The 57671-nt window shown below is 39.1% G+C and carries 63 protein-coding genes, 1 pseudogene and 1 riboswitch (2 of these 65 cut by a window edge); of the genes and pseudogenes, 12 read left to right on the forward strand and 52 right to left on the reverse strand.

The features are described from left to right. Nucleotides 1-918, reverse strand: partial view of a YpbB family protein gene (locus N178_RS13980; protein ID WP_045292936.1) — the 5' portion only. 132 nt of this gene lie to the left of the window's left edge; only the first 918 of its 1050 coding nucleotides appear in the window; its start codon is at nt 916-918; its stop codon lies off the left edge, out of view. A gap of 257 nt (nt 919-1175) precedes the next feature. On the opposite strand from N178_RS13980, the gene N178_RS13985 reads away from it, so the two are divergent. After that, nucleotides 1176-1424 carry a ferredoxin gene (locus tag N178_RS13985; protein WP_013059046.1) on the forward strand — a complete coding sequence of 83 codons (249 nt, stop codon included), beginning with the start codon at nt 1176-1178 and terminating at the stop codon, nt 1422-1424. An 81-nt stretch (nt 1425-1505) separates the two neighbouring features. On the opposite strand, the gene N178_RS13990 is transcribed toward N178_RS13985, so the two are convergent. Next, the gene (locus N178_RS13990) at nt 1506-2081 is read right to left on the reverse strand and encodes an ECF transporter S component (protein ID WP_028411530.1); all 576 of its coding nucleotides are present in this window, start codon (nt 2079-2081) and stop codon (nt 1506-1508) included. Between the two features lie 154 nt (nt 2082-2235). Continuing rightward, nucleotides 2236-2379, reverse strand: a riboswitch (FMN riboswitch). Nucleotides 2380-2678: 299 nt separating this feature from the next. Between N178_RS13990 and serA the strand changes: the two genes are divergently transcribed. Then, nucleotides 2679-4253: a phosphoglycerate dehydrogenase gene (gene serA, locus N178_RS13995; protein WP_045292938.1), complete on the forward strand. Its 1575-nt coding sequence runs from the start codon at nt 2679-2681 to the stop codon at nt 4251-4253. Between the two features lie 31 nt (nt 4254-4284). On the opposite strand, the gene N178_RS14000 is transcribed toward serA, so the two are convergent. The 12 genes from N178_RS14000 to N178_RS14055 all read right to left on the reverse strand — a co-directional run bounded on the left by N178_RS14000 (nt 4285) and on the right by N178_RS14055 (nt 16033). Beyond that, on the reverse strand, nt 4285-4974 hold the full coding sequence (locus N178_RS14000; protein WP_045292940.1) for a peptidoglycan DD-metalloendopeptidase family protein: 690 nt from the start codon (nt 4972-4974) through the stop codon (nt 4285-4287). A 171-nt stretch (nt 4975-5145) separates the two neighbouring features. Then, on the reverse strand, nt 5146-6918 hold the full coding sequence (locus N178_RS14005) for an ATP-binding protein (RefSeq protein WP_045292942.1): 1773 nt from the start codon (nt 6916-6918) through the stop codon (nt 5146-5148). Next, the gene (locus N178_RS14010; RefSeq protein ID WP_013059051.1) at nt 6918-7634 is read right to left on the reverse strand and encodes a response regulator transcription factor; all 717 of its coding nucleotides are present in this window, start codon (nt 7632-7634) and stop codon (nt 6918-6920) included. Before N178_RS14010 ends, N178_RS14005 begins: the two co-directional genes overlap by 1 nt. A 328-nt stretch (nt 7635-7962) precedes the next feature. Then, nucleotides 7963-9141, reverse strand: coding sequence for a c-type cytochrome biogenesis protein CcsB (gene ccsB, locus N178_RS14015; protein WP_045292944.1), 1179 nt, complete (start codon nt 9139-9141; stop codon nt 7963-7965). 11 nt (nt 9142-9152) lie between these two features. After that, complete coding sequence (resB, locus tag N178_RS14020; protein WP_028411535.1) at nt 9153-10775, reverse strand: cytochrome c biogenesis protein ResB; 1623 nt, start codon at nt 10773-10775, stop codon at nt 9153-9155. A gap of 12 nt (nt 10776-10787) precedes the next feature. Continuing rightward, the gene (gene resA, locus N178_RS14025; RefSeq protein ID WP_028411536.1) at nt 10788-11309 is read right to left on the reverse strand and encodes a thiol-disulfide oxidoreductase ResA; all 522 of its coding nucleotides are present in this window, start codon (nt 11307-11309) and stop codon (nt 10788-10790) included. A 198-nt stretch (nt 11310-11507) separates the two neighbouring features. After that, nucleotides 11508-12233 (reverse strand): pseudouridine synthase, encoded by a 726-nt coding sequence (locus N178_RS14030; RefSeq protein WP_028411537.1) that lies wholly within the window; start codon nt 12231-12233, stop codon nt 11508-11510. An 86-nt stretch (nt 12234-12319) separates the two neighbouring features. Next, complete coding sequence (locus N178_RS14035) at nt 12320-12853, reverse strand: spore maturation protein (RefSeq protein ID WP_013084923.1); 534 nt, start codon at nt 12851-12853, stop codon at nt 12320-12322. Further along, entirely contained in the window at nt 12850-13449 is a 600-nt protein-coding gene (locus N178_RS14040) for a nucleoside recognition domain-containing protein (protein WP_013059057.1), read from the reverse strand. Before N178_RS14040 ends, N178_RS14035 begins: the two co-directional genes overlap by 4 nt. After that, entirely contained in the window at nt 13442-14590 is a 1149-nt protein-coding gene (locus N178_RS14045; RefSeq protein ID WP_045292946.1) for a D-alanyl-D-alanine carboxypeptidase family protein, read from the reverse strand. The genes N178_RS14040 and N178_RS14045 overlap by 8 nt, the downstream gene beginning before the upstream one ends. A gap of 118 nt (nt 14591-14708) precedes the next feature. Beyond that, on the reverse strand, nt 14709-15281 hold the full coding sequence (gene scpB, locus N178_RS14050; protein ID WP_013059059.1) for an SMC-Scp complex subunit ScpB: 573 nt from the start codon (nt 15279-15281) through the stop codon (nt 14709-14711). Further along, nucleotides 15278-16033, reverse strand: coding sequence for a segregation/condensation protein A (locus N178_RS14055; protein WP_013059060.1), 756 nt, complete (start codon nt 16031-16033; stop codon nt 15278-15280). The genes scpB and N178_RS14055 overlap by 4 nt, the downstream gene beginning before the upstream one ends. A gap of 198 nt (nt 16034-16231) precedes the next feature. On the opposite strand from N178_RS14055, the gene N178_RS26000 reads away from it, so the two are divergent. After that, nucleotides 16232-16330 (forward strand): YjcZ family sporulation protein, encoded by a 99-nt coding sequence (locus N178_RS26000; RefSeq protein ID WP_170836726.1) that lies wholly within the window; start codon nt 16232-16234, stop codon nt 16328-16330. A 132-nt stretch (nt 16331-16462) separates the two neighbouring features. Next, a complete protein-coding gene (locus N178_RS14060) occupies nt 16463-16984 on the forward strand; it encodes a DUF309 domain-containing protein (protein WP_014458309.1) in 522 nt (173 codons plus the stop codon). Nucleotides 16985-17058: 74 nt separating this feature from the next. On the opposite strand, the gene N178_RS14065 is transcribed toward N178_RS14060, so the two are convergent. Continuing rightward, nucleotides 17059-17412: a GNAT family N-acetyltransferase gene (locus N178_RS14065; protein ID WP_013059063.1), complete on the reverse strand. Its 354-nt coding sequence runs from the start codon at nt 17410-17412 to the stop codon at nt 17059-17061. A gap of 244 nt (nt 17413-17656) precedes the next feature. Beyond that, on the reverse strand, nt 17657-18091 hold the full coding sequence (locus N178_RS14070) for a peptidylprolyl isomerase (RefSeq protein WP_013059064.1): 435 nt from the start codon (nt 18089-18091) through the stop codon (nt 17657-17659). Nucleotides 18092-18480: 389 nt separating this feature from the next. Between N178_RS14070 and N178_RS14075 the strand changes: the two genes are divergently transcribed. After that, nucleotides 18481-19356 (forward strand): DUF1002 domain-containing protein, encoded by an 876-nt coding sequence (locus N178_RS14075; RefSeq protein WP_013059065.1) that lies wholly within the window; start codon nt 18481-18483, stop codon nt 19354-19356. Between the two features lie 47 nt (nt 19357-19403). Here N178_RS14075 and lysA read toward each other — a convergent pair whose 3' ends face one another. The 19 genes and pseudogenes from lysA to N178_RS14170 all read right to left on the reverse strand — a co-directional run bounded on the left by lysA (nt 19404) and on the right by N178_RS14170 (nt 34436). Beyond that, the gene (gene lysA, locus N178_RS14080) at nt 19404-20723 is read right to left on the reverse strand and encodes a diaminopimelate decarboxylase (protein WP_045292947.1); all 1320 of its coding nucleotides are present in this window, start codon (nt 20721-20723) and stop codon (nt 19404-19406) included. Between the two features lie 138 nt (nt 20724-20861). Then, entirely contained in the window at nt 20862-22343 is a 1482-nt protein-coding gene (locus N178_RS14085) for a spore germination protein (protein WP_045292948.1), read from the reverse strand. Further along, complete coding sequence (spoVAEA, locus tag N178_RS14090) at nt 22336-22902, reverse strand: stage V sporulation protein SpoVABEA (protein ID WP_045292949.1); 567 nt, start codon at nt 22900-22902, stop codon at nt 22336-22338. Before spoVAEA ends, N178_RS14085 begins: the two co-directional genes overlap by 8 nt. A 6-nt stretch (nt 22903-22908) precedes the next feature. Continuing rightward, entirely contained in the window at nt 22909-23259 is a 351-nt protein-coding gene (gene spoVAE, locus N178_RS14095; RefSeq protein WP_013059069.1) for a stage V sporulation protein AE, read from the reverse strand. A 3-nt stretch (nt 23260-23262) separates the two neighbouring features. After that, nucleotides 23263-24279, reverse strand: a complete 1017-nt coding sequence (gene spoVAD, locus N178_RS14100) for a stage V sporulation protein AD (protein ID WP_043976324.1) — start codon at nt 24277-24279, stop codon at nt 23263-23265. Nucleotides 24280-24292: 13 nt separating this feature from the next. Beyond that, a pseudogene (spoVAC, locus tag N178_RS14105) lies at nt 24293-24755 on the reverse strand (stage V sporulation protein AC). A gap of 18 nt (nt 24756-24773) precedes the next feature. After that, entirely contained in the window at nt 24774-25196 is a 423-nt protein-coding gene (locus N178_RS14110) for a stage V sporulation protein AB (protein WP_028410704.1), read from the reverse strand. Then, complete coding sequence (locus tag N178_RS14115; protein ID WP_045292952.1) at nt 25186-25806, reverse strand: stage V sporulation protein AA; 621 nt, start codon at nt 25804-25806, stop codon at nt 25186-25188. The genes N178_RS14110 and N178_RS14115 overlap by 11 nt, the downstream gene beginning before the upstream one ends. Nucleotides 25807-25967: 161 nt before the next feature. Beyond that, the gene (gene sigF / locus N178_RS14120; protein ID WP_013059074.1) at nt 25968-26729 is read right to left on the reverse strand and encodes an RNA polymerase sporulation sigma factor SigF; all 762 of its coding nucleotides are present in this window, start codon (nt 26727-26729) and stop codon (nt 25968-25970) included. 12 nt (nt 26730-26741) lie between these two features. After that, nucleotides 26742-27185: an anti-sigma F factor gene (gene spoIIAB, locus N178_RS14125; protein ID WP_013084935.1), complete on the reverse strand. Its 444-nt coding sequence runs from the start codon at nt 27183-27185 to the stop codon at nt 26742-26744. Next, the gene (spoIIAA, locus tag N178_RS14130) at nt 27185-27535 is read right to left on the reverse strand and encodes an anti-sigma F factor antagonist (RefSeq protein ID WP_013084936.1); all 351 of its coding nucleotides are present in this window, start codon (nt 27533-27535) and stop codon (nt 27185-27187) included. The genes spoIIAB and spoIIAA overlap by 1 nt, the downstream gene beginning before the upstream one ends. Before the next feature lie 102 nt (nt 27536-27637). After that, nucleotides 27638-28804 carry a D-alanyl-D-alanine carboxypeptidase family protein gene (locus N178_RS14135; RefSeq protein WP_045292954.1) on the reverse strand — a complete coding sequence of 389 codons (1167 nt, stop codon included), beginning with the start codon at nt 28802-28804 and terminating at the stop codon, nt 27638-27640. Nucleotides 28805-28920: 116 nt separating this feature from the next. Next, nucleotides 28921-29751 (reverse strand): purine-nucleoside phosphorylase, encoded by an 831-nt coding sequence (locus tag N178_RS14140; protein WP_045292956.1) that lies wholly within the window; start codon nt 29749-29751, stop codon nt 28921-28923. Between the two features lie 16 nt (nt 29752-29767). Then, nucleotides 29768-30949, reverse strand: a complete 1182-nt coding sequence (gene deoB / locus N178_RS14145; RefSeq protein WP_045292958.1) for a phosphopentomutase — start codon at nt 30947-30949, stop codon at nt 29768-29770. Between the two features lie 196 nt (nt 30950-31145). After that, nucleotides 31146-32039 (reverse strand): site-specific tyrosine recombinase XerD, encoded by an 894-nt coding sequence (gene xerD / locus N178_RS14150; RefSeq protein WP_028411550.1) that lies wholly within the window; start codon nt 32037-32039, stop codon nt 31146-31148. A gap of 6 nt (nt 32040-32045) precedes the next feature. Next, nucleotides 32046-32273 (reverse strand): YqzK family protein, encoded by a 228-nt coding sequence (locus tag N178_RS14155; protein WP_013059081.1) that lies wholly within the window; start codon nt 32271-32273, stop codon nt 32046-32048. A gap of 195 nt (nt 32274-32468) precedes the next feature. Beyond that, nucleotides 32469-32921 (reverse strand): ferric iron uptake transcriptional regulator, encoded by a 453-nt coding sequence (gene fur, locus N178_RS14160; RefSeq protein ID WP_013059082.1) that lies wholly within the window; start codon nt 32919-32921, stop codon nt 32469-32471. 112 nt (nt 32922-33033) lie between these two features. After that, on the reverse strand, nt 33034-33678 hold the full coding sequence (gene spoIIM, locus N178_RS14165) for a stage II sporulation protein M (protein ID WP_025750451.1): 645 nt from the start codon (nt 33676-33678) through the stop codon (nt 33034-33036). Between the two features lie 206 nt (nt 33679-33884). Further along, nucleotides 33885-34436, reverse strand: coding sequence for an NUDIX hydrolase (locus N178_RS14170; protein ID WP_045292961.1), 552 nt, complete (start codon nt 34434-34436; stop codon nt 33885-33887). Nucleotides 34437-34507: 71 nt separating this feature from the next. Here N178_RS14170 and mciZ point away from each other — a divergent pair, with 71 nt between their 5' ends. Together mciZ and N178_RS14180 are read left to right on the forward strand one after the other, a co-directional pair. Continuing rightward, nucleotides 34508-34675 carry a Z-ring formation inhibitor MciZ gene (gene mciZ / locus N178_RS14175; protein ID WP_033579730.1) on the forward strand — a complete coding sequence of 56 codons (168 nt, stop codon included), beginning with the start codon at nt 34508-34510 and terminating at the stop codon, nt 34673-34675. 93 nt (nt 34676-34768) lie between these two features. Beyond that, entirely contained in the window at nt 34769-35686 is a 918-nt protein-coding gene (locus tag N178_RS14180) for an aldo/keto reductase (protein WP_045292963.1), read from the forward strand. 27 nt (nt 35687-35713) lie between these two features. Here N178_RS14180 and N178_RS14185 read toward each other — a convergent pair whose 3' ends face one another. The 4 genes from N178_RS14185 to N178_RS14200 form a co-directional block, all read right to left on the reverse strand. Continuing rightward, nucleotides 35714-35962, reverse strand: a complete 249-nt coding sequence (locus tag N178_RS14185) for a YqkE family protein (RefSeq protein WP_033579729.1) — start codon at nt 35960-35962, stop codon at nt 35714-35716. Between the two features lie 64 nt (nt 35963-36026). Continuing rightward, nucleotides 36027-36695, reverse strand: a complete 669-nt coding sequence (locus N178_RS14190) for a 3-oxoacid CoA-transferase subunit B (RefSeq protein ID WP_045292964.1) — start codon at nt 36693-36695, stop codon at nt 36027-36029. A 20-nt stretch (nt 36696-36715) separates the two neighbouring features. After that, nucleotides 36716-37405 carry a CoA transferase subunit A gene (locus N178_RS14195; RefSeq protein ID WP_013059089.1) on the reverse strand — a complete coding sequence of 230 codons (690 nt, stop codon included), beginning with the start codon at nt 37403-37405 and terminating at the stop codon, nt 36716-36718. Between the two features lie 238 nt (nt 37406-37643). Further along, nucleotides 37644-38831 (reverse strand): acetyl-CoA C-acetyltransferase, encoded by a 1188-nt coding sequence (locus N178_RS14200; protein WP_028411556.1) that lies wholly within the window; start codon nt 38829-38831, stop codon nt 37644-37646. A 177-nt stretch (nt 38832-39008) separates the two neighbouring features. On the opposite strand from N178_RS14200, the gene N178_RS14205 reads away from it, so the two are divergent. Beyond that, nucleotides 39009-39905: a hydroxymethylglutaryl-CoA lyase gene (locus N178_RS14205; RefSeq protein ID WP_045292965.1), complete on the forward strand. Its 897-nt coding sequence runs from the start codon at nt 39009-39011 to the stop codon at nt 39903-39905. A 68-nt stretch (nt 39906-39973) separates the two neighbouring features. Next, nucleotides 39974-40885: an alpha/beta hydrolase gene (locus N178_RS14210; RefSeq protein ID WP_045292967.1), complete on the forward strand. Its 912-nt coding sequence runs from the start codon at nt 39974-39976 to the stop codon at nt 40883-40885. On the opposite strand, the gene N178_RS14215 is transcribed toward N178_RS14210, so the two are convergent. After that, on the reverse strand, nt 40882-41220 hold the full coding sequence (locus N178_RS14215) for an iron-sulfur cluster biosynthesis family protein (protein ID WP_045292968.1): 339 nt from the start codon (nt 41218-41220) through the stop codon (nt 40882-40884). The genes N178_RS14210 and N178_RS14215 overlap by 4 nt on opposite strands. 130 nt (nt 41221-41350) lie before the next feature. On the opposite strand from N178_RS14215, the gene N178_RS14220 reads away from it, so the two are divergent. Further along, entirely contained in the window at nt 41351-41566 is a 216-nt protein-coding gene (locus tag N178_RS14220; protein WP_013059094.1) for a CDGSH iron-sulfur domain-containing protein, read from the forward strand. 60 nt (nt 41567-41626) lie between these two features. On the opposite strand, the gene N178_RS14225 is transcribed toward N178_RS14220, so the two are convergent. Both N178_RS14225 and N178_RS14230 read right to left on the reverse strand, forming a co-directional pair. Then, complete coding sequence (locus tag N178_RS14225; protein WP_045292971.1) at nt 41627-42421, reverse strand: SDR family NAD(P)-dependent oxidoreductase; 795 nt, start codon at nt 42419-42421, stop codon at nt 41627-41629. A 23-nt stretch (nt 42422-42444) separates the two neighbouring features. Beyond that, the gene (locus N178_RS14230; protein ID WP_028411561.1) at nt 42445-43401 is read right to left on the reverse strand and encodes an MBL fold metallo-hydrolase; all 957 of its coding nucleotides are present in this window, start codon (nt 43399-43401) and stop codon (nt 42445-42447) included. Between the two features lie 268 nt (nt 43402-43669). Here N178_RS14230 and proI point away from each other — a divergent pair, with 268 nt between their 5' ends. Both proI and namA read left to right on the forward strand, forming a co-directional pair. Continuing rightward, complete coding sequence (proI, locus tag N178_RS14235) at nt 43670-44518, forward strand: pyrroline-5-carboxylate reductase ProI (protein WP_045292973.1); 849 nt, start codon at nt 43670-43672, stop codon at nt 44516-44518. A gap of 137 nt (nt 44519-44655) precedes the next feature. After that, nucleotides 44656-45672 (forward strand): NADPH dehydrogenase NamA, encoded by a 1017-nt coding sequence (gene namA / locus N178_RS14240; protein ID WP_045292975.1) that lies wholly within the window; start codon nt 44656-44658, stop codon nt 45670-45672. 27 nt (nt 45673-45699) lie between these two features. Here the strand turns inward: namA and rnz are convergent, their stop codons facing one another. The 10 genes from rnz to N178_RS14290 form a co-directional block, all read right to left on the reverse strand. After that, complete coding sequence (gene rnz / locus N178_RS14245; RefSeq protein WP_045292977.1) at nt 45700-46629, reverse strand: ribonuclease Z; 930 nt, start codon at nt 46627-46629, stop codon at nt 45700-45702. Nucleotides 46630-46697: 68 nt separating this feature from the next. Continuing rightward, nucleotides 46698-48056, reverse strand: coding sequence for an aspartate aminotransferase family protein (locus tag N178_RS14250; RefSeq protein WP_045292979.1), 1359 nt, complete (start codon nt 48054-48056; stop codon nt 46698-46700). Between the two features lie 92 nt (nt 48057-48148). Further along, nucleotides 48149-49618 carry a CoA-acylating methylmalonate-semialdehyde dehydrogenase gene (locus N178_RS14255; protein WP_045292981.1) on the reverse strand — a complete coding sequence of 490 codons (1470 nt, stop codon included), beginning with the start codon at nt 49616-49618 and terminating at the stop codon, nt 48149-48151. 207 nt (nt 49619-49825) lie between these two features. Further along, nucleotides 49826-51457: a PucR family transcriptional regulator gene (locus tag N178_RS14260; protein ID WP_045292982.1), complete on the reverse strand. Its 1632-nt coding sequence runs from the start codon at nt 51455-51457 to the stop codon at nt 49826-49828. Between the two features lie 139 nt (nt 51458-51596). After that, a complete protein-coding gene (locus N178_RS14265; RefSeq protein ID WP_045292984.1) occupies nt 51597-51788 on the reverse strand; it encodes a hypothetical protein in 192 nt (63 codons plus the stop codon). A gap of 390 nt (nt 51789-52178) precedes the next feature. Further along, nucleotides 52179-52391, reverse strand: coding sequence for a hypothetical protein (locus N178_RS14270; RefSeq protein ID WP_045292986.1), 213 nt, complete (start codon nt 52389-52391; stop codon nt 52179-52181). Nucleotides 52392-52424: 33 nt separating this feature from the next. Beyond that, nucleotides 52425-53843, reverse strand: coding sequence for a dihydropyrimidinase (hydA, locus tag N178_RS14275; protein WP_045292988.1), 1419 nt, complete (start codon nt 53841-53843; stop codon nt 52425-52427). Between the two features lie 19 nt (nt 53844-53862). Next, nucleotides 53863-55143, reverse strand: coding sequence for an NAD-dependent dihydropyrimidine dehydrogenase subunit PreA (preA, locus tag N178_RS14280; RefSeq protein WP_045292990.1), 1281 nt, complete (start codon nt 55141-55143; stop codon nt 53863-53865). Between the two features lie 21 nt (nt 55144-55164). Beyond that, the gene (locus tag N178_RS14285; protein WP_045292992.1) at nt 55165-56526 is read right to left on the reverse strand and encodes an NAD(P)-dependent oxidoreductase; all 1362 of its coding nucleotides are present in this window, start codon (nt 56524-56526) and stop codon (nt 55165-55167) included. A gap of 225 nt (nt 56527-56751) precedes the next feature. Then, nucleotides 56752-57671, reverse strand: partial view of a tripeptidase T gene (locus tag N178_RS14290; RefSeq protein ID WP_045292994.1) — the 3' portion only. The gene runs 199 nt beyond the window's last position; only the last 920 of its 1119 coding nucleotides appear in the window; its start codon lies beyond the right edge, outside the window; the stop codon is at nt 56752-56754.

The following is a 57671-nucleotide window of genomic DNA, read 5'->3' on the forward strand; positions in this document are numbered from 1 at the left end:
AGGCGATACGTATGCATCGATTGAAAAAGTCGGAACAAACAGAGCTAATTCTGCAATATGATCTTCAATTGTACTTTCTTTTAAACGCCTTATATAAGCAATTTCTTCAAGTGCCTTTCCTTTTTGAAGCCAGCTATACGTTTTTAACGTCGAGCTCGTCAAAGGTAATTCTAAATATAAATCATGTAAAAAAGAAGAAAGTACATGAAAGCTTTCATTATTTTTACTCACTTTTTCAATGATATGATGAATAACTCCTAAAAGTTGAATATGAACATAATGTTCATCGAGTTCATATTGATATGCTAACTGATTTTTTGTAAAGCCTACTCTTTGGTATCCAGTCAGTTGCAAAACAAAAAGAGACGCATCCCGTTCCGTACAACCTTTCAAGCACGTTCGGAGCTCTTTGAATAGCTCGGCAGCCAACTCTTGACGCGTTTGCTTTTGAGACATAATATACGTTTTGACCCATTGAATGACCTCAGGGTTTTTTGAAATGGGTAAAAACCCTTTTTGAAAATACTGTAGGTTTGATAAGGTCTGAATGAACAAAGTGATTCTTGCTAAAAATAATTGAGTACTGCTTGCGAATTTCCATCCGTCTAAAGCCGGATGAAAGGGCCGATCCGTCAGTTCATCTTCAAGGCGTGCTCGTCCCTTATCTGTCATCACATACTTTTGATTTTCAGTTTCTTCAATATACTGCTGTTCTTTTAAATATGCAACGCAGGTTTCAAAAGACCGTTTATCTAAGTAAAGAAATGACTGAAAAAGAAAAGAGATTCCAAAAATTTTTCCGTCTTGAATCGTTTGAGCTGACTTTTTACCTGTTAATAAATGATAAATACCATAGGCGGTTCGTTCACCTTTTAACTGTTTTATACAAAATAAAATGCTAACTTGAATATAATTCAAAGGTGTCAACTTCCTTTCTCATTCATTGTACCAAAAGTGACCAACAGCATGTGAGATAAAGGCTTTTTAGCTCTTTCCTTTATGTATCAAAACGTTTGGATAAGTGAAGAAACCTTGATTTGATAAGCATTCTCAGTGACTTTTCTATTGAAAAGTTTTATAAATCATTTTACAATGAATAAGGAGAAATTTCACTCTTGATTCGCGAAGAGATTATATAATGAGAAATTTTCGAACACTTTACAGGAGGTCTTGTTATGCCAAAATATACAATTGTTGATAAAGATACTTGCATCGCATGCGGCGCTTGCGGAGCAGCAGCACCAGACATTTATGATTATGATGATGAAGGTATTGCATTCGTAACATTAGATGATAACCAAGGTGTAGTAGAAATTCCAGAAGATCTAGAAGATGATATGATGGATGCAATGGAAGGCTGCCCTACGGATTCAATTCGCGTAGCGGATGAAAAATTCGAAGGCGATGCTAATAAATTCGAATAAGTATTGAACAAACCTGTAGTATAGTACATACTGCAGGTTTGTTTATATATAAAAATCGCTCTCCCCGGGAGAGCGATTGAATTAAACAGCAACGCGGCGCGTGATCCATTGCTTCATTTTTGAAAACAATAAGACAAAAATAACCCCTGTTGCTGCTCCTTTTATTAAGTTAAACGGCAAAATACCTGCAACGATATATTGACGTGCTTGTTCACTAGACATTTCTGGCGATTGTAAGAAGATTGTGTACGCCGGTAAAAAGACATAATAATTTAAGACAGCCATGAGTACCGTCATTACAACCGTACCCGTAACCAAACCTATCGTTACGCCTTTAGCCGTTTTAAATCGGCGGAACATGTATGATACAGGAAGAACGAACAGTAAACCAGCTACAAAGTTCGCCACTTGACCAACCGGAACCCCTGTGGCACTTCCTTGAATTAAATAATTCAATAAATTTTTTATTCCTTCTACTATAACAGCAGCCATAGGTCCAAATACAAGTGCTGCTACGAGTGCAGGAATTTCGCTAAAATCAATTGTTAAAAACGGAGGTAATCCAGGAATCGGAAAATTAATCATCATTAAAATGTAAGCAATACTGCTTAACATTCCTAGTATAACCAGCTTTTGAGTTTTCTTACTTTGTTGCATCTTGCCTCTCTCCTTCTTTGTGATCCGCTCTTCAAAGAAGAAAGGTTCAACTTCATATCCCCACGCAAAAACCTCCCAACAAATGATTCGTTGAGAGGAGACATGGCAGGCATATTTAATAAACGTTCATCACATTAGGTTTTGAACGCTGAACCTCCACCTTCTCCCGTCCAGACTGTACTGTCGGCTTTGGAATTTCACCAAATCTGCTCGTATGTATTACATATAAGCTCGCGGGCTCAAAACAATTTGTTTTTTTACCGCCGGTCGGGAATTTCACCCTGCCCCGAAGATAGACCAATATTTAATTATGAATTTATTATATGTTATCTCGAATTAAAAGTAAATAAAGAAGTTTTTTTAATTCCTATTAAATTGATGTCTTTTATAAACTTCATTACTGTTTTATATGTAAAATAAGGAAATAAGTGCATAACCAACAGCATTATGACATATTTATAGTTTCAATTTTACGTTTACAATTGTGTATTTGATAACTAATTGTAAAGTTTAAAAAATATAATTGACAGAATTTTTTTAACATGGTAAATTATCAAATATTTGATGATAGTAAAATCCAAGGGAGATGTTCACGTCATGTATAACGTATTAGTAGCTGATTCAATTAGCAATGAAGGTCTTGCTCCACTACTTGAAGCTCCTCATGTGAATCTTACGCGAAAAAAAGTTGAAGAAGTTGAGAATGATTTGCATACGTACGATGCGCTTTTAGTACGGAGTGCTACGACGGTTACAGAGGATTTGCTGGCAAAAATGCCGAATTTAAAAATTGTTGCTCGCGCTGGAGTAGGTGTCGATAATATTGATATTGAAGCCTCAACCAAACGAGGGGTTGTCGTTATTAACGCGCCGAACGGAAATACCATTTCAACGGCGGAACATACATTTGCTATGATGGCTAGCTTGTTTCGGCATATCCCCCAAGGAAATGCTTCAGTCAAAGCGCGCGAATGGAACCGCTCAGCATTTGTTGGAACAGAGCTTAATCGCAAACACCTGGGCATTATCGGATTTGGACGAATTGGCTCAGAGCTTGCGAAACGCGCAAAAGCCTTCAATATGAGCGTTCACGTTTACGATCCTTTTTTAACCTCTTCCCGAGCTGAAAAGCTAGGCGTAGAACTATTATCCCTGGATGAATTACTAGCAGCAGCGGATGTAATTACCGTACACACTCCGCTTACGAAAGAAACCAAGGGATTGCTCAATCATGAAACATTAGCCAAAACAAAGAAGGGTGTATTTTTATTAAACTGCGCACGCGGCGGGATCATTGATGAAAAAGCCTTAGTTCATTATTTAGAAATTGGCCATGTTCAAGGTGCAGCTATTGACGTATTTGAAGTTGAACCGCCGATTGATAACCCTTTGTTACATTTTGATCAAGTTATTACAACTCCCCATTTAGGAGCTTCTACAAAAGAAGCCCAGCTTAACGTTGCTGAAGACGTGGCACATGACGTTCTGCGTTTTCTAGAAGGTAATCCTGTAAGTTCATCTATTAATTTACCAACGCTTTCTAAAGAAGTTTTTGAAAAAATTCAGCCGTTTACGAGCCTTACTAAACAAATGGGAGCTATTTTATCTCAATGCATGCGAGAACCCGTTCAGCATATCTCGATCTCCTACGGAGGTACAGTGACGGATTTAGAAACCACTTATATTACACGGAGCTTGTTATCAGGCTTTTTAACCCATCGTATTGACTCACCTGTTAACGAAGTCAATGCTTCTATGATTGCCAAAGAACGAGGAATTACATTTGGTGAAAAAACATCGGAAGATACGCAAGGATATTCTAATATAATTGACGTTACAGTAACAGGCGAACAGCGTACATTTACGATTACGGGCACTTATATAGCAGGATATGGACCTCGAATTGTTAATATTGATTCGTTTGATATTGATTTTTATCCAGAAGGACATCTTCTTTATATCCGTCACAGTGATCAGCCCGGAGTTATTGGAAATGTAGGGAAAGTACTTGGAGATTTACGTATTAACATTGCTACCATGCAAGTGGGCCGTAAGCAAAAAGGCGGAGAAGCCATTATGATGCTCACGTTTGATAAACTTTTAGATGATTCTGTCATCAATTCATTAAAACAAACAAGCGAAATTGTGACCATACAGCGCATTGAGTTGTGACATTGAAAAAAGAGCCTTAGCGGCTCTTTTTTTATGGACTTATTTTTAACACTTGTCCTGCATTTAAAGCGGTGTTCTCTAAATGATTCCACTTTCTTAGCTGCTCCACATCGACTTCATATTTGGCCGCAAGTTCAGATAATGTATCTCCTTGATGGATAAGAATACAGTTATCAGAAGCCTGATGTAACTGCTGAAAAACCGTGGCAGCTAAATCGTTTTTTACGTATGCCGATAGTTTTTGCTTGTCCAATTTGGCGAGTGGGTTTACCGCATTGGTTTTATCCGGATTCCAACTTCCTTGATGAACTTCAAAATGCAAATGTGCACCTGAAGATCGTCCTGTATTGCCAACCCATCCAATGTTTTGACCTGGGGCTACAGAATTTCCTTCTGCAACAAGTCGTTTCTCTAGATGAGCATAGACCGTTTCGTATCCATTCGTTTGTTTGATAAAAACAACTTGCCCGTATGTATTTGAATAATAAGAGCGGCTCACCACTCCTTTTGCAACAGCATACACCTGTGTACCAACAGGTGCTGCTATATCGATTCCAAAGTGTTTGGCTTGACGAGAACCAAATATATCAGTTAAGACTCCTTCAACCGGCCACTCCCACTGCTTCTCTTCTGCCTTTACCATTTGTCCGCCCAAAAATAAAAGACCTATACACAATCCCATCACTAATACAACCAATATTCTTCTTAACACGTCAATCATGAAGAAAGAACCTCCTATGTAGATCATTGCACACAAAACATACTATATGCCAATTCCTTCTCTTTTAGACTTGTTTATAGAAAAAATAAAGAGATGTGATTCTCCAATGAATCACATCTCTTTGCTATTCTTATTATTTCAGCTGAAGACAAACTGTTAGTTAGCATGTGTTTACTTTGGCAGTTTGATAAAGAAAGTTGTTCCTTCATTTAATTCACTTTCAACTGCAATAATCCCTTGATGTGCCTCCACGATATTTTTAGCGATCGCAAGCCCAAGACCAGTTCCTGACTTTCCTCTCGTTCTGGCTTTATCAGCTTTATAAAATCGCTCAAATACAAACGGAAGATCTTCTTTTGGAATCCCTGCTCCTGTATCTTGAACAGAAAGATGGATTTCGGATTGACTTTTATCAAGATGCAACTTTACTTCTCCGTAGTCATCCGTATGACGAATGGCATTATCAATTAAGTTTGTCAGCACTTGTTCCATACGGTCTGAATCAATCATCGCTTCAAATTCATCTTCTATTTTTCCATTAAGAGACAGTTTAATATGTTTTTCTTTAGCTAACCCTTGAAACTTGCGCAAAACACGTTCTGTAAATTCAACCATTGCTACAGATTCTAAGTGAAGCTGCACATGTCCCGCTTCCATTCGCGCTAAATCTAAAAGTTCATTTACAAGCCGGCCCATACGGAGTGATTCATCATAAATCACCTGTGCAATTTCTTTCTTTTCTTCATCCGTACTTGCAATATCGTCAATAATAGCTTCACTATAACCTTGAAGCATAGAAATAGGTGTACGCAATTCATGAGACACGTTTGCAATAAAATCTTTTCTTGATTTATCAAGTTTACGCTCTTCAGACATGTCTCGCAGTACAGCTACAGCACCGCGGATTTTCGTTTGATTATAGAGCGGTGACATTAAAATGACCCACGTTTTCCCTTGAATTTTCAGCTCTGCACTTCGCTCCGTTTCAGTCTCTACTACCGTTTGAAACAAATGCACGACGTTTGCTGGAAGCTCAGGCACCTGCTGGTTGTTCACATCCTGCTCGTAATACCAAGTCTGAAGAAAATGCTCCGCTGGGGGATTGGTAATTAAAATCGATCCGTCTCTACTAAACGTAATAACACCGTCTGCCATACTGCTTAAAATACTTGAAAGCTGTTCTTTTTCCTGATTGAGCGCATTGAGATTAAACTTTAACTGCCTGCCCATTTGATTAAAAGCAATCGCTAACTCTCCAATTTCATCGTGAGTTAAAATAGGTACTTTTGTATCAAAGTTCCCTTTTGTTACTTCAAATGCCGCCTGCCTCATTTTTCTAAGAGGTGCTGTAATTCGAGTAGATAAGAAAAAAGCAAAGATAGTAGTTAAAATAATAGCAATACCTGCAGCCAATAAAATGAACTTAGTCGTATATTGAGCGGGCTCTTCAATTTCAGAAAGAGATTGATACAGATAAACGCCGCCTGTCGGTTTATTATCTTTCATTAAAGGTACACCGACAACAAACATTAAAGGCTCATCACTCGTGTCTTTCTTTGTGGTCATGTACATTTTTTCCCGTATTACTTTACCTTTTTCAACCACTTGATTTAGCTGATCGTTTTGCTTAACAATGGCCGAAATAGCTTTCTTATTTTCTTTATCAGGATGTGTGGAATGCCAATAAAAATCGTTATCTTGAACAATAACTACACTTGCTTGATCTGCAAGTTCACGAGCAATGGATAGTCCTAGCTTTTCATCCTCTGTTTCCTGCACAATGGTAGAGATTTTAGCAGCCGTTTTAGTTAAACGGTTTTCTGCGTCTACAACATGATAATTTTCAAAAAACTGAAGCAGTAAAATGGTCAAAATAAATAAAACAAGCGTAACGAGCAATAGGATAGTAAACCATAGTTTACCAACTACACTTCTCCAAAACATCAGTTATTTTCAACCTCAAATTTATACCCTACTCCCCAAACGGTTACGATCATTTTCGCCGCTTGTGACGATACGCGATTTAACTTTTCACGCAAACGCTTGACGTGCGTATCTACCGTACGAAGATCTCCAAAGAAATCATAATGCCACACTTCACGCAGCAGCTGCTCTCTGTCGTATACTTTATCTGGCGTTTTTGCAAGGTAGCATAATAATTCATATTCTTTTGGAGTTAAGTTAACTTCTTTTCCGTCTGCTGTAACGCGATGTGCATCATTATCAATCGTTAAGTGATCAAAGACAATGAGGTTTTTCACGCTCGTTTCTGGCTGAATAAACGTTGCTTGAGAAGAACGTCGAAGCAGTGCTTTTACGCGAAGAACCACTTCTCTTGGGCTAAACGGCTTAACGATGTAATCATCTGTACCTACTTCAAACCCTTGGACTCTGTTTACTTCTTCACCTTTAGCTGTAAGCATGATAATAGGAGTTGCTTTTTTCTCGCGAATTTGTTTACAGACCTCAATACCGTCTATGCCAGGCATCATTAAATCTAATACAATCAAATCATAATCTATGTGTAACGCTTTTTCGATTGCTTCATGCCCGTCGGCTGCTTCTTCAATGATGTATCCTTCTTTTTCTAAGTACATTTTTAACAATCGTCTAATGCGATCTTCATCGTCTACTAGCAGTAATCTTTGTTCGTTTTGCATGTATTTTCAACCTCCTAGTCTTAGTGTACAAAAAAAAACCGGCGAGTTCTACTTATGTTACCCAAACAATGTGACAATTCGTGAACACCTTTATGAAAAATAGCTTTTTTCCTCAAAAAAGAGGTTGAGACATATCGAAATCCATCCAATCTACAGATGGACAAATAAAATACAGGAGCTAGAAGCAACTACATATATGAAGCCTCCGTTCACCATGCAAATAAAAAAATCCGAACAAATGTGATTCTCCATCAAGAATCTCAACTCATCGTTCGGATCTTCTTCAACTAAAATATCTTTATTTCAGCCTCTATTCTATTTTTAAAGGTTACGCATATGAATGTAAACCTGCAATAACTAGGTTCACGGCCACTAAGTTGAACATGATGATGGCAAATCCGCCAACTGCCAGCCAAGCTGATTTTTCACCGTGCCATCCTTTAGACAGCCGAAGATGAAGAAAAGCGGCATAAAATAAAAAGGTGATCAGCGCCCACACCTCTTTGGGGTCCCATCCCCAAAAGCGCGTCCAGGCCATCTGAGCCCAAATCATAGCGAAAATAAGTGCTCCTAGTGTAAAAATAGGAAATCCAATCGCCACTGCTCTGTAGCTTACTTCATCAAGCAAGTCGCTGTTTACCTGCTTCAAAAGCGGCTGCAGTGCGGCTCCAATTCGCTTCCGTAAAATAAGACGAATCAGCCAATATAAGACAAACCCACCGGCTAACGACCAAATAACTGTATTTAATTTTTTAGCATTGATAATAGCCGGCATATCAACAAGCGGCTTTATGTCGTTCCCGTCTGTCCACTCACTTTGATGAGGCCCCACTAGCGGAACCATATGATATACGACTTGCTCTTGTTCGCCACTTTTATTAACCCAATTAAATGATGACTCGTAGTGAGCCGCATTAAAAGCCAGCGTCACCGCTACAAACCCAAGCGTACTAATAAGCGTATACAGGATGAATTCCAGCCAAAATGCTTTTTTATTTCGCTTGGATTGATCAATTGTTTTGATTAAATAAATCAATCCTGCAACAAAGCTAATGGAAAGCACGGCTTCACCCGTAGCTGCGGTTGTAACGTGAATATGCAGCCAATTCGTCTGGAGAGCTGGTATCAGCGGCGTAATTTCAGTTGGAAACATGCTTGCATAAGCAATGATTAAAAGAGCCACCGGCAAGGCAAAAAGTCCAAGCATGCTAAGACGATAAATAAAGTAAATAACAATAAATGCGCCAACAAGCATCATGCCAAAAAACGTCGTAAATTCAAATAAATTACTAACAGGAGCGTGGCCTGATGCAATCCATCTTGTAATGAAATAGCCAATCTGTGCAATAAAACCGATGATGGTAACCGCAATTCCAAACGTTGCCCACTTTGTTTTCTTTTGAGCTGCTCGCTTATCTCGAATAGCTCCTCCGAAAAAAAAGGTTGCAACTAAATAAGCAATAAACGCCACATACAGTAAATTACTACTTATACTCGCGTAATCCATGCTTTTTCCTCCTATTTTGTTTCTTTATCATTTTGGTCCTTCAGCTGTGTGAGGGATGTGGATTCTAATAAACCATTTAATTCTTTTTTAAGACCATACCAGTTTTTATTTGTATGTGCGGCCAACCATATCTCATTATTGACTTTTTGAATCCACATGCGGCGATGATTCCAATACATCCCTTGAATCACACCAATCATAAAGATGGCTCCGCCAATCCCTAAAAACCAAAGCGTATAGTCTCTGCGAACGGTTAATCCCGTTACATTTTTCGTTTCCACACCAGCAAAGGTCATTTTATAATCGTTATTTCCTAGTGGTTCCAAGTTCTCTCTAATTCCAACAAAAGCAACTTCGCCTTTTTTATGCTGAGGCGTAATCATTTTAAATACAAAAGCCGGGTTGTTAGGCACTCTTGTTTTTGTATTTGGGTTTCCTTCATCATCAAAGAAAAAGTCTGGAAAGTAGCTCATGAGCTTGACTTTATATCCGTTTTTTAAATCATATGTTGCTTTTGGATTATGTAAATCTACTGTAAGTGAACCAACGTTTTTATTTGCATTTTTATCTGTTAAATGGAAAGACATAGAGCTAAACTCATTTAACTTGAAGTCCACTTGGTACATGGCATATCCTTCAAACTTAAGCGGCTGATTCACACGAATCTCTGAATCTTTTATTTTCTTTAGCTTTGGATCTGCTCCCGGTATAAGCTTTCCTTCGCGCTTATACAGACTAACATCCGCTTCATATTTTTTGGCTACTTTATTATTCCCTGCACGATCAATTGCTTCTTGAAACACGGCGCTTTCGCTATCTTTATCATACGTTTCCACAGTAAAACGATGGTTTTTCAAAAAATACTCTCCGTTCGTCCCAGGAATAACTTTTGTTTCACCTTCACGGATCCAAAGAACTTCATCTATATACATACCTGGTACAAATCTAAGCATAGCACCTAGTAAAAAGATAATGAGACCGATATGATTAACGTATGGACCCCATCTTGAGAAGCGTCCTTTTTCAGCCAGCAGATTGCCCTTTTCTTCGCGAATAGAGTATCTTCTTTTTTTCAGCATGCTTTTTACATGTTCATAATCTTGATCCGTCCACGATGATGAAGTGCTGTATAAACGCTGTCTCTTTAAGAAGTTTGGATGTTTTGTTACACTCTGCTTTTTTAGAGCTCGGTACAAAGGCACTACTCGATCTAAACTGCAAATGACTAACGACATTCCTAAAGCAGCAATTAAAAGCAAGTACCACCACGATTCATAGAGATGATGAAAACCTAACTTATAATAAAGCTCTCCTGTCCATCCATATTCCTTTTGATAATACTCACCTGCTGTCACATTAGGAGGTATGTAAGCTTCTTGAGGATAAATGGTTCCGACTGCAGACGCAACAAGCGTCACAATAATGATCCAAATGCCTACCTTTACAGAAGAGAAAAAATTCCATATTTTATCGATAACTGTTTTATTGTACGTTTGCGATCGCCTTGCGCTTCCTTCATAACGCATATCTACTAATTTTTCAGTTGTTTCTTCTGCAATTGGTTTACCACAGGCTTCACACAAAATCGTACCATGCGGGTTAACGTGTCCACATTCACATTTTACGTGTTTCATTGTCAACACTCCCTATGGTTTAATTTCTTCCATATATTCTTTTATTTTAGATTCTTCTAATCCGCCAATAAAGCTGTCTACAATCTTTCCGTTTTTATCAATTAAAAACGTAGTCGGAAGAGGATCTATCCCGTACGCACCCAACACTTGTGAATCTTTATCCATCAAAATTGGAAAAGATAGCCCATACTGTTTAGCAAACTGCTCTACCGCTATATTCGTTTCTGCAACGTTAACAGCTAAAATTTCAACGCCTTGCTTTTTATATGCTGCATACTGCTTTTCCATCGCCGGCATCTCTTGTTTACAGGGCTTGCACCATGTTCCCCAAAAATTCAAAAAAACTCCTTTGCCTTTGTAATCTGATAGCTGATGAGTTTCTCCATTAATATCTCTTAATATAAAGTCAGGTGCCTCATCTCCTACCGATACCTTTTGTTTATCAGCAAAAAATTGAGCATAAAGGGTATATCCAACCGCGCACAGTAAAACTGCTAATATAACTGTTCGAATAATCAAGCGCTTTTTTTTCATAGCACGAACTCCTTTTAACCGCTTTCAATACGCTTTTTTTCTACCATTATATCATTTTTTTGGTAGTGGCTTTCCGATAATATTTCGACGTTTCTGTGAAGTCTTCCTCTCATTCTACAAGTTCGACATTTTTTCAAAAAACCTTGCTTGATTTTCTAATTCACGACATTTTTCATAAAAAAAACAGGTAAGTGAAAATTACTTACCTGTTTGAGACATTGAATATAATTGTTTGACTTCATGAGCCGTAAGCTCGCGTGCTTCTCCTGCATTTAATCCGCGTAAGTCTAAAGGTCCGTAGCGCTCACGTTTTAACTTTAATACAGAATGTCCGATTGCATCGAACATGCGACGTACTTGACGGTTTTTCCCTTCGTGAATCGTCAGTTCTACGATCGCCGTCTGCTTGCTTTTATCAATGGAAAGAACTTTTGCACGAGCTGGTGCTGTTTTTCCGTCTTCAAGCATCACTCCGCGCTGCAGCTGTCTGATGCTTTCACGACTTGGGATTCCTTTAATTTTAGCCACATACACTTTATCCACTTCAAATTTCGGGTGCATTAGCTGATTAGCAAATTCACCATCATTTGTTAAAAGAAGTAGACCCGACGTATCATAGTCCAGACGTCCAATCGGGTAAATTCTTTCTTCTACATGCGGAAAGAAGTCAACGACTGTTTTTCTTCCTTTGTCGTCGTTAGCAGCTGAAATCACGCCTCTTGGTTTGTATAGCATAAAATAAACGGGCGCTTCGCTTTCTACCGGCACTTCGTCTACTTCAATTTTATCGTTAGGACCTACTTTCGTGCCCAATTCTTTTACAACTTTTCCATTTACTTTCACTCGGCCTTGGCCGATTAATTCTTCAGCTTTACGTCTTGATGCTACACCTGCGTGAGCAATCACTTTTTGTAATCGTTCCATTAACACTTCACCTCTTGTAACATCTTACTTGTTTACGAAGTAATACACAAGTCTATTTGCCACACAGAGGTAGAATTTTCGATTTCTTACCGGCCAAATACAAGGATTACGATCACAACTGATGCAATAATCCCTACCAAATCCGCCAGTAAACCAACCTTCAGCGCATCTCCCATTTTTTTAATACCTACTGCTCCGAAATAAACCGTTAAAATATAAAACGTGGTATCTGTACTTCCCTGCATGGTCGATGCCAAACGACCGATAAAAGAATCAGGTCCATATGTAGAAATTAGATCCGTTGTGATACCAAGGGCAGCCGTTCCAGATATCGGTTTAATAAGAGCTAAAGGTACAATTTCAGCCGGAACGCCGACTGCTTGCAGCATAGGTTTTAAAACAGATAAGAAAAAATCAAGGGCTCCTGAAGCTCGAAAAATAGAGATGCTCACTAACATGCCGACTAAGTAAGGAATGATGGAAAAAGCAATTTGTAATCCGTCTTTCCCTCCCTCTACAAACTTTTCATACGTAGGAATTTTTTTGTAGGTTCCATAAAGTAAAATACATCCTACGATAAGAGGAATAAACATCAATGATACTTGATTAAGCATCGTCATTTTCGTTTTCCTCCTTTTCGCGTACGTCGATAATAAAAGAAGCGATCGATGATGATAGCTCCTATTGTAGCTACAACAGTTGCTAAAAGCGTAGTACCCACAATTTCAGTAGGATTAGCCGAGTTATACGTAATTCGAATGGCAATAACTGTGGTCGGTATAAGCGTTAAACTGGTTGTGTTAAGTGCTAAAAGTGTGATCATAGAACGGCTTGCTTCGTCTCTGTCGCCGTTCAGTTTTTTAAGCTGCTCCATCGCTTTAATACCAAGAGGAGTTGCCGCATTCCCCAGCCCAAACATATTCGCCATCATATTGGACAATATGTATCCTAAGGCCGGATGATCTTTTGGAACATCAGGGAAAAGTCTAGTAATAATGGGTCGAAATAGTTTCGCTAACTTGTCGAGAAGCCCTGCACTTTGAGCAATATTCATCATACCTAACCAAAAGACCAGCACGCTGATTAACCCAATGCTGATGGTCACCGCTTCGCCTGCTCCTTGAAAAATTGCTTTGTTTACATCACCAATTTTCCCATTTATAATTGCAAAAACAATTCCGATAATGGTCAGCAACATCCAAATAATATTAACCATCTGTTTTGGCTCCAGACTGAATAAACATTAATCGCTTCACTCGATCAAAGAAACCTTCTTGCTGCTCGGCCTGCTTTTCGAAATAAATAGGAACACTGTCAATCGTTTCTCCACTTCTATAAATATCGAGCTTTCCTACCACATTTGGAACCTTCCCTGTTTCTTTCCACTGCTTTTTAGGCTGAATTAACGTTGTTTTCACTTCTACAGAGCTCTGTTCTTTCTTTGTAAGAGGATAAACGACATTTCGTTTAATATACAGCTGATCTTTATAAAAAGAATCCTTTATATCTGCCAATTCACCTTTTGCAGCTAAACTGGTCATATCATATTTATCAAATGCATTTTCATACATGGAAATGTGATCGTTCCAATCATCCGGCGCATTAATCGTTACGGCGATTAAATCCATTCCATCTTTTGTAGCAGTTGTCACAAGCGTTCGTTTTGCTAATTTTGTATATCCTGTTTTTCCGCCAGTACAGTATGCATATAGTGTTGTCAGCAGTTTATTTTTGTTTTTCCACACTCGATCCCATTTCTCTTCAGGGTGCTTCATTCGATAGACTTTTGTTCCTGAAATCTCTTTGAAAATTTTATTATTCATTGCATAGCGCATGAGCAAGGCCATATCGTGCGCTGTTGAGCGATGATTTTCATGATCGTCTAATCCATGCGGATTTTGAAATACTGTATTCGTCATGCCAATTTCTTCTGCTTTTTTATTCATTAAATAAACAAATCCATCTTCGCTTCCTCCGACGGCTTCTGCGATAGCTACAGCAGCATCATTACCTGAACGAAGCATCAGGCCATACACTAAATCTTTTAATTTTATTTTTTCACCTTCAACTAAATACACAGAAGAACCTTCAACGCCAACTGCCCTGTGGCTAACGGTAACTGTTTTATTTATCTTGCCAGATTCAATCGCCAGTATTGCTGTCATAATTTTTGTGATGCTAGCAATCCGGCTAACTTGATCTGCATTTTTAGCATATAACACTCTTCCTGACTTCTGTTCCATCAAAATAGCACTATGAGCACTTACACTCCCTGCTGCAGATGATACGGAAGGCCAACCGCTGAGACATAGCAATACAATAAATAGATAGATGATACTTCTTTTGCTTCTTTTCATGTCATCCCCGTCCCTCTACCTGTTTGTACAAGTTTATGCTCGTCTTTTTTGGTTATGAATGAAAAGATTTGTCCATACAAAAAAGAACATAGAAAAAACTCTATGTTCTTTTACGGTTTTACTTCATTTCTTGAAACGATTGAAAAAACAAATCTGCCTCTTGATCGGTTCCTTCTTGTAATAAATCTTCTGGAAGAGGCGGCAGCTCTTCGATACTTTTAAGTCCAAAATAGCCTAAAAATTCTTTTGTCGTTCCGTATAGGATGGCACGCCCTGCGCCTTCCGCTCGTCCCACTTCTTTTAACAGAACCTTTCCAATTAAAGTTTGAAGAGGCCTTTCCGTTTTCACTCCGCGGATCTCTTCGATTTCAGCTCTTGTAATAGGCTGCTTATATGCTACAATAGCTAACGTTTCAAGCGCTGCTTGTGACAAGGATTGATTAGCGGGAGCTTCTACGAGCTTCTCAATATATGGTGCATACTCTTTTTTTGTAACAAGCTGATAGGCCCCTCCTATTTCAACAAGTGTAACTCCTCTGAACTTACACTCTTGCTCTAAGCTCTCCAAAGCACCTTGAATGTCTTCATGAGGCTTTTCTATAATCTCAGCTAACCGGCTAATAGATAGACCTTCATCACCAGAAACAAAAAGTAAGCTCTCAATAATAGCCTGTAGATTATTCGTTGTCATTCCTCTTCATTCCTTTCTCGATACGATACATAAAGCTCGTCTAGATTGTGCTGCTGTTCCACAACGATTTCATTTTCTTTCATTAATTCCAGCACAGCTAAAAACGTTACAACAATATGATCACGCTCTTGATAAGGAAACAGCTGATAAAAACTTTTTTTCCCTTTAAAGGCTTTTAATTCATTCACAATTTCACTCATGCGCTTGTCAATTGGAATGTCTTGCCTTGCTATTTTCGTCTGCATAGGCTTTTTGTTTTGCTTTCGTTTCATCAGCTTTTGAAAAGCACTTAGCATATCATACAGTGATATATCCAATCCTTCGTCCTGAGGCTGCGTACGTTCTTCTGCATTTATTTGCACATTACTTGGAGGTTTTGTATACACATGACTTTGGTCTTCTTCCAGCTTTTGAAGCTCTACTGCCGCCTCTTTAAACTTTCGATATTCAATTAAGCGCTGCATCAATTCTTCACGCGGATCTTCTTCATCGACCATTTCAATTTCATCCATATCTTCTTCATACGTAGGCAGAAGCATTTTACTTTTAATTTGAAGCAAAGTTGCTGCCATGACTAGATATTCACTGGCAACGTCTAGCTGAAGCTCATTCATTGTATGTATAAACATCATATATTGCTCAGTAATTGTCGCTACTGGGATATCGTAAATATCAATTTCAAATCGGTTAATCAAATGCAGAAGAAGATCTAAAGGTCCTTCAAACGCATCTACTTTTACACTATACTCCACTTTTATCTCACCAACACTTTTCAATTGCTTATCATTTCTGCTACTTTATATAACGTTACTATCATTAGTATAGAGGATTATAGACACATGTCCAATATAAATTAACGTAAAAATAGGTCATTTGCCCATACAAAAAGTTTAAACATACATATGATGTCAAGGTAATAACATTTTGAAATGACTAAAGGAGGAACTCGCATGGGTGAAAAATCTTGTGGATACGGTAGCGGTTTCGCTTTAATTGTTGTACTGTTTATTTTATTAATTATTGTTGGTTGTTCTTGCTTACGCTTCTAACCACACATATTGAATAAAAACAAACGTGTTCGCCATACCTTGAGCACGTTTGTCTCTTTAAAGGCACAGCGCTGATGAATAGCTAACTTTTGTGATACACTACATATAGAGTCTTACCAGGAGGGAACAAGATTGTATTCACAAGCCTATATTGATTATTTAGTTCATTTTCATGGCGACCGGGATTACTTTGAATGTCATGAACTGCTAGAAGAACACTGGAAAAAAGACGAAAGAGGACATCGCAATATTATTTGGGTTGGCCTTATTCAAATTGCTGTTTCACTCTATCATCATCGACGCCAAAATTTCGCCGGAGCCAAAAGAACGATGCAAAAGGCGCTGGCAATTTTAACGAAGGAAGAAGAAAATATTGCACAGCTTGGACTTAATTATCCTTCACTGCTTAAACTTCTTCGCAAACAATTAGCTTTAATCGATACCTATCAGCCATATAAAAGTATTAACTTGCCCATTGAAGATCCAGCATTATTACGAGCTTGCAAACAAAGAAGCACTGATAAACAGCTTGTCTGGTTATCAGCTTCTAATCTGCAAAATGATGCGATTGTTCATCGTCACAGTACGCGAGATCGTTCAGATGTGATTGCGGAAAGACAAGCGAACTTATTGGCAAAACAAAACAACAGGTAGCTAGAAGCTACCTGTTGTTTTATGATGACTAAGATGTGAAAGAAGCTTTCGCATCTTAGTCATCATGCTTTTCTTTATTCATCCGCCTGACACTTTTCATAAAAGGGAGCGATGATTTCACTCGGCTTAATTTGTGCAGTCGTATACATTTCTTTAAGAGCTTTAATCATTTTTTTGCCAATGCCCTGTTGGCGGTGTGAAGGGTTTACACTGACGTGTTGAACCTCAATCAAACTTTTATCGAGCATGGAAATGCCAACAATTCCAATAATATCTTCTTCTTGCTTCCAAAGATACAGCTGCCAATGTTCGTTTTGCTCATATTCTTTCATCGTTTGTTGAAGTTTTTTCAAATCTTTTTCCGTAGGTACAAACGATAGAAGACCCATGGCAATTTTTTCATAGTTTCGTTTATAGCGAATAAGCATACGATTCTCCCTCGTCCTCAAACTTTCCTACAAATTAATGCGCTGCGTTTTTTACTGCTTTTATCATACAAAATTTATAAGTAAATAGCAATATTACACAAAAGCTTGTCATATGTCATGCGTGTATGAGAAACCTAATCTATTACGCTTTTTGAGCTGTTGCGCGAAGAAAAAACGCCGTAACCCCCTGCAAAAGGTTGTTATGACGTTTTATTAGCTGATATCCATTTATGGAAGTATGCTCTTATTCTTCCCAGACTTTTACTTCTTTCATTACGTCGCCATTTTTCATTTTTAACACTGTATCAAGTCCTTCTGTTACTTTTCCAAATACAGTGTGAACACCGTTCAAATGAGGCTGTGGCTCGTGAACAAGAAAGAACTGGCTGCCGCCTGTGTCTTTACCAGCATGTGCCATTGATAGAGAACCCGCTTCGTGTTTGTGAGGGTTTCCTTCTGTTTCACATTTAATTGAATAGCCAGGGCCGCCAGCACCTGTACCAGTTGGGTCTCCTCCTTGAGAAACAAATCCAGGGATAACGCGGTGGAACGTTACGCCGTTGTAGAATCCTTCATTAGCTAACTTTTCAAAGTTTTCTACTGTTCCTGGTGCTTCGTTCGGAAATAAGTCGATTAGAATTTTTTCGCCATTTTCCATTAAAATACTTGCTTTTTTCATATAAATGACCTCCAATATATGTATTAGTACCGCTACAGGCTCTATCTTCCCCGTCAAAGCGGCAAAACGTAAAAGTTGTAAATGCCACCTAGAGGCAGAACACTTACATTTATAAACTCACTCTATTCTACTACAAACAAGCTCATGAATTCAATGAATGCACTTTTTCACTTTCTTCTCGTAGGGCTCTAAATAAAAAATAGTAGTTGTGAGATGAAACTTTTTATAGTATCATCCGTCTAATACAGTGATGGAGATACATAGATTTCATTTTATATAGAAATCTACGCCTCTAGACTGATTTATGGGAAAATGATGAATTGACTCTGTTACTTCAGACCTGCCCGTATTATAATAGGGCAAGTATGGGATTAAAGGAGGAAAAAGGTTTGAAATTAACGATAAAAGCAATGATGGTGACATTAGGTCTTCTTCTATTCCTAACCGCACCCTTAAAAAGTTTTGCAGATGCTGCTCCTGGCGATGTGATTATTACATTAGGTCAGGACTTAACCAGCTCTCAGAAACAACAGGTATTAAATGACCTTGATGCACCAAGCAATGCTCAAACAGTAACCGTGACAAACCAAGAAGAGCATGAATATTTAGGTGACTTTATTCCAAAAGCTACTATTGGTTCTCGTGCTATTTCATCTTCTAGTATTACCCTTGGTTCAAAAGATTCTGGTTTAAGCGTATCAACTCAAAATATTAATGGTATTACAGACGACATGTATATTAATGCTTTGATGACCGCCGGCGTTAAAGATGCAAAAATCCAGATTACCGCTCCATTTGAAGTATCTGGTACAGCTGCTTTAACAGGTATTATGAAAGCATATGAAGTTCAAACAGATCAAAAAATCCCAGAAGAAGTAAAAAAAGCAGCCAATGAAGAGATGGTCCAGACATCTGAGCTTGGTGAAAAAATCGGTAAAGAAAAAGCAGCGCAGTTTATGGCAACAATCAAAGAAGAAATTGCCAAAGAAAATCCTCAAACAAAGGACGATTTACGCACGTTAATTCAACGAGTGGCTGATGATTTAGGTATTAAATTAACGGATTCAGAGCTTAATACACTTGTTGACTTTTTCAATCGTTTAAAAGATATGAATATCGATTGGAATCAAGTAAAAGACCAGCTTTCTGCGACAAAGGAAAAAGTAACAACATTTCTTCAGTCAGAAGAAGGCCAATCATTTCTTGATAAACTAAAGCAATTCTTTGTTGATATTATTAATGCTATTAAATCGTTATTCTCATAAAAAAAGAGCCTCTTGAACAAGAGGCTCTTTTTTACGTTAATCACTCGTTACTTTTTTACTGTCACTTTGTATTTCACGTCATTTTTTACAATGTCTTCATATGTTTCGCGTTTTACGACTAGCTGTGCTTCTCCGTCTTCTACGAACACGACAGCTGGCTTTGGCAAACGGTTATAGTGACTTGCCATGGAATAACCGTATGCGCCTGTACAAAACATCGCTAATAAATCATCTGGGTTTGCTTTTGGAAGATGTACATCCCACATTAGCATATCCCCCGATTCGCAGCACTTACCTGCGATGGATACGAGCTCATCACTCTCATCATTCATTCGATTGGCAATGACTGCTTCATATTTCGCTTGATACAGCGCCGGACGGATATTGTCGTTCATTCCTCCATCAATCGCTACATATTCACGTACATTAGGTACATGTTTACGAGAACCGATTGAATACAGGGTCGTTCCAGCATCTCCTACAAGAGAGCGGCCGGGTTCAATCCAAATTTCAGGAATTTCTACCTCTAACTGTTTGGACTGCTTTTTGACCTCTTCTATAATAACTTCCACATACTGCGAAACAGGAATAGGCTGATCTTCTTCCGTATAACGAATGCCAAAGCCCCCGCCTAAATTTAATACTTGCGGAACAAATTCTATACGTTGTTTCCACTCTTTCATTTTTGCAAAAAGCTTTTGAGTGGCCATAATAAATCCGGTTGTTTCAAAAATTTGCGATCCTATATGACAGTGAATACCTAAAAGTTCTAGCCCTTTGCTTTTCTGCACGAGACGAACCGCTTCGTCTGCCTGACCGTTTTGAAGGTCAAACCCAAACTTCGAGTCTTCCTGCCCTGTCAAGATATAATCATGCGTATGAGCTTCAATTCCAGGTGTTAATCTGAGAAGAACAGGCATCTTTTTTTGATACTGTTCCGTTATTTCCTGAAGCAATGCAATTTCATAAAAATTATCAACTACAATGCATCCTACATCTTCTTTGACGGCCATTTCCAGTTCTGCTCGGCTTTTATTGTTTCCATGAAAATGAATCCGTTCTTTCGGAAAGTCAGCTGCTAAAGCCGTATACAATTCCCCTCCGGACACAACGTCTAACGAAAGACCTTCTTCGTGAACGACTTGGACCATAGCAATTGTCGAAAACGCTTTGCTTGCATAAGCAACCTGTGCCTTTACCCCATGCTTTTCAAAGGTTTCTTTAAATCCTCTAGCACGCTGCCGAATTAAAGCTACGTCATATACGTAAAGAGGTGTCCCAAAATTTGATGCTAATTCAACTGTATCAACTCCACCAATTTCAAGATGACTCTGTTTATTTATGCGACTTGTTCCGTGTAAAAACATGTTTAGACCCCGTTCCTGTGTATAGTGTAAAAAAGACAGTTAACGGCAATTCGCTGCTAACTGTCTAAATATTTATTATTTTCCATATTTAAAACAAATCTATCACATCTTCATACAGGTTTCAACCACATATTTTGTTTAAGGTTTTGCAGGCTGGCGGTCTTTGTCCTGCGGATGTACAATACTAGGACGCGGATTTGCTCCAGGAACCGGTGTACGAATGAGAATCTGCCATAAAGCCTGCGGATTGAATGGAAGAAACGGCCACAAATAGGGCGTATTCAACGATTTTAATCGCGCCATATAGAGAATGATACACGTTGTTGCAATAAGAAACCCTGGAGTATGAAAGGCCGCCACAAAAATTAACAAAAATAATCGCAGCATTTTATTTGCTACTGCTAACTCATAGCTTGGCGTTGCGAATGAACCAATTGCTGCAATAGCCACATACAAAATAACCTCCGGAACAAAGAGACCTACATCAATAGCAATTTGCCCAATAAGCGCAGCGGCAATCAAGCCCATCGCCGTGGCGAGCGGCGTCGGCGTATGAATGGCCGCCATCCTCAGAAATTCAATCCCAAAATCAGCTAGGAAAATTTGAACAACAGTTGGAATATTTGTTGCTTCGTTTGGTCCAATAAACTGCAATTTTGACGGCAGCAAGTCTGGCTCAAGTACAAATAACAGCCATAGCGGCAATAAGAAAAGAGAAGCAAGAATTCCTAAAAACCGTATCCAGCGGATAAACGTACCGACAGAAGGAGCCTGCCTGTATTCTTCTGCATGCTGCACGTGATGAAACAGCGTAGTTGGCGTAATAATAACGCTTGGAGACGTATCGGTAATAATGATCACATGCCCTTCTAGTACATGAGCTGCTGCTGTGTCCGGACGTTCGGTATAGCGTACCATTGGAAAAGGATTAATTCCTTGTTTGACTAAAAACTCTTCAATTGATTTGTCAGCCATCGGTAAACCATCTATATCAATTGCTTCTAGTTCATCTTTTATCAGTTTGACCAGCCCTGGATCAGCTACGCCATTTATGTACCCAATCGCTACGTCCAGTTTTGATCGTTCGCCTACCTTCATAATTTCAAAACGAAATCTTCCGTCACGAATTCGTCTTCTTGTTAACGCTGTATTGATAATGATGTTTTCAGTGTACCCATCTCTTGCTCCGCGAATCACTTTCTCTGTATCCGCTTCTTCAGGGGATCTGCCAGGATATGTACGCACATCGACTTCAAAGCCAACTTCTTCACCGTCAATTAAAACGAATAGCAGTCCTGATAAAACCGACACCATTCCATCATCCAGCGTCTTTAAAGGCTTGACTTGCTGATGAATAAGACGGTTTTCAACAATATCCTTTAGCTTTGCCCGTTCAACTTCATTATCATTAATTTGAACGAGGACTTTGGTAATTTCAATAATAAATGAACTATCGCACAGTCCTGTTACATAGTAAACGTGAACTTCTCGATCCAAAATAAGTAGTTTACGCACGCCCACATCAAAACTTGTGTTCATACTAGCGTTTTCTTTGAACCACTGATCGTTTTTTTGTACTTTCGAAAAAATAGCTGTTTTCTGCTCTGCTAGCTTATCCAAACGAACCGCTCCTTTCTAAAATAAGTCTTGCTGCTTTTTCTGTAATAGGACATCCCAGTTTAACATCATCCATCCTAGCCATTTTGCCGATATCCCCTATTCCTACAACTAAGGGAATATCGAGCTGATCCAAGCAGTAAACTGTATCTCCATTAATTCGTCCGACTTCTAACTCTTGAATTCCGCTTTTATCCACGCCGTAATGCGATATTTCCCCAAAACGATCAATGGTCACATCCACTCTTGTCCATTCGCTTTGATGAGTACGTGATGCAACAGCAATCACTCCAAGAACTTCTACTTGAGGATGCTTTGCTACATGGAGCAAAGCAATTTCCCCAGGTCCTTCCTCTAAGAAACCGCTATCGTCAAACATCACAAAGACGGGGTCATATGGTGCTTGAAGAATTAAATCTACTGTTTGACTACCTGTTAACGTAGTAGGGTTTCCATATGACCTCGAAATGCATCTGCCACCAACCGATTGGGCTACATGCTCAATGGCTTTGCGCGCATATTCATCCCCATCGGTTACAATAATGACCCTTCTTTTTTTCATAATCTTTTATCCTTTCGGTTTAAAGATTAACGCAATAATAAAAGCAAATAAAATAGCTGCTGAAATTCCAGCCGAAGTAAGTTCAAAAATCCCAATCCCAATCCCAATAAATCCGTGGTCATCCGCTTGCTTCATCGCTCCGTGCAACAAAGAATGACCAAAGCTTGTAATTGGAACCGTCGCTCCGGCGCCAGCAAATTCAATTAACTTATCATAAAGACCAAATCCATCTAAAATCGCTCCTGCAACTACAAACGAACTCATAACATGCGCTGGAGTAAGCTTAGCAAGATCAAGCAGCAGCTGCCCAATAACGCAAATGATTCCTCCTACAGCAAAAGCTATTACATACTCCATTGATCATCCCCCCTCCCCAATATGTTCTAAGACGACGCCATGAGCAATTGTTGGAATTGACTCTTTTTGCTGAATCATCGTTGGACTTAAAAGAGCTCCTGTTGCCACCATAAACACTTTCTTTAAGTTTCCTGATTTTAATTCATTTAAAATATGCCCATATGTGACAATAGCCGAGCAGCCGCAGCCGCTTCCTCCTGCAAATACATTTTGGTCGGGGCGATATACCATTAATCCGCAATCATTATGATTGGTTGATATATCGTAGCCTTCGTCCTTGAGCAGCTGTTTTAAGATTGGACTGCCTACACCAGATAAATCTCCTGTTAAAATAAGATCATACTCGCTTGGAGCGATGTTTAAGTCTTCCAAATGTCTTTGAATGGTATCTGCAGCAGCTGGTGCCATAGCAGAACCCATATCGTTTGCATTTTTAATCCCATAATCCATTACCCGACCAATCGTTGCAGACGTCAGACGCACAATACCTTTTTCTTTCGAGACCAGCGCTGCCCCTGCTCCCGTAATGGTTGCCGTTGCCGTATCTGGTTTTTGTCCTCCGTACTCGGTAGGATTTCGAAATTGGCGCTCAGCCGTTGCGTTATGACTGCTCGCTGATGCAATAACACGATTAGCAAATCCCGCATCCACAAGAGCTGCTCCTGTTGCCAGCGTTTCCATTGATGTGGAGCAAGCCCCAAACATGCATAGAAAAGGAATTTGATTATGCCGAGCTACAAAATTAGCCGTTACGTTTTGATTTAATAAATCTCCAGCCAAAAACAAATCAACGTCTTCATAGGATAAATTTATTTTTTGCAAGCAGGAATCAATGGATTCCGTCATCAGTCTTCTTTCAGCTAACTCCCAGTTGTCTTCTTCACAGTGCAAATCTTTATGTGTAATATCAAATGTTTCTCCCAACGGTCCATCTGCTTCTTTTGGACCTACTGCTGTTCCTGTAGCATTAATATAAATAGGATTTTCATAAACCCACGTTTGCTTTCCAGTTTTTCTCATAATCCCCCTCTTTTCATAGCAAATAAGTTTTAAAAAGGTAGCGAATGATTCCTACAACGTAAGCGGAAACCGTTCCAAATACAATGACGTTTCCGGCCAGTTTAAACATGTTCGTCGCAACTCCGAGAACAATTCCTTCACTTCGATGTTCAAGCGCTGCACTCGTCATGGAATTGGCAAAACCCGTAACAGGAACGGCTGAACCTGCACCTGCGAATTGACCAATACGATCGTATATCCCAAACCCGGTTAAGAGCGCAGATATTAAAATAAGGGTTGCAACGGTAGGATTACCTGCTATTTTTTTCATTAAAGTCAAAAAATGCAATATAGAAATTTTGAATTGCCTGTCCTAATGTACAAATGATTCCCCCTACCAAAAAGGCTTTTAGGCAATTTGCCACATATGAAGGTTTAGGCTGAAATGGTTTAATGCTTTCTTGATAGTTATCTTTTAATTTTTGATTATTTGCCACTTTACATACATCCTTTTCTTATTGATTAACAAAATAAATCCAATGAAATAATGATCCGCATACTTTGCCTAGTACAATGGCCATTAACAATAAAATAAGCTTGCCTTCCATTCCTATCCGTTTCGTTAACGTCGGCAATACATTAAGCACTTCTGTTAACGCTGCTGCCAGCATCCCAATAAAAATACCGCTCGTTAGACCTATGATCATAATAAATACCGCAGGAAATTGCCACGTATATTGATGAAGACTGCACCAACCGCCTGTAACAGCACCACCTACAACTCCCCACTCATATGCTTGAATGTATTTCATGGTTTTGGTCAGCTGCATCAAACGCGGAATAATGCCCAGCACCGTTAAAAATGCTACAAACCCAGCACCTGCAGCCAGTCCTCCCGCAAGTCCAATTACAATGGTCATCACAATGTTAATGATCATCAATTTTTTTCATACTTTCTTTATTCTCGTGCATAATGACGTATTGATCTAAGTCTTGCTGGTAATTAAACATTTCGACTTCGAGAGGACTAGGCTCTTCATTAATTCGTTTTCTAAAGACGTGGTTAAAAAACAGAATCATTCCCAGCCCCAAACCGATAGAGTAAGGCACTTGAATCAGCAAAGGCTGCTTATCTCTCAGACCGGTCAGCATATAGAACAATTTTTGATGTACTTGTCTCATACTCACATCTTCGTGAAAGTTCATAATTGCTAAAGCAGCTCCGATGAAGAGAAGAAACCAAACAGCTAGAAAAAACAAAAAGGAATATTGTTTCTTTTTATACACGACCTCTACAATTGTTTGAGCGGGTCCAATCGTCTGAATGTCTAAGTGCGGATACTGAGAGGCAACTTTTTCAATTACCTTCATTAAATCAACAATGATAATATTTCGATCGCTCATACTTACTTGATATACAATTAGCTTTTCAATTTGCTTTTGAACAGAATCTCCTGCTATAACCATTGCTAATTGTCCAATATTTACAGCCTCATCAGGTTTTACTTGAATACGATGCCTCATTTTAAGATAAAGAACGTTTTCCATTCATATCACACCTTACGATTCATTATCTCCCTGTACGTGTAGTATGGATTTTCTTAAATTTTCTAATTCACGTTTCTGAACAGACCATTAATTACCAAATGAAAAAAGCAATCCGTTTCACTATTCTTCTTTGAATAGCAAAACGGATTGCTTCTTAAGCATTATGTGTCATTCATATGCAGCTTCATTTGTTTTAAAATTTTCTTCTCAAGCCTCGATACCTGAACCTGAGAAATTCCCAGCCTTGCGGCCACTTCGGACTGAGTTTGGTCTTTGTAATACCTCAAATAGACAATGAGCTTTTCACGCTCATCAAGTTCTTCAATTGCTTCTTTTAAGGCAATTTTATCAAACCACTTCGCTTCCGTATGATCAGCAATTTGGTCAAGAAGGGTAATTGGATCTCCGTCATTTTCATAGACGGTCTCGTGAATAGACGAAGGAGCACGATTAGCTTCTTGAGCTAGTACTACTTCTTCAGGAGTGAGATCCAAATGTTCTGCAACCTCAGCGACTGTAGGGACGCGTCCAAGTAATTTGGAAAGCTCGTCTTTTGCTTTACGTATTTTATTGCTCATTTCTTTGAGAGAACGGCTAACCTTTACCGTACCATCATCACGAATAAATCGCTGAATTTCACCAATAATCATTGGAACAGCATATGTTGAAAATTTAACATCATACGATAGATCAAATTTATCAACGGACTTTAATAGCCCTATACATCCAATTTGAAATAAATCATCGGGCTCATAACCACGGTTAATAAAACGTTGAACAACCGACCAAACGAGCCGCATATTTTTTTGGACGATTGTATCTCGTGCAATTTGATCACCTTGCTGACTGCGCTTGATGAGGTCTTTAACTTCATGATCCTTTAAATACGGTTCGTTTTTATTTTTTTTGACCTCCACATCCATTGGCAAGTCTCCTTAATTACATAGCGCTTTACTATTTGTTAAGTGCTTTTTTAAATATAAGGTCGTACCTTCTAATACAGTAGACTCCACTCGAATTTCGTCCATAAAGTTTTCCATTATGGTGAAACCCATTCCAGAACGCTCTAGATCTGGCTTCGTTGTGTATAAAGGCTGCTTGGCTTCATCCACGTTATCGATACCAATTCCTTCATCACGAATCATCAGCTCGACTACACCGTCTTCATGAAGCGTCACAGAAATATATACCACACCATCCGGATTGCTTTCGTAGCCGTGAATAATAGCATTTGTTACTGCTTCAGATACGACTGTTTTAATTTCTGTTAACTCATCCATTGTTGGATCTAACTGCGTAATAAATGATGCTACCGTGACGCGGGCAAACGATTCATTTTGACTAAGCGCGGAAAATTGGAGGTTCATTTGATTTTTCATTATGCCACCCCCAATTTTTGAAGCGCGTTTTCTTCATTAGGTTCAAAACGAATAATTTTAAATAAGCCTGACATATTAAACAGACGTTCTACGGCAGGAGAAATAGCGCATACAACCATTTCCCCGCCATTATTATGAACCTGTTTGTATCTCCCTAAAATAACCCCTAAGCCAGAGCTGTCCATAAAGGTTAAATGCTGTAAATTTAAAATCAAATGGCTGATAGATTCCTTCTCTATCGCTTCAGTGATTTTGCTTCTTAGCTCTTCTGCCGTATGATGATCTAATTCTCCTGTTAATCGAACCAACAAGACATCTTGTTTGAATTCCAATTCAATCGAAAGACTCACTATACAAACCTCCTCGGAAATCTTATAGTCAGTCTTTCGCTGCCGACAGAATAGAATCCTTCTCACCGACAAAACTAGTTCTATTTCGTCACATTTAGCTGTTTACGATGTTTGAGAGAAAATAGAGAATGTACGTTTGAATATCTTCCACCAAGAAGCAGCATCGATATCTTCTTTTGCAAGAAGCGGTGAAGAACTAACTACTTTGTTATCCTTCTTAATGGTCAACGTTCCAATTTTGTCGCCTTTTTGAATAGGCGCATTTAGCTTCTCGTTCATTTTCACTTCTGTTTTAACGTCTTTGGCTGCATTTCCTTTTTTCAATAAAACAGAAATAGGCTCGGACGTAACGGCTGTTACCTGATCTTCGCTACCCTTATTTACATCTATCTTGGCAATAACGTCTCCTTTTTTGTATAAAGGCTTCGTTGTATATTGACTGAATGCGTAGTCTAACATTTTGGTTACTTGATTATTGCGGTCTTTTGGCGTGCTTGCACCGAATACAACCGCTAACACACGCATATTTCCTTTCTTAGCGGTAGCTGTCAGGCAATACTTGGCTTGACCGGTAAATCCCGTTTTGAGTCCATCAACGCCGGGATAAAACTTCACTAAGCGATTTGTATTTACTAACCAAAACTTCTTATCTGTATCCGTGCGTAAATAAGCTTCGTATTTACTCGTATAGTTAATAATTTTTTCATACTTTAGCAGCTCTCTGCCCATCATGGCCATATCATGAGCTGTACTATAGTGATTTTCTACGGGCAGGCCTGTCGGATTTTGAAATTTTGTGTGAGTCAAACCAAGCTCTTTCGCTTTTTGGTTCATCTTTGCTACAAATTTTTCTTCTGATCCAGCTAAATATTCAGCCATTGCCATAGAAGCATCGTTACCAGAACCTATCGCAATCCCTTTTAGCAAATCATTTACCGTCATTTCTTCTCCGGGCTCTAAAAAGATTTGTGACCCTCCCATTGAAGCGGCATATTCACTTGCTCGCACTTTATCTTTTAAGGTAATTTTCCCTTTATCCAAAGCCTCCATAATTAAAATCATTGTCATAATTTTAGTCATACTAGCAGGGGGAAGTTCTTGATTACTATTTTTTTCGTATAGAATTTTTCCTGTATCCCGTTCAATTAAAATAGCTGACCTAGCACTGTCAGCAAGCTCAGAACTCTTTTTTTCTGCGGCTAAAACAGGTTGCGTCATAAGTGGAAATAAAAATATGACAACGAGTAACTTTACAATAGTTCGCTTCATCTCCACAAACCTCCATTCTTTATACAACCTATTTTTTCCAAGGTATAATCGATTTATACTAAACGAAATAAAAAAAGCATCGAGAAATTCTCGATGCTTGAAGTCATATTTTCTTCTTATTTTTGATAAGCTGGAAGCTGCTTTACTACTTCTTTTACAAGCGATAAAAACTGCTGTTTTACTTTTTCAGTCGTTTCAATCACTTCTTCATGATTTAACGGCTGATCTAAAATACCAGCTGCCATATTAGAAATACAAGAAATACCCAGCACTTTCATACCCGCATGGCGTGCCACAATAACTTCTGGTACTGTAGACATACCGACCGCGTCTCCCCCGATAATGCGAAGCATGCGTACTTCAGCAGGCGTTTCATATGTTGGACCTGTGTTTCCTACATATACACCTTCTTGTAAGGCGATATTTAAATCAGCTCCTACTTTCTTCGCTAATTGACGAAGGTCCTTGCAGTAAGCAGTTGACATATCCGGGAACCTTACTCCAAAATCAGAGTCATTAGGTCCAATCAAAGGGTTCGTTCCAAAGTTATTAATATGATCAGAAATAATCATTAAATCTCCTGGATTAAAGGATTCGTTCACTCCGCCTGCTGCATTCGTTACAACCAACGTTTCTACACCAATTTCTTTCATTACACGCACTGGAAATGTTACTTTATCAAGGGCGTACCCTTCATAAAAGTGAAAACGTCCTTGCATAGCTACAACCGGTACGTCATGAATGGTACCAATTACTAATTGACCAGCGTGACCTTCAACTGTTGAAACCGGGAACTCAGGAATTTCGTTATACGGAATTTTTACCGCGCCTTCAATTTCGTCAGCTAATACCCCTAGTCCAGAACCCAAAATAAGGCCAATTGTTGGTGTAACAGCTGATTGATTTTTAATATATTCTGCTGCTTTTTCAATATATTCTTTTTTCATACTCCATTCCCCCTGCTTAATCCAGCTCTTTTAAAAAACTTTTTCCATGCTTAGGCATTGTTACGCCAAAATTTTCTGCTACTGTTGCGCCAATATCCGCAAACGTTTGACGAATAGAAAGTTCTTTTCCTTCTTGCATGCCTTTATTGTACACAAGAAGCGGCACGTATTCACGCGTATGGTCTGTCCCATGATGAACAGGGTCATTTCCATGATCCGCTGTAATAATCAATAAATCATCTTCTTTTAATAAATCAAATACTTCTTCCAAGCGTACATCATATTCTTCAAGCGCTTGCCCATATCCTTGTGGATCGCGGCGATGGCCATAGAGAGCATCAAAATCAACTAAATTTAAGAAGCTTAAGCCTGTGAAGTCCATGTTTAATGTATCAACTAGCTTATCCATGCCGTCCATATTCGATTTGGTACGAAGAGATTTTGTGACTCCTTCTCCGTCGTAAATATCAGAAATTTTACCGATAGCAATAACATCGATGTCATTGTCTTTTAATTCATTCATTACTGTACGTCCAAAAGGCTTTAATGCATAGTCATGACGATTGGATGTACGTGTGAAGTTACCTGGTTCACCTAAAAACGGGCGAGCGATAACACGTCCAATCATATATGGATCATCTAGCGTTAATTCACGAGCAATCTCACAAATTTTGTACAATTCATCAATTGGAACAATTTCTTCATGAGCAGCAATTTGTAAAACAGAATCCGCTGATGTATAGACGATTAAGTCACCTGTTTCCATATGTTGTTTTCCTAGCTCATCTAAAATTTCTGTACCAGATGCTGGTTTGTTCCCAATAATTTTTCGACCTGTTTTTTCTTCTAGTTGTGAAATCAGCTCTTCTGGAAATCCGTCCGGAAACACATTAAAAGGCGTATCAATATGAAGGCCCATAATTTCCCAATGACCTGTCATTGTATCTTTTCCTGCAGAAGCTTCCTGCATTTTTGTATAGTAAGCGAGCGGTTTTTCAGCTTTATCAATTCCTTTAATTTCACGGATATTGCTTAGACCAAGCTTAGCCATATTAGGCATATGAAGACCGTTGCAGTGCTCTGCAATATGACCAAACGTATCGGCACCTTTATCATTGTATTTTTCAGCATCCGGTGATTCACCGATACCTACTGAATCCATGACAATTAAAAATACGCGTTTATATGTATGCGCCATTTTATTCCCTCCAAATATCAATTTATTTATTCTCTATAAAATTCCCGTTTGGAAATAATTTAACCATCTTCTCTTATTGGTCAGAAGTCTGACCTCTCTATTAGTATAGACGCTTTTTATTTTTTTGTACACATGAATGAAAGTGTTCTCAAACAAAAAACCAATGTCTATAAACTCACTGGACATTGGAATCTTCCTACGCTCGCGGATGAAACTGATTGTATACATCTTTTAAACGTGCTTTTGTAACATGTGTATAAATTTGAGTGGTCGAAATATCCGCATGCCCAAGCATTTCTTGAACGGCTCTCAAGTCCGCGCCGTTCTCTAACAAATGAGTAGCAAACGAATGCCGTAAAGTATGTGGAGTTAATTCTTTTTCAATTTTTGCTTCAGAAGCTAACTTTTTTAATATTTTCCAAAATCCCTGCCTTGTTAAACGCCTTCCGTGATGATTAACAAAGAGTGCTTTGTCCTGTTCCTTTTGCTTTGTTAAAATACTCCGGCCATGCTGTAAGTACTCTTCAATCGCCTCCGTTGCCAACCTTCCGATGGGGACAATTCTTTCTTTATTCCCTTTTCCGATACAGCGAATAAATCCCATCGTCAAATGTGCATCATCAATATTTAAGTTAACGAGTTCAGACACACGAATTCCAGTAGCATAAAGCAACTCAAGCATCGCTTTGTCTCGTATGCCAAAAGGTGTCGAAGTATCAAACACATTTAACAGCGCCTCTACTTCCTCTGCATTTAGCACTTTTGGCAGCTTGCGCTCAAGCTGCGGAGTATCAATATGAACGGATGGATCTGTATCCGCTGCTTTTTCTCTTAGTAAAAATTGATGAAAAGATCTAGTTGAAGCCACATGTCTCGCAATCGTTTTAGATGACTTTTGCTGATCACTTAAATATTTCAGAAAATTAACGATGTGGAGTCTTGTTACTTCATTAAATGATTTCAGCTGCTCTACATGCTCTAAATATTGAGCATACTTTTTTAAATCTCGTTCATACGAATCAATCGTATTTTTCGCCAGTCCCCGCTCTACTACTAAATAATGAATAAAATCTTGAATTTGATCATTCAATAGCCTCTACTCCCCGTTTTGATAAAACATAAATAAACGCTCCAGCCACGTCTGATCTTTGTTCACACTTGCTTGCATGACTTTAACCGCTGAACCCGACGGCTCATCATAACGTTTATAATTTTGATACTCTTGAGATACCCATATCATTCCAAAATAAAACAAAAGAGTAAACCCGGTAAATAAGATAAATACTTTACATGTATTATATACCATTTCAGCCCATGATTTCATGAAACAATTCCTCCAATTTTTGATTCTATTAGAAGATATGCCCACTGGGACAGGTTTTATACATGTTTCTTGCCTTTATCCGCTGAGTTCTCTCCTGGTCATTTCCTTCCTTTCTATAAAACCATGTAGCTTGTAACCTCGTTATTTTTTCTATTTATGTACAACAAAAAACCTTCTCCATTAGGGAAAAGGCTTTTACTGCTTGTCTTCTTTATCCTGACAGCGATGGCAAATGCCATGAAACGTCAAGCGGTGATCTTTAATTTTAAAATTCCATTGCTTTTCCACAATTTCTTCAACGTCTTCAAGCAAATCTTCTTGAATTTCGTCCACAGATCCACATTCCATACACACAAGGTGATGATGAAAGTGTGCGGCTCCTTCTTGTCTTAAATCGTAGCGAGAAACGCCATCGCCAAAGTTTATTTTATCAACAATTTTAAGTTCAGTTAACAATTCTAACGTACGATAAACAGTTGCCAATCCAATTTCCGGAGACTTTTCCTTGACGAGGAGATATACATCTTCGGCACTTAAATGATCCTCTTCATGTTCAAGAAGTACTCTTACAGTCGCCTCACGTTGAGGTGTCAATTTATAGCTAGCTGAGTGCAACTGCTGCTTAATTCGCTCAATTCGACTTTCCATAATTATTCCCTCCCTCGCCATTCACTAATCCATTATATCAGATGTGTCGAGGGTGTCAAAATAAAGTTATTATTAATAAGAAAAAAGAATTCTTTTTACTTAATACTTATTCTTACTTATTTAATAGAGCCATTACACTTTTCATTAAAGTAGGTGATACGTAAGCTTCAACTGTAGCTGCACAGGCAACCAAACATATCATTGCAATCATCGTGCCGCTATAGCGTAAAAAGGATGCGGAAATAGGCTCCGCTGCTTTTTTAAAAAACTGCTGCCGCACGAGCTTCAAAGAAAAGGCAACTGAAGCCGCAGACAAGATCAGAAATGCCGGTATGAGAAAGATATTTTGCGGCATAACAGATACAAAAGATAGCGCAAACCCTGAGAGTCCCATTTGATTGACTAAAAAGCCTACGGTAAAACCAATCACCATTCCTTTTAAAAACAGCAGAATTAACACTACGGGCAAACCAATAATAGCAATTCCTAATATCCAAATGAGCCCCAAGTATTTAACATTGTGAAAAAAACTTTGCTGAAACATTTCAACGCTGCTCGCTACTTCTCCACTCTTCACCTGTCCGAAAAACCGGTTTAAATAGAAATACAGGTCTTCTTTTTGATCAAGCGTCAAACTATTTACAACAATAGCCCCAAAAATGATTCCCATTAAAAACAGCACGGTTACAAACAAATAAATAGAACTGTTTTCTTGAAAATGTCTTGCATACGATAACGGCAATTGTTTTTTTCTCATCGTCTTCCTCCTATTAATCGCTTAATAGAGTGTATGATAGAGTACAAAAACTATGCCAAGAATCTTTTGAATCTATCAAATCTACGTTCACCATCACCTTAAAAAAATCCGAACGAATTTGATTCTCCATCAAGAATCTCTATTCATCGTTCGGATTTTCTTTTAAGTTGCTAGATTGCCGTTCGTATGTAAAAGAAAAAACTCTCTTACTCTCCTAATCCGCTTTTTAACTGTAAGTACTGCACAGCATAGGCTGTTTTTGCATCATAAATTTCTTTGTTTTGAATAAGAGTAAGCGCCTCATCTACGGTAACTTCCATTACTTCAACAAATTCATCTTCGTCTAATTCCGCTTTGGTGGTCATCACTTTTAAATCTTCCGCTAAATAAAGGTGAACCAACTCATCTGCAAAACCGGGTGATGTATAAAAAGAAATAATATGGCTAAGCGAATCCGTGGTATAGCCTGTTTCTTCTTCTAACTCACGCTTTGCCGTCACAATCGGCTCTTCTCCTTTTTCTAGCTTGCCGGCTGGAATTTCGACCAAAATACGATCCATCGGCCTGCGATACTGTTTGACCATAATCATTTTATGATCGTTTGTTAACGCAATGACAGCTACGGCTCCAGGATGCTTAACTACTTCTCTTGTACTCGTTTTTCCGTTTGGAAGCTCTACTTCTTCTAAGTACAAATCAATTACTCTGCCTCCAAACAGCTTTTCAGAAGACAGCATTTTTTCTGTTAAATGATCCATTTTCTACACCTCGTTCTATTTTTTTGACTCTTACATATATTCTATCATACGAATCTTGGGAGGTAGAAAAAATGAAAGTTTATGTTCACGAGAAGCAAATCATTTTGGTCGGTAAAGCATGGGAAATCAAGCAAAAGTTAAAAGAATACGGCGAACAATTTCAGTATGTTGATGAGTGGACGAACGCTATCTCTCAAAATTTTAATTCTTACAAACAACAAGCAGACTGCAGACACTAATTGTGCTGCAGTTTTTTAATCTTCTTATTTGAGTTTCCCTCTATCATAGCGCTACAATAGATAGAAACAAGTAAAAAATAAGGAGTGACATATATGGAAAAAAGACGCTTAGGTACTTCAGATTTGCTCGTCAGTACATTAGGTTTAGGATGCATGTCTCTTGGAACAGAACAGAAACACGCTGTCAATATGGTTGATGAAGCTCTGGAATATGGAGTTAATTATTTTGATACAGCAGATTTATATGACTTTGGCTTAAACGAGGAGTTTGTGGGACAAGCTCTAAAAAACCGCAGACATGATATTGTTTTAGCCACAAAAGTAGGAAATCGCTGGAACGATGCAAAAGACAGCTGGACATGGGATCCGTCTAAAGCTTACATAAAAGATGAAGTAAAAGAAAGCCTGCGCCGGCTTCAAACGGATTACATCGATTTATATCAACTGCACGGAGGGACGGTTGAAGACAATATTGAAGAAACGATTGAAGCATTTGAAGAATTAAAACAAGAAGGCGTCATTCGCTACTATGGTATTTCATCTATCCGCCCGAATGTGATTCGAGAGTATGTGCAAAACTCTTCTATTGTCAGTGTCATGATGCAATACAGCTTATTGGACAGACGTCCTGAAGAAAGTGCTCTTCCCCTTTTACACGATAACGGCATTAGCGTTGTAGCCAGAGGTCCAGTAGCCAAAGGGCTGCTAACCGAAAAAGGAGAGCAAAAGCTAGCTGCATTCGAAAATAAGGGATACTTAGACTATAGCGGTACTGAATTAGCAAAAACGATAGAAGCATTTCGTCACGTACGACCAAATCACTCTCTGAATTCAACTGCACTTCAATACTGTTTAGCTAATCCTGCGGTAGCCTCAGTTGTAGCAGGAGCAAGCTCTTCTTCACAGCTTCGTGAAAACGTAAAGGCTGTCGAGACCTCCCCGCTACAGCCTACTGAAGTTAACAAGCTGCAATCGATCTTTAAAGCAAATCAATATGAAGCTCATCGTTAAAAAATAAAAGCGCCTTTATCGGCGCTTTTATTTTTTAAACTCGGACCAGTTCATATCACTTTCATTTAACAGTTCTTCAAACGATTTATTTTTTTCTTTTTCTTTTCGAATTCGAGCAGCTTCTTTACGCTCTGTTTCTTTCTGCTCTTCTTCTTTTAAAGAAAGCGCCTGTTTTTTAGCTTGAAGCTGTTTTAATAAGCTATCATTTAGCTGATCTTTGATACTGAGCTGATCGTTTTGTTTTTGTGCTGATTGTTTTTGCTTTTTTTTAGCCATCACAATTCCCCCGCTACTTTAATTGAGAGATATTGTATCATATTCTTGCTTTTGTTACCAAAAATCAAAATGCATCTAGTTTTACATGTTCATCAACGATTAAAGTTGGCTCTGTAGACTGTTGAATATCTTCTACCGTATAACCTTTCGCTACTTCCACAAGTTTTAGGCCTTCTGCCGTAATATCAATGACCGCTCGATCTGTAATAATACGATCTACTACCCCTTTTCCTGTCAGAGGGAGAGTGCACTCATTTAAGATTTTAGGTTGGTCTTTTCTTGTCACATGTTCCATAATGACAATGATGCGCTGCGCTCCATGAACTAAATCCATTGCACCGCCCATTCCTTTAATCATTTTCCCAGGAATCATCCAGTTAGCTAAGTCACCAGTTTTTGAGACTTCCATGCCTCCTAAAATCGCAATATTAATATGCCCTCCGCGAATCATGCCAAACGATTCAGCACTGTCGAAGTAAGAAGCCCCTTTTGTCGCCGTTACGGTTTCTTTACCTGCATTAATTAAATCAGGATCTACTTCTCCTTCTTTCGGATATGGTCCAATGCCTAATAGACCATTTTCAGACTGAAGCACCACCGTTTTATTATCTGAGATATGATTAGCCACAAGCGTTGGAATACCAATTCCAAGGTTTACATAAAATCCGTCCAAAATTTCTTTTTCAGCACGTTTTGCAATTCGCTCTCTCACGTTCACGCCGTTTTCAATCATGAAAAATCTCTCCCCTTTTGTTATTTTTGAACGGTTAAACGCTCAATACGTTTTTCTTGTTCACCAATAATTAACGATTGAACATATACACTAGGTGTGTGGATAATATTTGGATCAAGTGAACCTGTTGGATGAAGTTCCTCCACTTCTGCTATCGTCACTTTTCCTGCTGCTGCAATCATTGGGCTGAAATTGCGCGCTGTCTTGTTATACACTAAATTCCCCATATGATCGGCTTTCCACGCTCTAACCAAACTAAAATCAGCTTTTAACGCCTCTTCTAGCAAATATTCTTTCCCATCAAACACGCGAACTTCTTTTCCTTCAGCAATGGGTGTTCCCACTCCTGCTGGTGTATAAAATGCAGGTATGCCCGCTCCGCCGGCCCGAATCTTTTCAGCTAGCGTGCCTTGAGGTAGCAATTCTACTTCAATTTCTCCTGACAATACTTGTCTTTCAAACTCTTTATTTTCTCCCACGTAAGAGCCAATCATCTTTTTAATTTGTTTGTTTTTCAGAAGCAGTCCAAGTCCCCAGTCGTCTACGCCGCAGTTATTTGAAATTACGGTTAAATCTTTTACCCCTGTTTCAACTAACGCTAAAATCAAATTCTCCGGAATTCCACATAAACCAAAACCACCGACCATAATCGTAGCACCGTCGTGAATATCTTTCACCGCTTCTTTAAACGACGTATGTACTTGTTTCATACATAACCACCCCTTCGTTATTTTTGAAAACGCTTTCTAATCTATTATAAAAGATTTTTATTTCTTTTTAAATATATATATAACTAAAAATTATAATTTAATCATTTTTTTGTCAAAAAAGTTATATTAGTAGACAAAATTCAAAGGAAAACAAAAACGCCACGAGTTCCAAAGCAGTATGTTTGGAATCTGTGGCGTTGTGATATAGCTTTAATGTTTATAAAAACTATATCAAAAATTAAGGACGTTCAACGATTGTTGCAACGCCTTGGCCTCCGCCAATACATAACGTTGCTAACCCAAGTTTTGCGTCGCGTTTTTGCATTTCATGAATAAGTGAAACTAGGACACGTGTACCACTTGCACCAATAGGATGTCCAAGCGCAATTGCTCCACCGTTTACATTTAAAATATCATGGTTAAATTGAAGTTCACGATCCACAGCGATTGACTGTGCAGCGAATGCTTCGTTTGCTTCTACTAATTGAACATCTTCTAATGAAACAGCAGCTCTTTCCAGCGCCTTTTTCACTGCGCTTACAGGACCGATTCCCATAATGCTTGGGTCTACTCCGGCAGTTGCATTAGCTTTAATAGACACTAATGGTGTTAGGCCTAACTCGTCTGCTTTTTTACGGCTCATTACCACTACTGCAGCTGCACCGTCATTGATACCAGATGCATTACCAGCTGTTACAGAACCGTCTTTTTTGAAGGCTGGACGTAGTTTCCCTAGACTTTCAGCCGTTGTGCCTGCGCGTGGGAACTCATCTTGTTCAAAAATTGTTACTTGGCCTTTTCTTCCAGGCACTTCTACTGGCACAATTTCATCTGCGAAACGACCAGATTGAATAGCTGCTTCTGCTTTTTGCTGACTTGAAGCTGCAAATGCATCTTGTTCGTCGCGAGTAATTTCATATTTATCACACAGATTTTCAGCTGTAACGCCCATATGGTAGTCGTTAAATGCACACCATAATCCATCTTGGATCATGCTGTCGACTACTTTTTGATCGCCCATTTTAAACCCGTTGCGTGCATTTTTTAATAGGTATGGTGCTTGGCTCATGTTTTCCATTCCACCAGCAACAATCACATCAGCATCCCCAGCAAGAATCGCCTGTGTAGCGAGATGTACTGCTTTTAGTCCTGATCCGCATACTTTATTGATGGTTAATGCTGAAACAGTTTCAGGTAAACCTGCTGCTAAAGTTGCTTGTCGTGCTGGATTTTGTCCTAAACCTGCTTGTAAGACATTTCCCATAATAACTTCGTCTACTTCGTTTGCTGATACCCCTGCTTTGTTTAAAGCTTCTTTGATTACAGTACCACCTAAAGTTGTTGCGGATACATTTTGTAAGCTTCCCCCAAAGCTGCCGATTGCTGTACGTACAGCGCTTACAATGACTACTTCTGTTTGACCCATGTCGAAAACCTCTCCTTACTGTTTGATTACTGTGATTAACTGTCACTTGTATTAATTTCGACATCGCTTGCGAAATTCCTCTTTTTTTGTAAAAATTTATAATTTTTATTGAATTTTAATTTTTTAGAATTAAAATAAATATTAGTAAGCGTTTACATTGTGGGAGGAGAGCGGTTTATGGGATTTCCTAAAAAAGTAACAATTATAGAAGTTGGTCCACGAGATGGACTTCAAAATGAAAAAAATTTTGTTCCAACTGATAAAAAAATTAATTTTATCAAAAAATTAAAAGAAGCGGGACTATCCGAAATCGAAATTACATCCTTTGTTTCTCCAAAATGGGTCCCTCAAATGAAAGATGCTTCTACTATTGCACCTATATTTCAGACTGATACATGCCGAAACATTGTACTGGTGCCGAATCAAAAAGGCTTGGAAAAGGCACTGCAAGCTGATTGCCGCTCGGTTGCGCTTTTTATTGGCGTAAGCGATACCTTTAATCAAAAAAACATTAACAAAAACACCGAAGAAGCTGTACAAACGCTGCTTACTCTCATTCAGCAGCTTAAGCAGCAAGAATGTTTTATTCGCACCTGCGTTTCCACTGCTTTTTATTGCCCGTATGAAGGAAAAACAAATGAACGTGACGTGCTGAGCCTTTGCGAAAGCTTTGTGGAAGCTGGAGTGGATGAGCTAAGCGTTGCCGATACAATCGGCATGGCAAATCCTAAAGATGTATTTTCACTTTTCTCGAAATTAAAACAAAGTTTTCCCCACACGCTACTTGCTGCGCACTTTCACGATACGAGAGGATTGGCTATTGCAAATATCTACGCAGCTCTGCAAGCCGGTATTAACAGGTTCGATTCATCTGCTGGCGGGTTAGGAGGATGTCCCTTTGCTAAGGGAGCAACGGGAAACGTAGCTACCGAAGATCTTGTCTTTATGCTTCATGAAATGGGTATCTCCACTTCTATTAATGAAGAAAAGCTGCTCGAAGCGGTCGATTTTATCGCTCCTTACATTTCAAGACCGATTGAAAGCAAGCAATACTCTTTGTTTGCACAGCGTTAAAAATTAGGTTTTTATGAGAGCGATGCTATAATAAATACTAGCTATATTAACAAAAGGAGCCGCTAATCATGAAAAAATGGCTATTATTAATAGGAAGCGTTCTCGGAGCATTTGCCGCTCTTGGCATCTTTTTTACAAATCAAATGATGTACATCCGTAAAAAGACCGACAAAGTCATTATTGACCGCGATACGGAAGATGGCTTTTATGATGAAAACGTCTATAACGCTCTTCCTAAAGAAGCATTTGTGCTTCCTTCTTCTCTCGGCTATAACATAGCTGGGACCGTTATTAAACAACACGATCACAACCGATTTATGATTCTTTCGCATGGAGTTACAGTTCATTCACTGAACTCTATGAAATATGCTCGGCTTTTTCTGAAGCTTGGATGGAACGTCGTTCTTTATGATCATCGCCGTCACGGCAAGTCTGAAGGAAAAACAACGAGCTACGGCTATTATGAAAAGCTGGACCTTCAATCTGTTGTTCACTGGGTAAAAGAACAATTAGGTTCAACTATTTCCCTTGGGATTCACGGGGAATCTATGGGAGCTGCGACCACTCTTTTATATGCTGGAATGGAAGACGGAGCTGATTTTTATATTGTCGACTGCCCTTTTTCAGACTTGGAAGAACTTCTTGCCTATCGCTTAAAACAAGATTTCCACCTGCCCAAACAGCTTGTGATGCCAGCAGCCAATATTATTTTAAAATGGCGAGAAGGCTATTCATTTAAAGACGTATCCCCCATTTCAGTCGTAGATCAAATTAAACATCCTGTTCTGTTTATCCATAGTAAAGAAGATGACTATATTCTTCCTAAAATGACGGAGCAGCTGCATGCCAAAAAAATGGGTGCAAAACGGCTGTATTTGGCACCTGTAGGCACTCATGCCCGCTCGTATGCTGATAATCCAAGAGAATATGAACAAGTTATTGAATCATTTTTAGAAAAAATACAAAAAGAAGCGCATTAAAGCGCTTCTTTTGTTTTATCGATAAATGACATGCGCGGATTTAAAATTTGAGAAGGACATTTTAGCATAAACGCATATGCACTTTCATTGTAGTCAACCGTCATATTATCATCTAAAAATACTTGCTTTGTTTTTTCGACAAGAACAGGAACAAAATTCGTCTCGATGGTTACATCATCGCTTTCTTTTTCATCAACAATCCATAGCGTTGTTACACCGCTCACAACACAGCCGCATCCGTCCGTATCGTATTTTAATTTTAAATATAGTGAAGAATCTTTCCCGTACTTTTCTTGTATTTTTGCTATCGCTTTATCTGTAAAGGTAATATTCATTTTCCTTTAACTCCTTTTAAACTAATTGTATAAACAAACGAAAATTGCTTATATAATGAGTATAATACACATCTCGCTTTCATTAAACTCTGGCGCTTCATATAGATGTGTACAAAAAGGAGGTTTTTCTATGTCAAAAGTACAAATTAAAGTAATGGATAACGGCTCTTTCCGTGTCACTGGAGACGTTGAATTAATTGATGCAGACGGGAACAAATTTGAGACAAAGCCGACGTTTTCACTCTGCCGATGTGGCCAGTCGCAAAAGATGCCCTTTTGCGACGGAAATCATAAAGGAAAATTCGACTCTTGTGTGCGCGCTGCAAAAATTTTAGACGAGCAGTAGATTTATAGAAATACAGCCTTACTGAACGAAACCATTGATAACCTGTGGTTAAAACACAGGTTATTTTCTATTAAACGCATCCCCTGCCAATTTTTCTACGAGCCCCGGGGCAAGCTGATACATCTTCGAACCTATATTCATCCACTTAGGCAAGTTGACTTCTCGCTTTGGTTTCCCAATAATATTGACCGTTTTTTCAGCTACGTATTGAGGTGTTAACATAAACTTTTCTACACTTTTTTCATAGTTTCCTGATTGATCTGCTATTGAAAAGAAGTTGGTTTGAATAGGACCTGGATTCACTGCGGTTACATAGATATCTGTTTTCGCTAATTCCATTCGCAGGCTGTTAGTAAACCCTAGCACGGCATGTTTAGAAGCTGAATAGCCACTGGATTTAGACGTTGCAAGTTTTCCTGCTTGAGAAGCAATGTTAATAATATGTCCTTTGTTTTCTTTTAGCATATAAGCTAAAATTTCTTGTGTACATGCAATTAATCCAATAACATTGACTTGAAACATTGAGGTAATTGTCGTAATCGATGCTTCTTTCACTTCTTCAAATACACCAAAGCCTGCATTATTAATCAGCACATCAACACGCTTCATTTCACTTATCATTTTCTGAACAACTCTTTTGACTTCCTCTACGTTTGCTACGTCAGCTTTATATATGTAAGAGGCAATCCCATACTGTTGACTAATTTGCTCAGCTACTCGCTGCAGCTTTTCTTCTGTACGTGCAAGTAAAACGGGGACGCCCCCTCTTTTGGCCACTTCATAAGCTAAATGTTCTCCAAGACCTCCCGAAGCGCCTGTAATCACGACATGTTGGTTCTTTAACGAGGATTTCAAATATAACACACCTTTTTTATAAGTTAAGAGCACACAGAATAAATAAGCGTACTTTCCTTTTCATGTGTACTGATTTTATTTGCATCTTCTAAAAAATCGAGCTGACCAATTGTTTCAGAAAGAGTTAGCCCTAGTTCTTTTTCATAAATAGTAGGAAATAGCTGTTTGCAAATATCAAATGCTGTTTGAGGGCGTTCTTTTATCATGCTAAGTACTTTATCGGCTCGATCGCTTTGCTTTTGTAACCTCTCTTGTACAAGTTCACGGACATGTAACACTTCATCTCCATGACCTGTATAGATACAGCTTATCTCTAAGTCAAGCAGACGTCTTAACGAATGATTATATTGAAGAAGCGTTTTAGGCCGCTCGCCGCTTGGTTTCATAGGAGGTTCAATAAGCGGATTAGATGAAATATGCTTTAACAGCAAATCTCCTCCAATCATAACCGCTGTTTTTTCATTGTATAATGCAATATGGCTTTGAGCATGACCGGGCACTTCAAGCACTTTCCAACTCTCTAGGCCCGGAATGTAATCTCCTTCCTGCACAGAAGTTGTAAGAGAACGGTGACATGAATACTTCATTGATGCTTTTAAACGTTTTAAATAGGGGCGAAATCTTTCATCTACGCCTGCTTTCATAAAGTGATCTTCAAAAAACGCATCGTACCACTCAAAGAAATCCGGATTCTGGGAGATCCAAGGCTGATTTTTCGCATGACCGACGATGGCGATATCTTTATCAAAAAAATCAAGCATTCCTACGTGATCAGGGTGGTGGTGAGTTAGGACAACTTGCTTAATATCATCTGGTTTTAATCCTATTTCATTAAGCTTTTCTTTAAATACAGACCACGCTGCCTCCGTTTTAATACCAGCATCGATTAGCGTAACGGTCTGACCTTTTATAACAAAAACATTCACATCTCCTACCGCAAAAGGAGTAGGCAGCACAATTTTATACAATTGCTCATTCATCTGTATTTTTGCTCCTTTACCATCGCATTTTCTTTTAAGTTTACACGATTTTTCCCCTTATTTATACAAATGCGTTCATTTTCTGAAAATTACATTGACATCCCTCTCTTTTTCATTGCATAATGACAGAAATATAGTGAAGTTTTATTCATATCTTTAGATAACTATGCATTTTATAAAGAAGAGATACACAAACATAAACCTTTAACAGATACTGAAATCTCAGTATCTGTTTTCATTGGATAGCAAATGACTGGAGGAAATTTTAATGAAAACGGATCTAAATATCGCCTTTATTGGAGCTGGATCAATGGCTGAAGCCATGATCTCAGGGCTGCTGTCAGCTAAAAAGCTTCGCCCCAATCAAATCACCGTAACAAATCATAGCAACGACAAAAGACTTCACGAACTTCGAAACGCCTATGGAATTAACATTACGCGTAATCATGCCTTGTTAATCGAAAAAAGCGATATCGTCGTGCTTGCTATTAAACCAAAAGACGTAGCGGAAAGCATCGATACGATTAAGTCCTATATTCGTCCCCATCACCTCGTTCTCTCTGTTTTAGCGGGTGTATCGACTGCCACAATTGTAAACTTGTTTGACCAAGAAGTAGCGGTTGTAAGAGCTATGCCAAATACATCTGCTTCTATTGGATTATCGGCTACAGCCATTGCACCCGGCAAATTTGCTACAGTGGAGCATATGAACGTTACTACTGCTTTATTTGAAACGATTGGGACGGTTACAACTGTAGAGGAAGAGCAGCTTCACGCTGTAACAGGACTATCGGGAAGCGGCCCAGCGTATATCTATTATCTAGTAGAAGCAATGGAAAAAGCAGCTGAAAAACAAGGCTTGGATACGTCAGTGTCGAATGAACTAATTCTTCAAACGCTTATCGGTGCTGCCGAAATGCTGAAACAGTCACCTAAAACGCCAGCCGTACTTCGAAAAGAAGTGATGAGTCCTGGCGGTACAACAGAAGCAGGAATCGAACAGCTTATTTCTCATAACTTCCAAGAAGCGATGATACAGTGTATTGAACAAGCTACCATTCGCTCTAAATATTTAGGAGATACGATTGACGAAAAAATCTCGAGTAAACGCTCGTAAAGGTTCACCTCTTTCTAAAAAAAGAAAGAGGTTTTTTTATAATCAAAAATGGATAAGCAGATTATGTGAAAGAAAATTCAATGCGGTGATATAATAACTTTTGTTTAGAGTATCGAAATAATTGGAGGTTAAACCAAATGACAACAAAACTATTTTCACCTTATACAGTAAAAGACGTAACATTAAAAAACCGAATTGTAATGTCGCCAATGTGCATGTATTCATGCGAAAAAGAAGACGGAGTAGTAACCGACTTTCATATGGTTCACTACACAACTCGCGCGGTTGGACAAGTAGGTCTCATTATGGTTGAAGCCTCAGCTGTCGTCCCACAAGGTCGCATTTCAGCTCAAGACCTAGGAATTTGGAATGATGAGCAAAGAAGTGGATTAACCAAGCTCGTGACACAGCTAAAAGAAAACGGTGCAAAAACGGCCATTCAACTTGCACACGCAGGACGTAAAGCAACTGTTGAAGGCGATATTTATGCTCCTTCTGCTATTGCTTTTGATGATAAAAGTAAAAAACCTGTGGAAATGACCACAGAACAAATTCATGAAACGATTTCTGCCTTTAAAGAAAGCGCTCGACGCTCAAAAGAAGCTGGGTTTGATATTATCGAGCTTCACGCGGCACACGGTTATTTAGTACATCAATTCCTATCACCGCTAAGCAATAAACGCAGCGACGAATATGGCGGCAGCGCAGAAAACCGCTATCGTTTCTTAAAGGAAATTATTGACGCTGTGAAAACAGAGTGGGAAGGTCCTTTATTTGTCCGTGTTTCTGCTTCTGACTATACAGAAGGCGGATTAACCGTAGATGATCACGTTGCATTTGCAAAATGGATGAAAGAACAAGGCGTCGACTTAATTGATGTTAGTTCCGGTGCTCTTGTACATGCTCCAATCAACGTATATCCTGGCTATCAAGTGCCGTTTGCAGATAAAATTAAGCAGCAGGCAAATATTGATACAGGCGCAGTTGGATTAATTACAACCGGACGACAAGCAGAAGAGATTCTGCAAAGCGAACGCGCGGATTTAATTTTTGTTGCGCGTGAACTTCTCCGCGATCCTTACTTCCCGCGCACAGCGGCAAAAGAACTAAATGAAACACTTTCAGCACCCGTTCAGTACGAACGCGGATGGTAAAAAAAGACGAGGGTACCCTCGTCTTTTTTATGAAATCGTAAACCTTTTTAAGTCTTCTGCTATATCGGTATTCGGAAAAATTTCTTTTGCTCCTTCTGCTAACCGGCTGACTGCATCGCCTTGGTAACGCGAACTGATATGAGATAAAATAAGACGCTCGGCCGATGCTGTTTTAGCAATTTCAGCGGCTTCTTTTGCAGTAGAATGAAAATAGTTGTAAGCCAGCTCTTCATCTCCCGCTGCAAAAGTAGCTTCATGGATTAACACATTCGCATGCATAGCAAGCTGAACACTTTGCATACACCTTCTTGTATCTCCTAAAACCGTGATGACCTTCCCTTTTTTAGGCTCTCCTACAAACTCTTGTCCATTAATAAGACGCCCATCTTTTAATACTACTTCTTTCCCTTCTTTTAACTGCTGATAATGAGGCCCTGGGGGAATACTCATCTCTTTTAAACGCTGAACGTCCAATGATCCTGGCAAATCTTTTTCGACAACGCGATATCCATAAGATAAAATGCCATGTTCAAGTTTGCCAAACTCCACTGAAAAAGTTTCATCTTCAAAAATCGTTCCACTTTCACTTTCTTCTTCTATTTCAACAATCTCTAGAGGATATTGCAGATGAGTTTGACTTACAGCCAGCGTGACTTCAATAAATTCTTTAATTCCTTTTGGCCCGTATACAGTAAGCAGTGATTCTCCGCCTTGAAACGAGCGGCTTCCAAGAAGTCCAGGTAATCCGTAAATATGATCACCGTGAAGATGCGTAATAAAAATTTTCTCAATTCGTCTCGGTTTAACGGCTGTATATAAAATTTGATGCTGTGTTGCTTCTCCGCAATCAAAAAGCCACACCGCCCCTCTTTCCTGCAAAAGTTCGAGCGCAAGAGATGAAACATTCCGCTGTTTTGCCGGTACTCCTGCACCCGTTCCTAAAAATAACAATTCCATTTTCTACTTCCTCCTTCACACGTACAAAAAGCCTGTAAGTATATTATACAGGCTTTTTGCAAACTTACCTATTTGATGCTGTCAAGCGCATACGTAACAGTAGCTAATAACAGCTCAATATCACTTTCCTCAATGTTGAGCGGCGGCGAGAGCGTGAGAACATTATTATAGCCGGCTACCGTTGCTCCATTTTTACCAATAATGACTCCTTTGCTTTTACATTTAGCAATTACTTCATTTACAAGATTAACGTCTAGCGGTTCCTTCGTTTGCTTATCAGCTACAAGTTCAATTCCGATTAAAAGCCCTTTACCTCTTACGTCTCCAACGTATGGGTGGCTATCGATAAGCGGCTTCAGCTCACTTAATACGTAAGCCCCGAGCTGTTTAGAACGTCCAAAAAGATTTTCTCTCTCCATAATTTCTAAATTCTTTAATGCCAGTGCACACGCAGCCGGGCTCCCGCCAAATGTATTAACGTGGCGAAAATACTCGTACTGATCGCTATCTTTGAACGCTTCATAAATTTCTTTTTTAACAGCAGTTGCAGAGAGCGGAAGATATGCGCTTGTAATTCCTTTTGCCATGGTAATGATATCCGGTTTTACATCGTAGTTCATAAAACCAAAAGCTTTTCCTGTACGTCCAAAGCCGCAAATAACTTCATCTGCAATTAAAAGTGCACCATGTTTTTCACAAGTTTCTTTTACACCTTTCATATAATTTTGAGGCGGTAAAAGAATTCCTCCTCCTGTAATAATTGGTTCCATAATAACAGCGGCAATCGTTTCGCTTAACTCCCACGTCATAACATTGTCAATATCTTTTACAGATTGAAGCTCTTCTTTGGGCGCATGGTAGTCATCTTGCCCTCGGTACGAATCAGGGGGCGCAACGTGAATAAAGCCAGGGGCAAGCGGTTCATATTTATATTTACGCTGAGCTTGGCCTGTTGCTGCTAGTGCGCCCATTGAATTTCCATGATAACCTCGGTAACGCGAAATAAATTTGTAGCGAGAATGCTCTCCTTTTTGCTGATGGTACTGACGCACAATTTTAAAAGCCGTTTCATTTGCTTCAGATCCGCTATTTGAAAAGAAGATAACATAGTCATCACCTAGCATTTCATTTAGCTTCTCTGCTAGTTTGATAGCAGGTACGTGAGATTGAGTGAGCGGAAAATAAGCCAGTTCTTTTAGCTGCTCATAAGCTGCAAGCGCTAACTCCTCCCGTCCATATCCGGTATTTACACACCAAAGCCCTGCCATTGCATCTAAATAGCGATTTCCTTGTTCATCTGTAATCCAAGCCCCTTTTGCTTTTGTAGCTACCATCGTTGCATCCGGACTGTATGGTTTCATTCCATGCCATACATACTGCTCATCTTTTGCACGCAGATCTTTTTCATTTTGACTGACCTGTACCATCTTATCCACTCCCAAATCGCTAGCGCGGTATTTTTTCTGTATGAAAAGACTTCGACAAAATGCCGAAGCCACTTGCTATATTCATCTATATGTTAAAAGTCAAAGCGTGATGTAACCATCTTTTTGCGTGTAAAGAAGTTCAAACCGTCTTTGCCGTTGACATGCAAATCTCCGTAAAAAGAATCTTTCCAGCCGGAGAACGGGAAGAAGGCCATTGTAGCAGGTACTCCTACGTTAATACCGAGCATACCGGCATCTGCTTCTTCTCTAAATTGACGCACCGCTTTCGCATCTTTTGTATAAATCGTTGCTCCATTTCCAAAACGGGATTTTTCCATATAGCGAAGTGCTTCATCTAATGTGTCAGCGCGAAGCAAGCTTAGTACAGGTGCAAAAATCTCTTCTTTAGCAATGGTCATATCAGGAGTTACGCGGTCAAAAATTGTTGCTCCTAAGAAATTTCCTTCTGCATGTTCATCCATTTCTTTACGTCCGTCACGAATGAGTTCTGCCCCTTCTTTCATGCCAAGTTCAATATAATCCAGCACCTTATCACGATGCTCTTTTCGAATCACAGGCGTTAGAAGCACTTCATCATCAAAGCCGCTTCCCATAATTAATTCATCTGCTTTTTGCTTTAATTTTGAAACGAATTCATCACCTTTTTCACCAACTACGACAACGGCGCTGCACGCCATGCATCGCTGGCCGGCGCTTCCATAAGCCGAGCTGATAATATGTGATACCGCTTTGTCCATATCACAGTCTGGCATCACAACATGATGATTTTTAGCTCCGGATAAAGCCTGAACTCGTTTCCCTTGAGCTGCAGCTTGTTCATAAACATACTTTGCTACCGGCTGCGATCCGACGAATGAAATCGCTCTAACCTTTTCGTGCTCTATTAATCCGTTCACAACATCGTGTGCACCGTGCACAATATTTAATAATCCATCCGGTGCTCCTGCTTCTGTAAAAAGTTCAGCAAGTCGCGTTGCTAAAAGCGGCGTTCGCTCAGACGGTTTTAATACAAACGTATTTCCACATACAATGGCAAGCGGGAACATCCAAAGCGGTACCATCATTGGAAAGTTAAAAGGTGTGATGCCTCCGACAACACCAAGTGGAAAGCGGAACATTTCAGAATCAATTTCTTCCGCTATGTTATTTAATGATTCTCCCATTAATAAAGTAGGAGCACCCGCAGCAAACTCCACGCATTCAATACCGCGCTGTACTTCACCGTAAGCTTCTTTAAAAGCCTTGCCGTTTTCCTGTACAACTAATTTCGCTAACTCTTCGTGATGCTTAACTAGTAAATGTTGAAACGCAAACATTAATCTTGCTCGTTTTGGAGCAGGAACGTTACGCCATGTTTCAAATGTTTTTTGCGCTGTTTCTACCGCATTGGCTACATCTTCTTTTGTAGAAAGCGGTACTTTTGCAATTACTTCTCCGGTCGATGGATTAATCACCTCTCCAAATTCTTTCCCTGCCGTATCAACCCATTTTCCGCCCACGTAATTTTTTAAAACTTGCGTATCATTATTCACAACTGACATATCGCTTGGCCTCCTCGAAAAATAAGAAATGACAAATCTACCTTTATTATTGAATAAATAAATGGCGGTTGCATTAGACAAAATGTGAAACAACTCCAGATTCTCGTTTCACATTTTGCGCAGTGAATTCGGAAAAAGCTTGAACTAAAATGAACATATAGTAAAATCAGCCTCAACATAAAAAAACAGCTGTTTCCAGCTGCTTACTTATCCGTTTATAAATTCTGCACGCGACTTTTTCATCATAAACAAATATTCATATGCCATAATCATAAATTCAATCGCCAATCGTTTTTCCGGCTCCATAAAATCTTCACCCAGTAGCTTTTCTAGTTTTTCAATGCGGTGATACAGCGTTTGTCGGACAATGTATAAACGCTTAGCCGTCTCTTGTTTAGATCCGTTGCATGCTAAATATATTTTTAATGTTTCCATGAGTTTTGCATTGTACGTTTCATCATATGTAATAACGGGCTGCAGATATTCAAATACCACTTCCTGTAAGTCTTCATGCTGATGTAAAAGCGAAATAATTCGGTACATATGCAAATCATCATAAAAATGAATAATTGTTTGTTTTTGCAGCATTTCTTGAATCGAAATCGTTTCTTTAGCCGTTTCATAGCTTTTATGCATACAGTCGAGCTGTTCACAGTATTGGCCAATTCCGATAAAGCTAATGGCGTTCCGCTTTGAGTTTTCATCTGATTCGTATTGATTCATCCAGCGGTGAAGGCTGTTCTCTAACCTCTCTCTCCACGTGCTAACCATTCGTTTGTTCAAAAGAATAAATAATACTTCGCGATTTCGCTCGGATACTAATAAGTGGAAGCCTTCTTGTTCAAAGATGCTTCGCAGGATAAGCTTAAAATACGTTCGATCAAACTTTTCCCGTCTTTGCCACTTACAGCAAACAACGACACCCCCGCGAATAGGAGAGTCTGAGCACACCTCGTGCATGGAATCTTTTATTTGTTCAAGAGTTAACTCTCCGTTCATCCATTTTGTCATCCATTCGGTTTCATCTACTCTTTTTTTCTCTTCGACATACAAGTCCTTCAAAAAATGCTGAGCAAGTGCCGTTGCCGTCCGGTCAACGGTGAGCACTTCAAGTTCTGTTAACGCTTCATTTATAGAGGCGACATACAGCTGAGCATAATCTTGTCCTAATAAATGAATAGGCTGCTCAGTAAAATGCGGACTCTCATTTTCACTGCTTATATAATGAAGTAGAAGCTGCTGTTTGAGCAAGTCCATTTCCGGAGCAAAGGTAAGTAATTCATTTGAAACTTTAAGGCCGACAAGAAGCCCCGTAGATTCATATAAACACTGTAAGATAATGGCCGGGTCATTAACTGTTAACAGCAGCTGATTTAGCCTATGAGAATACTGTTCTAAATCGGAAATCATTTGATAATGCTGATTAATTAAAAGCGAGTGGACATCTTGCGTAATTTCAACAAATGGAACTTCTTCGTGAAATAAAATAATCGGAAAATCACATTCGTTCGCTTTATCAATCACAATTTGTGGAATCTTAGAAGTATAAGTGCCAAGTTCAATACACAGTCCTGATGCCTTACAAGAAATTAATTGCTGAAGAAATGATAAACAAGATTGAGGATCTTCTCCCCAGCCTACTCCTGTTGATAAAATGAGCTCGTTTCCTTTTAGCAGCTCATTAATGCGCGTTACTTCCATCACGTGCACCCATTTCACAGAATTAGTAAGCCCTTTCTCTCCAGCTATTACTTCACAGTTTACAAAATGTTTCCTTGTTAAAATCTCTGTTACTGTTAAATACGATTTCAAGTCAACACCGCCCCTAGCGAATTTCACATCATGTCTCCTGGATCATTAACGCGCATTTCGCATATGTGTAGAACAAAAGCTATATCTTCTTACATTATATTAAATATTTAGAAGAAATAAAATGTTTAATGAAAGAAACGAAAAAAGCTGTAACGATAATGGATCGTTACAGCTTCTGAGCTGTTTGCTGTAATTTATTAAAAAAACCGTGGCGTTTAACCGCTTGTTCTTTAATTCGGTGAATTTCTTTTTTATAAAAACGCAAATCTTGTAGTGACACTGCATTTAACATTTCCATTTTTAATTTATCAATAATTTTTGTTTCTTCTTGTGTCATACACTGCGTAGCTCGATCCATTCGTGTCACACCCTTTTTTATTTAATAGATTTATTGTGAAAACGTTCTACTATAATATTTACTACAATTTACTAGATAACTAAACCTTTTCTCTTTCGATGTAAACGAAATGTAACAACTGTAATACAGCGAATGGATAATATCTAGTTATTTTGCTTCATATCTAGAACGAAAAAAACAAAAAAACGGATCACTTTTATCAGCGAATATAGTAAAAAACTTATAGGTATTAGTAAAGAAAGAGATTGAGACATAACTAAATTACTCCCATCAACATCTAGAAGCACCTGCATACATGAAACCTACGTTCACCCTACCAATAAAAAAATCCGAACGATTCATCGTTCGGATCTTCCTTCAGCTAAAATAATTTTGTCCCAGCCTTCGTTTTTATACTTGTTGAATCAATACGGATGAAAAATATTTTCTAGCATCCGCCGTCAATATATGAAGCGTTTCTTGTTCGGTTTGGTTATTTTCAGTGCGTTCAAACCTCACAAATGCCCCGCTTAGATTCTCTGTTACGGCCGTTATTTTGAATCCTTTTTGCAGCAAAAAATCAATCTTTTCCCGCTCTGCCATATATTCATGGTAACTTGACATTTCCCTGCCTCCGATCTATTTTGGCATCTGTTTTTATAACGTTAATTTTTCAGCCTCGTTAGCTGTGTTTAACTCATTAAACTTTGCTCTTTTTGTATACTGTCCGTAGCCTTTTTGACCGACAAACTGCTTATCTTTTACAACAAATTCTCCGCGGCAAAGCACTGAAACCGGCTCACCTGTGATTTTCATTCCCTCAAACGCGCTATAGTCGACTGCCATATGATGCGTGTTTGCTGAAATCGTACGTTCAACAGAAGGGTCAAATATAAGCAGATCGGCGTCTGCACCAACCGCTATTGTTCCTTTTTTCGGATACAGTCCAAACAGCTTAGCAATTTTCGTTGATGTTATATCAACAAACTGATTGATATTAATTCGTTTCTTCACTACTCCTTCTGAAAATAAAATACTCATGCGATCTTCGATAATAGGGCCTCCGTTTGGAATCTTCGTAAAATCTCCTTTTCCGAGATCTTTTTGACCGTTAAAATCAAACGAGCACTGATCTGAGCCAATCGTTTGCAAGTCGCCATTACGCAGAGCATTCCACAAAACATCCTGGTTCCATTTTTCACGTAAAGGCGGCGACCATACGTATTTTGCTCCTTCAAAATTCGGTTTCTCTAGATAGGTTTGATCAAGCGTCAAATACTGCGGACACGTTTCACCCCAGATATTTACGCCTTTTTCCCTTGCTTCAGCAATCTTTTTAACCGCTTCAGCGCACGACACGTGAACAACATAGAGCTGCGAGTCAGCCAGCTCCGTTAGCACCGCAGCTCTTCCCGTAGCTTCTCCTTCTATTTCCGGAGGACGAGTCAGTGCATGATAGATAGGGTCGGTTTGTCCTTGCTCTAGTGCTTTTTCCGTTAAATACTCAATAACATCTCCATTTTCAGCATGTACCATCACAAGCGCCCCTAGTTTTTTAGCTTGCACTAGCGTTTGATAAAGGGTAGCATCGTCTGCTTGAAAAACATTTTTATAGGCCATGAATACTTTAAAAGAAGTAATTCCTTCTTTTTCAATAATCGTAGGAAGCTCGTTTAATACATCTTCCGTAATTTCTCCAATCATTAGATGAAAGCTATAGTCGATAGCCGCTTTTCCTTTGGATTTTTCATGCCATGTGCCGATCGCTTTTTGCAGCGGTTCGCCTTTATTCGTTAAGCAAAAATCAATAACAGTGGTCGTACCTCCAAAAGCTGCTGCTCTTGTACCTGTTTCAAAGTCGTCTTTTGTAACGGTGCCTCCAAATGGCATATCTAAATGAGTATGAGGATCGATGCCTCCTGGAAATACATAGTTGCCTTTTGCATCAATCACTTCACAGCCCTGCTCTTCAAAAGCCGATCCAATTGCCGAAATAACTCCATTTTCAATTAAAATATCGGCTTTATACGTATCTGTTGCTGTAACTACCACACCATTTTTAACGATTTTCTTCATTTCTTCATCCCCTTTGTATTTATACGTCTAATCGCTCTGCAGCCGTCGCTTGTAAAGCAGCTTGGCGTTCATTCCACGTCATTGGAGGCTGTTCATTTGGTAATTCAACCATAGATATCGCTCCGTCCACAGGACATACAATCGAACATAAATTACAGCCTACACAATCTTCTTCTCGTACTTTTAAGTAAGGTTTCCCTGAAGGATCTTTCAGCATATCAATACATTGATGAGAAGTATCTTCACAAGAAATATGACACTTATTGCAGTTAATACACGTATCCGGGTCAATGCGAGCCACTACTTTATAATTGAGATCTAAGTTGCCCCAGTCGGAATATTTTGAAACGGCTTTTCCTACAATGTCGCTTACTTTTTCGATTCCTCTTTCATCCAAATAATAGTTGAGACCTTGAATCATATCCTCTACAATGCGGAAACCGTGGTGCATAGCAGCTGTACATACTTGGACACCCGTAGCACCCATAAGCATAAATTCCACTGCTTCCTGCCAGTTCGAAACGCCTCCCATACCGGATATTGGAACGTTAATGAACGGACTTCTTGCACATTCAGCAACCATGTTTAATGCAATCGGCTTAACAGCCGGGCCGCAATAGCCTCCGTGAGCGCCTTTTCCCGCTACGTGTGGAATCGTATTCCACGAGTGAATGTCTACTCCTGCTAAACTATTAATAGTGTTAATCATACTAACAGCGTCAGCACCGCCTCGAACTGCTGCTTCTGCTGTAACTGTAATATCTGTGATATTTGGCGTTAATTTAACAATGACCGGCGTTTGAGCAACTTCTTTCGCCCAATACGTTTGTTTTTCAACCAAATCAGGGACTTGCCCAGAAGCAGCGCCCATCCCTCGTTCTGCCATTCCATGCGGACAGCCAAAGTTCAGCTCTAATCCATCTACTCCTACGTCTTCTACTTTTTTAACAATCTCATGCCATTTTTCTTGCTGAGGCTCTACCATAAGGGAGGCAATAATTGCGTGGTTAGGAAACTTCTTTTTCGTTTCATAGATTTCCTTCAAATTGACTTCAAGCGGACGATCGGTGATCAACTCAATATTATTAAAGCCGGCTACGCGCTGACCGTTGAAGCCAACGGCAGCAAATCGAGAGGAAACATTTAAAATCGGATCACCAAGCGTTTTCCAAACTGCGCCTCCCCATCCTGCTTCAAATGCACGCTGCACTTGATAACCTGAATTGGTTGGCGGTGCGGATGCCAGCCAAAACGGATTTGGTGATTGAATACCTGCTAAATTTGTTGTTAAATCTGCCATAGATTTCTCCTCCTCCTGATTTTAAGCTGTTTCCATTGTTTCTTTTGTTAGCTGCATATGAATATTTAACGCCGTTTGTTTCCCTTGCTGAGCAGCTGTCACAACCATTGCTTCTCCTTGTCCTTTACCAAAAATGACGTCTCCGCAAGCAAATACTTTTGGATTTGATGTTTGAAACGTCTCTTGATTGATTAAGACAACTCCGTCTTCATGGTTCAGCTGGAATTGTTGAATCAAAGACAGGTATCGTTCTTGACCGATTGCTTTAACAACAGCATCTACTGGAATGGTAAACGTTGAACCTTCAACCGGAACAGGCTTTCTGCGGCCGTCTGCATCTGGATCCGTTAACGTCATTTTTACGCATTCAATGCCGCTCACCTTACCATTTTCATCTCCAATAATTCGTATAGGAGACGTTAACCAGCGGAATTCAACACCATCTTGTTTCGCAAATTCAAATTCAAAATCGTAAGCCGTCATTTCTTCTCGTGTACGACGGTATAAAATTTGAACATTTTCAGCTCCCAAACGCACCGAACACGTAGCACCATCAATGGCAGTATTTCCTGCCCCAATGACAGCCACACGCTTACCAACAAATTCTGTTGATAGCGCTTCTGACTTCGTTTTTTTCACGAAATCAATCGCATCATACACGCCGTCTAGCTCTTCACCTTCAACATGTAGAGAAGGCACCTTACTCATACCAATAGCTAATACAACCGCGTCATATGACTGCAGTAATTCGCTTGGAAGAATATCTTCTCCAATTCTTACGTTCGTTTTAATTTTCACATCTAAGCTTTTTACTTGTTCAACTTCCCAGAATGAAATCGCTTGAGGAAGACGAAATGACACGATTCCATATGTATTTAACCCTCCTGCTTGTTTTTCCGCTTCAAAAATAGTTACGTCGTACCCAAATCGAGCCAGTTCTCTTGCTGCAGAGAGACCAGCCGGACCCCCACCAACAATCGCTACCTTTTTGCCGTTTGCTTTTCCTTTCTCAAACAGCACCTGTTCATTTTGAATAGCCCAATCCGTTGCGTAGCGCTGCAAATCTCCAATCATAATTGGTTTGGTTGAATGATTAAGCACACACGCGCCTTCACATAGTTCATCGGTTGGACAGACTCTCGAACAGCTTGCTCCTACTGGGTTAGAAGACATAATCGTTTCGGCAGACCCTTTTAAATTGCCCGATGCAATTTTTTTAATAAACGTCGGGATGTCAATTCCTGTAGGGCATGCCTGAATACAGGGTGCATCATAACAGTACAAACATCGATTAGACTCTTCGACTGCTTCTCTATTGGACAACCCTTTTTCTACTTCATTAAAATTTTGAATGATGGACGGCAAACTTTCCGGTGATCGCATTGCATCAACCTCCCAAGAATATCTGTTGATAAAAGCTAAATTGAAAGCGCTTACATATTTTTTATATACGTTATTTTCAACTTCTACTTTGGTAAAATGTATTACTAACTTTATTGTACAAAACGACCGTCTGTTCTTCATTATACATTATGTTAAAAAATTCAGACTATTTACTATTCACTATGTAAAAAGCCCCGCTTTTATATAAAAGCGAGGCTTCAGCTATTATTTTGCTACTTCTTTAATAATCGACACTACTAATTCAGATATCTTCACTAGTTCTTCTACCGGAATTTTTTCATTTGTTGTATGAATATCTTCATAACCAACTGCTAAGTTGACCGTTGGGATATCAAAGCCTGCAATTACATTTGCATCGCTTCCGCCTCCGCTTTGAAGCAAGCGTGAAGGACGATCGATATTGGCCACCGCTTTTTTAGCAACTTCCACAACATGATCTCCATCGCCAAATTTAAAGCCTGGATACATCACTTTAATATCAACTTCTGCATGTCCGCCCATTTCTTGTGCAGCTGTTTCAAATGCTTCTTTCATTTTGGCTACTTGTGCTTCCATTTTTTCTGGAATTAATGAACGAGCTTCTGCTAAAATATCGACGCGGTCACACACGATATTTGTTTGTGTTCCGCCTTCAAAACGTCCAATATTCGCTGTAGTCTCTTCATCAATACGTCCAAGCGGCATTTTAGAAATGGCTCTTGAAGCAATTGTAATAGCAGAAACGCCTCGTTCAGGAGCTACACCTGCATGAGCTGTTTTTCCATAAATTGTTGCATTTACTTTTGCTTGCGTCGGCGCAGCAACGATAATGTCTCCCACTTTGCCATCGCTATCTAAAGCATAGCCGAATTTTGCTGTTACGAGACTAGAATCAAGAGCTTTAGCACCCACTAAGCCAGATTCTTCTCCTACTGTAATAATAAATTCAATTTTTCCGTGCGCGATGTTTTCTTCTTTTAATACGGTGATTGCTTCTAGCATTGCTGCTAAGCCTGCTTTATCATCCGCACCAAGAATCGTTGTGCCGTCACTTTTAATATACCCATCTTCAATCGATGGTTTAATACCGTTTCCAGGTACGACTGTATCCATATGAGAAGTAAAGTAGATTGTGTCTACGCCTT

The sequence above is a fragment of the Priestia aryabhattai B8W22 genome (assembly GCF_000956595.1).
Lineage (GTDB): Bacteria > Bacillota > Bacilli > Bacillales > Bacillaceae_H > Priestia > Priestia aryabhattai.

Coding starts and splice junctions, on each gene's coding strand:
- N178_RS14030 (WP_028411537.1), bottom strand. CDS start 12,233: ATGGAACGATTACAAAAAGTGATTGCTCACGCAGGTGTAGCATCAAGA.
- N178_RS14005 (WP_045292942.1), bottom strand. CDS start 6,918: ATGTTTTGGAGAAGTGTAGTTGGTAAACTATGGTTTACTATCCTATTG.
- proI (WP_045292973.1), top strand. CDS start 43,670: ATGAAAACGGATCTAAATATCGCCTTTATTGGAGCTGGATCAATGGCT.
- N178_RS14195 (WP_013059089.1), bottom strand. CDS start 37,405: ATGAAACAAGTACATACGTCGTTTAAAGAAGCGGTGAAAGATATTCAC.
- ccsB (WP_045292944.1), bottom strand. CDS start 9,141: ATGGATTACGCGAGTATAAGTAGTAATTTACTGTATGTGGCGTTTATT.
- N178_RS14000 (WP_045292940.1), bottom strand. CDS start 4,974: ATGATTGACGTGTTAAGAAGAATATTGGTTGTATTAGTGATGGGATTG.
- N178_RS14220 (WP_013059094.1), top strand. CDS start 41,351: ATGTCAAAAGTACAAATTAAAGTAATGGATAACGGCTCTTTCCGTGTC.
- N178_RS14010 (WP_013059051.1), bottom strand. CDS start 7,634: ATGCAAAACGAACAAAGATTACTGCTAGTAGACGATGAAGATCGCATT.
- spoVAD (WP_043976324.1), bottom strand. CDS start 24,279: ATGAGAAAAACTGGAAAGCAAACGTGGGTTTATGAAAATCCTATTTAT.
- deoB (WP_045292958.1), bottom strand. CDS start 30,949: ATGGCGCATACATATAAACGCGTATTTTTAATTGTCATGGATTCAGTA.
- N178_RS14135 (WP_045292954.1), bottom strand. CDS start 28,804: ATGAAGCGAACTATTGTAAAGTTACTCGTTGTCATATTTTTATTTCCA.
- N178_RS14230 (WP_028411561.1), bottom strand. CDS start 43,401: ATGAATGAGCAATTGTATAAAATTGTGCTGCCTACTCCTTTTGCGGTA.
- N178_RS14190 (WP_045292964.1), bottom strand. CDS start 36,695: ATGATTGAAAACGGCGTGAACGTGAGAGAGCGAATTGCAAAACGTGCT.
- N178_RS14205 (WP_045292965.1), top strand. CDS start 39,009: ATGGGATTTCCTAAAAAAGTAACAATTATAGAAGTTGGTCCACGAGAT.
- N178_RS14215 (WP_045292968.1), bottom strand. CDS start 41,220: ATGAATATTACCTTTACAGATAAAGCGATAGCAAAAATACAAGAAAAG.
- spoIIAB (WP_013084935.1), bottom strand. CDS start 27,185: ATGAAAAATCAAATGAACCTCCAATTTTCCGCGCTTAGTCAAAATGAA.
- lysA (WP_045292947.1), bottom strand. CDS start 20,723: ATGTTTTTACACGGAACAAGTCGCATAAATAAACAGAGTCATCTTGAA.
- N178_RS14180 (WP_045292963.1), top strand. CDS start 34,769: ATGGAAAAAAGACGCTTAGGTACTTCAGATTTGCTCGTCAGTACATTA.
- N178_RS26000 (WP_170836726.1), top strand. CDS start 16,232: ATGGGTGAAAAATCTTGTGGATACGGTAGCGGTTTCGCTTTAATTGTT.
- N178_RS14140 (WP_045292956.1), bottom strand. CDS start 29,751: ATGAAAAAAGAATATATTGAAAAAGCAGCAGAATATATTAAAAATCAA.
- N178_RS14200 (WP_028411556.1), bottom strand. CDS start 38,831: ATGGGTCAAACAGAAGTAGTCATTGTAAGCGCTGTACGTACAGCAATC.
- resB (WP_028411535.1), bottom strand. CDS start 10,775: ATGAAACACGTAAAATGTGAATGTGGACACGTTAACCCGCATGGTACG.
- N178_RS14065 (WP_013059063.1), bottom strand. CDS start 17,412: ATGCTTATTCGCTATAAACGAAACTATGAAAAAATTGCCATGGGTCTT.
- N178_RS13990 (WP_028411530.1), bottom strand. CDS start 2,081: ATGCAACAAAGTAAGAAAACTCAAAAGCTGGTTATACTAGGAATGTTA.
- mciZ (WP_033579730.1), top strand. CDS start 34,508: ATGAAAGTTTATGTTCACGAGAAGCAAATCATTTTGGTCGGTAAAGCA.
- N178_RS14070 (WP_013059064.1), bottom strand. CDS start 18,091: ATGAAAAAAGCAAGTATTTTAATGGAAAATGGCGAAAAAATTCTAATC.
- N178_RS14115 (WP_045292952.1), bottom strand. CDS start 25,806: ATGGAAAACGTTCTTTATCTTAAAATGAGGCATCGTATTCAAGTAAAA.
- preA (WP_045292990.1), bottom strand. CDS start 55,143: ATGGCAGATTTAACAACAAATTTAGCAGGTATTCAATCACCAAATCCG.
- spoVAE (WP_013059069.1), bottom strand. CDS start 23,259: ATGGAGTATGTAATAGCTTTTGCTGTAGGAGGAATCATTTGCGTTATT.
- scpB (WP_013059059.1), bottom strand. CDS start 15,281: ATGACAACGAATAATCTACAGGCTATTATTGAGAGCTTACTTTTTGTT.
- N178_RS14155 (WP_013059081.1), bottom strand. CDS start 32,273: ATGAAATCATGGGCTGAAATGGTATATAATACATGTAAAGTATTTATC.
- fur (WP_013059082.1), bottom strand. CDS start 32,921: ATGGAAAGTCGAATTGAGCGAATTAAGCAGCAGTTGCACTCAGCTAGC.
- spoIIM (WP_025750451.1), bottom strand. CDS start 33,678: ATGAGAAAAAAACAATTGCCGTTATCGTATGCAAGACATTTTCAAGAA.
- N178_RS14040 (WP_013059057.1), bottom strand. CDS start 13,449: ATGGTTAATATTATTTGGATGTTGCTGACCATTATCGGAATTGTTTTT.
- N178_RS14110 (WP_028410704.1), bottom strand. CDS start 25,196: ATGATCATTAACATTGTGATGACCATTGTAATTGGACTTGCGGGAGGA.
- N178_RS14265 (WP_045292984.1), bottom strand. CDS start 51,788: ATGGATCGAGCTACGCAGTGTATGACACAAGAAGAAACAAAAATTATT.
- rnz (WP_045292977.1), bottom strand. CDS start 46,629: ATGGAATTGTTATTTTTAGGAACGGGTGCAGGAGTACCGGCAAAACAG.
- resA (WP_028411536.1), bottom strand. CDS start 11,309: ATGAAAAAAAAGCGCTTGATTATTCGAACAGTTATATTAGCAGTTTTA.
- N178_RS14250 (WP_045292979.1), bottom strand. CDS start 48,056: ATGGTACAGGTCAGTCAAAATGAAAAAGATCTGCGTGCAAAAGATGAG.
- N178_RS14285 (WP_045292992.1), bottom strand. CDS start 56,526: ATGCGATCACCGGAAAGTTTGCCGTCCATCATTCAAAATTTTAATGAA.
- namA (WP_045292975.1), top strand. CDS start 44,656: ATGACAACAAAACTATTTTCACCTTATACAGTAAAAGACGTAACATTA.
- sigF (WP_013059074.1), bottom strand. CDS start 26,729: ATGGATGTGGAGGTCAAAAAAAATAAAAACGAACCGTATTTAAAGGAT.
- serA (WP_045292938.1), top strand. CDS start 2,679: ATGTATAACGTATTAGTAGCTGATTCAATTAGCAATGAAGGTCTTGCT.
- hydA (WP_045292988.1), bottom strand. CDS start 53,843: ATGAAGAAAATCGTTAAAAATGGTGTGGTAGTTACAGCAACAGATACG.
- N178_RS14255 (WP_045292981.1), bottom strand. CDS start 49,618: ATGTCAGTTGTGAATAATGATACGCAAGTTTTAAAAAATTACGTGGGC.
- spoVAEA (WP_045292949.1), bottom strand. CDS start 22,902: ATGAAAAAAAGAAGGGTCATTATTGTAACCGATGGGGATGAATATGCG.
- N178_RS14270 (WP_045292986.1), bottom strand. CDS start 52,391: ATGTCAAGTTACCATGAATATATGGCAGAGCGGGAAAAGATTGATTTT.
- N178_RS14185 (WP_033579729.1), bottom strand. CDS start 35,962: ATGGCTAAAAAAAAGCAAAAACAATCAGCACAAAAACAAAACGATCAG.
- N178_RS14170 (WP_045292961.1), bottom strand. CDS start 34,436: ATGGATCATTTAACAGAAAAAATGCTGTCTTCTGAAAAGCTGTTTGGA.
- N178_RS14210 (WP_045292967.1), top strand. CDS start 39,974: ATGAAAAAATGGCTATTATTAATAGGAAGCGTTCTCGGAGCATTTGCC.
- N178_RS13985 (WP_013059046.1), top strand. CDS start 1,176: ATGCCAAAATATACAATTGTTGATAAAGATACTTGCATCGCATGCGGC.
- N178_RS14035 (WP_013084923.1), bottom strand. CDS start 12,853: ATGACGATGCTTAATCAAGTATCATTGATGTTTATTCCTCTTATCGTA.
- N178_RS14045 (WP_045292946.1), bottom strand. CDS start 14,590: ATGAAAAGAAGCAAAAGAAGTATCATCTATCTATTTATTGTATTGCTA.